The 54,828-nt window shown below is 60.3% G+C and carries 56 protein-coding genes and 2 pseudogenes (1 of these 58 cut by a window edge); 21 read left to right on the top strand and 37 right to left on the bottom strand.

Annotation, left to right across the window (positions count from 1 at the left end; genetic code table 11):
* From AK821_RS25645 to AK821_RS25625, 4 genes are all read left to right on the top strand, one after another.
* Positions 1 to 878 (top strand): bacteriophage T4 gp5 trimerisation domain-containing protein (locus AK821_RS25645; RefSeq protein WP_236708338.1); only part of this gene is annotated, 878 nt, incomplete at its 5' end.
* Positions 875 to 1,471 carry a DUF4123 domain-containing protein gene (locus tag AK821_RS25640; RefSeq protein ID WP_064392694.1) on the top strand — a complete coding sequence of 199 codons (597 nt, stop codon included), beginning with the start codon at positions 875 to 877 and terminating at the stop codon, positions 1,469 to 1,471. The genes AK821_RS25645 and AK821_RS25640, both read left to right, overlap by 4 nt.
* Positions 1,472 to 1,500: 29 nt before the next feature.
* Entirely contained in the window at positions 1,501 to 2,103 is a 603-nt protein-coding gene (locus AK821_RS25635) for a hypothetical protein (RefSeq protein WP_064392693.1), read from the top strand.
* A gap of 450 nt (positions 2,104 to 2,553) precedes the next feature.
* Positions 2,554 to 2,982, top strand: a complete 429-nt coding sequence (locus AK821_RS25625) for a nuclear transport factor 2 family protein (protein ID WP_064392692.1) — start codon at positions 2,554 to 2,556, stop codon at positions 2,980 to 2,982.
* A gap of 692 nt (positions 2,983 to 3,674) precedes the next feature.
* On the opposite strand, the gene mqo is transcribed toward AK821_RS25625, so the two are convergent.
* Positions 3,675 to 5,321, bottom strand: coding sequence for a malate dehydrogenase (quinone) (gene mqo / locus AK821_RS25620; RefSeq protein ID WP_064392691.1), 1,647 nt, complete (start codon positions 5,319 to 5,321; stop codon positions 3,675 to 3,677).
* A 482-nt stretch (positions 5,322 to 5,803) separates the two neighbouring features.
* On the opposite strand from mqo, the gene AK821_RS25615 reads away from it, so the two are divergent.
* Positions 5,804 to 6,235 carry a nuclear transport factor 2 family protein gene (locus AK821_RS25615; RefSeq protein WP_064392690.1) on the top strand — a complete coding sequence of 144 codons (432 nt, stop codon included), beginning with the start codon at positions 5,804 to 5,806 and terminating at the stop codon, positions 6,233 to 6,235.
* A 178-nt stretch (positions 6,236 to 6,413) separates the two neighbouring features.
* Here the strand turns inward: AK821_RS25615 and AK821_RS31485 are convergent, their stop codons facing one another.
* Entirely contained in the window at positions 6,414 to 7,139 is a 726-nt protein-coding gene (locus AK821_RS31485; RefSeq protein ID WP_437180761.1) for a methyl-accepting chemotaxis protein, read from the bottom strand.
* 132 nt (positions 7,140 to 7,271) lie between these two features.
* Positions 7,272 to 8,048 (bottom strand): annotated as a pseudogene (locus AK821_RS31480) (MCP four helix bundle domain-containing protein); the annotation flags it as partial.
* Positions 8,049 to 8,273: 225 nt separating this feature from the next.
* Here AK821_RS31480 and sodC point away from each other — a divergent pair.
* From sodC to AK821_RS25595, 3 genes are all read left to right on the top strand, one after another.
* Positions 8,274 to 8,795, top strand: a complete 522-nt coding sequence (gene sodC, locus AK821_RS25605; RefSeq protein ID WP_064392689.1) for a superoxide dismutase family protein — start codon at positions 8,274 to 8,276, stop codon at positions 8,793 to 8,795.
* Between the two features lie 160 nt (positions 8,796 to 8,955).
* The gene (locus tag AK821_RS25600; protein WP_008082402.1) at positions 8,956 to 9,270 is read left to right on the top strand and encodes a DUF2388 domain-containing protein; all 315 of its coding nucleotides are present in this window, start codon (positions 8,956 to 8,958) and stop codon (positions 9,268 to 9,270) included.
* An 80-nt stretch (positions 9,271 to 9,350) separates the two neighbouring features.
* Positions 9,351 to 9,752, top strand: coding sequence for a hypothetical protein (locus tag AK821_RS25595; protein ID WP_177330981.1), 402 nt, complete (start codon positions 9,351 to 9,353; stop codon positions 9,750 to 9,752).
* Here the strand turns inward: AK821_RS25595 and ligD are convergent, their stop codons facing one another.
* From ligD to AK821_RS25580, 3 genes and pseudogenes are all read right to left on the bottom strand, one after another.
* Positions 9,753 to 12,344: a DNA ligase D gene (gene ligD / locus AK821_RS25590; RefSeq protein WP_064392687.1), complete on the bottom strand. Its 2,592-nt coding sequence runs from the start codon at positions 12,342 to 12,344 to the stop codon at positions 9,753 to 9,755. It abuts the gene before it with no gap.
* A gap of 17 nt (positions 12,345 to 12,361) precedes the next feature.
* A complete protein-coding gene (locus tag AK821_RS25585) occupies positions 12,362 to 13,315 on the bottom strand; it encodes a methyltransferase (RefSeq protein WP_064392685.1) in 954 nt (317 codons plus the stop codon).
* A gap of 11 nt (positions 13,316 to 13,326) precedes the next feature.
* A pseudogene (locus AK821_RS25580) lies at positions 13,327 to 14,702 on the bottom strand (iron-containing redox enzyme family protein).
* A 257-nt stretch (positions 14,703 to 14,959) separates the two neighbouring features.
* On the opposite strand from AK821_RS25580, the gene AK821_RS25575 reads away from it, so the two are divergent.
* Positions 14,960 to 15,418 (top strand): REP-associated tyrosine transposase, encoded by a 459-nt coding sequence (locus tag AK821_RS25575; protein WP_064392684.1) that lies wholly within the window; start codon positions 14,960 to 14,962, stop codon positions 15,416 to 15,418.
* 92 nt (positions 15,419 to 15,510) lie between these two features.
* On the opposite strand, the gene AK821_RS25570 is transcribed toward AK821_RS25575, so the two are convergent.
* On the bottom strand, positions 15,511 to 16,278 hold the full coding sequence (locus AK821_RS25570) for a tellurite resistance TerB family protein (RefSeq protein ID WP_064392682.1): 768 nt from the start codon (positions 16,276 to 16,278) through the stop codon (positions 15,511 to 15,513).
* A 261-nt stretch (positions 16,279 to 16,539) separates the two neighbouring features.
* On the opposite strand from AK821_RS25570, the gene pcsA reads away from it, so the two are divergent.
* Positions 16,540 to 17,262 (top strand): phosphatidylcholine synthase, encoded by a 723-nt coding sequence (gene pcsA / locus AK821_RS25565; RefSeq protein ID WP_064392680.1) that lies wholly within the window; start codon positions 16,540 to 16,542, stop codon positions 17,260 to 17,262.
* A gap of 147 nt (positions 17,263 to 17,409) precedes the next feature.
* Here the strand turns inward: pcsA and AK821_RS25560 are convergent, their stop codons facing one another.
* Both AK821_RS25560 and AK821_RS25555 read right to left on the bottom strand, forming a co-directional pair.
* On the bottom strand, positions 17,410 to 18,222 hold the full coding sequence (locus AK821_RS25560; protein ID WP_064392677.1) for a class I SAM-dependent methyltransferase: 813 nt from the start codon (positions 18,220 to 18,222) through the stop codon (positions 17,410 to 17,412).
* Between the two features lie 33 nt (positions 18,223 to 18,255).
* Positions 18,256 to 18,528: a DUF4242 domain-containing protein gene (locus tag AK821_RS25555; RefSeq protein WP_064392676.1), complete on the bottom strand. Its 273-nt coding sequence runs from the start codon at positions 18,526 to 18,528 to the stop codon at positions 18,256 to 18,258.
* 226 nt (positions 18,529 to 18,754) lie between these two features.
* Between AK821_RS25555 and AK821_RS25550 the strand changes: the two genes are divergently transcribed.
* A complete protein-coding gene (locus tag AK821_RS25550) occupies positions 18,755 to 19,216 on the top strand; it encodes a GNAT family N-acetyltransferase (protein WP_064392675.1) in 462 nt (153 codons plus the stop codon).
* A gap of 17 nt (positions 19,217 to 19,233) precedes the next feature.
* Here the strand turns inward: AK821_RS25550 and AK821_RS25545 are convergent, their stop codons facing one another.
* Genes AK821_RS25545 through AK821_RS25535 form a run of 3 tightly spaced genes read right to left on the bottom strand, consistent with a single transcriptional unit; the run spans position 19,234 to position 21,072 of the window.
* Entirely contained in the window at positions 19,234 to 20,445 is a 1,212-nt protein-coding gene (locus AK821_RS25545) for a cytochrome c biogenesis protein DipZ (protein WP_064392674.1), read from the bottom strand.
* Positions 20,446 to 20,482: 37 nt separating this feature from the next.
* Positions 20,483 to 20,779: a hypothetical protein gene (locus AK821_RS25540; RefSeq protein WP_064392673.1), complete on the bottom strand. Its 297-nt coding sequence runs from the start codon at positions 20,777 to 20,779 to the stop codon at positions 20,483 to 20,485.
* 29 nt (positions 20,780 to 20,808) lie between these two features.
* Positions 20,809 to 21,072: a DUF2790 domain-containing protein gene (locus AK821_RS25535; RefSeq protein WP_064392672.1), complete on the bottom strand. Its 264-nt coding sequence runs from the start codon at positions 21,070 to 21,072 to the stop codon at positions 20,809 to 20,811.
* A gap of 299 nt (positions 21,073 to 21,371) precedes the next feature.
* Here AK821_RS25535 and AK821_RS25530 point away from each other — a divergent pair, with 299 nt between their 5' ends.
* Both AK821_RS25530 and AK821_RS25525 read left to right on the top strand, forming a co-directional pair.
* Positions 21,372 to 22,112: a response regulator gene (locus AK821_RS25530; protein ID WP_064392669.1), complete on the top strand. Its 741-nt coding sequence runs from the start codon at positions 21,372 to 21,374 to the stop codon at positions 22,110 to 22,112.
* On the top strand, positions 22,109 to 23,416 hold the full coding sequence (locus AK821_RS25525) for an ATP-binding protein (protein ID WP_064392667.1): 1,308 nt from the start codon (positions 22,109 to 22,111) through the stop codon (positions 23,414 to 23,416). Before AK821_RS25530 ends, AK821_RS25525 begins: the two co-directional genes overlap by 4 nt.
* Positions 23,417 to 23,530: 114 nt before the next feature.
* Here AK821_RS25525 and AK821_RS25520 read toward each other — a convergent pair whose 3' ends face one another.
* Complete coding sequence (locus tag AK821_RS25520; RefSeq protein WP_064392665.1) at positions 23,531 to 24,283, bottom strand: HvfC family RiPP maturation protein; 753 nt, start codon at positions 24,281 to 24,283, stop codon at positions 23,531 to 23,533.
* Positions 24,276 to 25,115 carry an HvfB family MNIO-type RiPP peptide maturase gene (locus AK821_RS25515; RefSeq protein ID WP_064392664.1) on the bottom strand — a complete coding sequence of 280 codons (840 nt, stop codon included), beginning with the start codon at positions 25,113 to 25,115 and terminating at the stop codon, positions 24,276 to 24,278. Before AK821_RS25515 ends, AK821_RS25520 begins: the two co-directional genes overlap by 8 nt.
* Positions 25,116 to 25,399: 284 nt before the next feature.
* On the opposite strand from AK821_RS25515, the gene AK821_RS25510 reads away from it, so the two are divergent.
* The 3 genes from AK821_RS25510 to AK821_RS25500 all read left to right on the top strand — a co-directional run bounded on the left by AK821_RS25510 (position 25,400) and on the right by AK821_RS25500 (position 28,460).
* Positions 25,400 to 26,212, top strand: coding sequence for a hypothetical protein (locus AK821_RS25510; protein WP_064392661.1), 813 nt, complete (start codon positions 25,400 to 25,402; stop codon positions 26,210 to 26,212).
* A 242-nt stretch (positions 26,213 to 26,454) separates the two neighbouring features.
* The gene (locus AK821_RS25505) at positions 26,455 to 27,501 is read left to right on the top strand and encodes a class I SAM-dependent methyltransferase (RefSeq protein ID WP_064392659.1); all 1,047 of its coding nucleotides are present in this window, start codon (positions 26,455 to 26,457) and stop codon (positions 27,499 to 27,501) included.
* A gap of 110 nt (positions 27,502 to 27,611) precedes the next feature.
* Positions 27,612 to 28,460 (top strand): NAD-dependent protein deacetylase, encoded by an 849-nt coding sequence (locus AK821_RS25500; protein ID WP_064392658.1) that lies wholly within the window; start codon positions 27,612 to 27,614, stop codon positions 28,458 to 28,460.
* An 86-nt stretch (positions 28,461 to 28,546) separates the two neighbouring features.
* On the opposite strand, the gene AK821_RS25495 is transcribed toward AK821_RS25500, so the two are convergent.
* Positions 28,547 to 29,428, bottom strand: a complete 882-nt coding sequence (locus AK821_RS25495) for a LysR family transcriptional regulator (protein ID WP_064392657.1) — start codon at positions 29,426 to 29,428, stop codon at positions 28,547 to 28,549.
* Positions 29,429 to 29,700: 272 nt separating this feature from the next.
* On the opposite strand from AK821_RS25495, the gene AK821_RS25490 reads away from it, so the two are divergent.
* The 3 genes from AK821_RS25490 to AK821_RS25480 are packed head-to-tail and all read left to right on the top strand — an operon-like array spanning position 29,701 to position 32,282.
* Positions 29,701 to 30,399: a CoA transferase subunit A gene (locus AK821_RS25490; RefSeq protein WP_007919568.1), complete on the top strand. Its 699-nt coding sequence runs from the start codon at positions 29,701 to 29,703 to the stop codon at positions 30,397 to 30,399.
* A gap of 24 nt (positions 30,400 to 30,423) precedes the next feature.
* The gene (locus tag AK821_RS25485) at positions 30,424 to 31,089 is read left to right on the top strand and encodes a CoA transferase subunit B (RefSeq protein ID WP_064392655.1); all 666 of its coding nucleotides are present in this window, start codon (positions 30,424 to 30,426) and stop codon (positions 31,087 to 31,089) included.
* 11 nt (positions 31,090 to 31,100) lie between these two features.
* A complete protein-coding gene (locus AK821_RS25480) occupies positions 31,101 to 32,282 on the top strand; it encodes an acetyl-CoA C-acetyltransferase (protein ID WP_064392653.1) in 1,182 nt (393 codons plus the stop codon).
* Positions 32,283 to 32,506: 224 nt separating this feature from the next.
* Here the strand turns inward: AK821_RS25480 and AK821_RS25475 are convergent, their stop codons facing one another.
* Complete coding sequence (locus AK821_RS25475; protein ID WP_064392651.1) at positions 32,507 to 33,826, bottom strand: Nramp family divalent metal transporter; 1,320 nt, start codon at positions 33,824 to 33,826, stop codon at positions 32,507 to 32,509.
* Between the two features lie 72 nt (positions 33,827 to 33,898).
* The gene (locus AK821_RS25470) at positions 33,899 to 34,435 is read right to left on the bottom strand and encodes a chalcone isomerase family protein (protein WP_064392650.1); all 537 of its coding nucleotides are present in this window, start codon (positions 34,433 to 34,435) and stop codon (positions 33,899 to 33,901) included.
* 146 nt (positions 34,436 to 34,581) lie between these two features.
* Between AK821_RS25470 and AK821_RS25465 the strand changes: the two genes are divergently transcribed.
* Positions 34,582 to 35,358: a hypothetical protein gene (locus AK821_RS25465; RefSeq protein ID WP_064392648.1), complete on the top strand. Its 777-nt coding sequence runs from the start codon at positions 34,582 to 34,584 to the stop codon at positions 35,356 to 35,358.
* A gap of 80 nt (positions 35,359 to 35,438) precedes the next feature.
* Positions 35,439 to 36,002: a hypothetical protein gene (locus AK821_RS25460; RefSeq protein WP_064392647.1), complete on the top strand. Its 564-nt coding sequence runs from the start codon at positions 35,439 to 35,441 to the stop codon at positions 36,000 to 36,002.
* Here AK821_RS25460 and AK821_RS25455 read toward each other — a convergent pair.
* From AK821_RS25455 to mnxG, 20 genes are all read right to left on the bottom strand, one after another.
* Entirely contained in the window at positions 35,992 to 36,708 is a 717-nt protein-coding gene (locus tag AK821_RS25455; protein ID WP_064392645.1) for an alpha/beta hydrolase, read from the bottom strand. The two genes, AK821_RS25460 and AK821_RS25455, sit on opposite strands and share 11 nt — an antisense overlap.
* 824 nt (positions 36,709 to 37,532) lie before the next feature.
* Positions 37,533 to 38,393 (bottom strand): CsgG/HfaB family protein, encoded by an 861-nt coding sequence (locus AK821_RS25450; protein WP_064392643.1) that lies wholly within the window; start codon positions 38,391 to 38,393, stop codon positions 37,533 to 37,535.
* A 28-nt stretch (positions 38,394 to 38,421) separates the two neighbouring features.
* Complete coding sequence (locus tag AK821_RS25445) at positions 38,422 to 38,853, bottom strand: curli assembly protein CsgF (protein ID WP_064392641.1); 432 nt, start codon at positions 38,851 to 38,853, stop codon at positions 38,422 to 38,424.
* Entirely contained in the window at positions 38,850 to 39,242 is a 393-nt protein-coding gene (gene csgE, locus AK821_RS25440; RefSeq protein WP_064392640.1) for a curli production assembly/transport protein CsgE, read from the bottom strand. The genes AK821_RS25445 and csgE overlap by 4 nt, the downstream gene beginning before the upstream one ends.
* On the bottom strand, positions 39,239 to 39,790 hold the full coding sequence (locus tag AK821_RS25435; RefSeq protein WP_064392637.1) for a type II secretion system protein: 552 nt from the start codon (positions 39,788 to 39,790) through the stop codon (positions 39,239 to 39,241). The genes csgE and AK821_RS25435 overlap by 4 nt, the downstream gene beginning before the upstream one ends.
* Entirely contained in the window at positions 39,765 to 40,139 is a 375-nt protein-coding gene (locus AK821_RS25430) for a type II secretion system protein (protein ID WP_064392635.1), read from the bottom strand. Before AK821_RS25430 ends, AK821_RS25435 begins: the two co-directional genes overlap by 26 nt.
* Positions 40,140 to 40,144: 5 nt before the next feature.
* Positions 40,145 to 40,618, bottom strand: coding sequence for a type II secretion system protein (locus tag AK821_RS25425; RefSeq protein WP_007919393.1), 474 nt, complete (start codon positions 40,616 to 40,618; stop codon positions 40,145 to 40,147).
* A gap of 2 nt (positions 40,619 to 40,620) precedes the next feature.
* Entirely contained in the window at positions 40,621 to 42,468 is a 1,848-nt protein-coding gene (locus AK821_RS25420; RefSeq protein WP_064392633.1) for a secretin N-terminal domain-containing protein, read from the bottom strand.
* Positions 42,465 to 42,977: a hypothetical protein gene (locus AK821_RS25415; RefSeq protein ID WP_064392631.1), complete on the bottom strand. Its 513-nt coding sequence runs from the start codon at positions 42,975 to 42,977 to the stop codon at positions 42,465 to 42,467. Before AK821_RS25415 ends, AK821_RS25420 begins: the two co-directional genes overlap by 4 nt.
* Positions 42,977 to 43,525, bottom strand: coding sequence for a GspMb/PilO family protein (locus tag AK821_RS25410; RefSeq protein WP_064392629.1), 549 nt, complete (start codon positions 43,523 to 43,525; stop codon positions 42,977 to 42,979). Before AK821_RS25410 ends, AK821_RS25415 begins: the two co-directional genes overlap by 1 nt.
* Entirely contained in the window at positions 43,512 to 44,057 is a 546-nt protein-coding gene (locus AK821_RS25405; protein WP_064392628.1) for a PilN domain-containing protein, read from the bottom strand. Before AK821_RS25405 ends, AK821_RS25410 begins: the two co-directional genes overlap by 14 nt.
* 1 nt (position 44,058) lies before the next feature.
* The gene (locus AK821_RS25400) at positions 44,059 to 44,862 is read right to left on the bottom strand and encodes a hypothetical protein (RefSeq protein WP_064392625.1); all 804 of its coding nucleotides are present in this window, start codon (positions 44,860 to 44,862) and stop codon (positions 44,059 to 44,061) included.
* Entirely contained in the window at positions 44,843 to 46,549 is a 1,707-nt protein-coding gene (locus AK821_RS25395; RefSeq protein ID WP_064392624.1) for a GspE/PulE family protein, read from the bottom strand. Before AK821_RS25395 ends, AK821_RS25400 begins: the two co-directional genes overlap by 20 nt.
* A gap of 81 nt (positions 46,550 to 46,630) precedes the next feature.
* Positions 46,631 to 47,161 (bottom strand): response regulator, encoded by a 531-nt coding sequence (locus AK821_RS25390; protein WP_064392623.1) that lies wholly within the window; start codon positions 47,159 to 47,161, stop codon positions 46,631 to 46,633.
* 219 nt (positions 47,162 to 47,380) lie between these two features.
* A complete protein-coding gene (locus AK821_RS25385) occupies positions 47,381 to 48,142 on the bottom strand; it encodes a peptidylprolyl isomerase (protein WP_064392621.1) in 762 nt (253 codons plus the stop codon).
* 15 nt (positions 48,143 to 48,157) lie between these two features.
* Positions 48,158 to 49,708 carry an ABC transporter substrate-binding protein gene (locus tag AK821_RS25380; protein WP_064392619.1) on the bottom strand — a complete coding sequence of 517 codons (1,551 nt, stop codon included), beginning with the start codon at positions 49,706 to 49,708 and terminating at the stop codon, positions 48,158 to 48,160.
* Positions 49,709 to 49,717: 9 nt separating this feature from the next.
* A complete protein-coding gene (locus AK821_RS25375; RefSeq protein WP_064392617.1) occupies positions 49,718 to 50,338 on the bottom strand; it encodes an SCO family protein in 621 nt (206 codons plus the stop codon).
* Complete coding sequence (locus tag AK821_RS25370) at positions 50,335 to 50,985, bottom strand: SCO family protein (RefSeq protein ID WP_064392614.1); 651 nt, start codon at positions 50,983 to 50,985, stop codon at positions 50,335 to 50,337. Before AK821_RS25370 ends, AK821_RS25375 begins: the two co-directional genes overlap by 4 nt.
* A 14-nt stretch (positions 50,986 to 50,999) precedes the next feature.
* Positions 51,000 to 52,922: a YncE family protein gene (locus AK821_RS25365; protein ID WP_064392613.1), complete on the bottom strand. Its 1,923-nt coding sequence runs from the start codon at positions 52,920 to 52,922 to the stop codon at positions 51,000 to 51,002.
* Between the two features lie 160 nt (positions 52,923 to 53,082).
* A protein-coding gene (gene mnxG / locus AK821_RS25360; RefSeq protein WP_064392606.1) for a manganese-oxidizing multicopper oxidase MnxG crosses the window boundary here: on the bottom strand, positions 53,083 to 54,828 show its final stretch. It continues 4,086 nt past the right edge of the window; only the last 1,746 of its 5,832 coding nucleotides appear in the window; its start codon lies off the right edge, out of view; its stop codon occupies positions 53,083 to 53,085.

Genomic DNA, 54,828 nt, shown 5'->3' with positions numbered 1-54,828 from the left:
CCGGCGCAGCCTATGGCGGCATCGCCATCCCGCGCATCGGCATGGAAGTCCTCGTCACCTTCCTCGAAGGCGATCCCGATCAGCCACTCGTAACCGGCTGCCTGTACCACAAGGAAAACGTCGTCCCCTACGACCTGCCAGCGAACAAAACCCGCAGCACCTTCAAGACCCTGAGTTCACCGGGCGGCAAGGGCTACAACGAGTTCCGCATCGAAGACAAGAAAGGCGTCGAGCAGATCTACATCCACGCCCAGCGCGATTGGGATGAAAACATCGAGCACGATCAAAAGATTCGTGTCGGCAACGAACGGCATGACACCGTTGAAGCCAATACGCTGAGCGAGTTCAAGGTTGAAGAGCATCGGATTACCCATCTCGATCGCAAGACGGAAACGCGGGTCGATGACCACCTGACGGTGGGTGTCACCCGGCACCTGAAGGTCGGCACGGCGCAGTTTGTCGAAGCCGGAACCGAAATTCATTATCACGCCGGCGCCAAGGTTGTGGTCGAAGGTGGCATGGAGCTTACCGCCAAGGCTGGCGGCAGTTTTGTGAAGGTTGATGCCGGCGGAGTGACCATCAGCGGTGCCGAGGTGAAAACCAACTCCGGTGGCTCGCCGGGCTCGGGGAGTGGAATCGCGATCAAACTGCCAATCGCTTTGACCCCCGCCGATGCCGATGCTGCCGGCAAACGCCTCACCGCGGCACCGATCAACACGCCGACGCCTGCGGAGCTGCTCGCAGCACCTTCATCCGGCGCCGCGCCCGCTGCAGCGACGGCTGCAGAAACCCGACTGATCCAACAGAATATGCAGGCACAAACACTGGTAGCGGCCGCCAAAAGCGGCGTGCCCTTTTGCGAGATCTGCAACCGATGAGCCAGTTTCGTCCCAGTCTCAACGAATGGTTGACTGCCGAGTTCTGGCCGCAGGGCACGCAGCCTGACGCGCCGAAGGTCTACGCCTTGCTGGACGGTGCCCGCGACCCACACATCGAATCGCTGGTGCGCAGCAGCGGCGCGGAATTTTCCTGCCTGTACGCGGGCGAACTTGCCCCGAGTCTGTCGGCCGCAGCACCTTATCTGCTGCAGCTCGACCCGCAACAGCCGTATACATGGCGACTGTTCGAGGAAGGCTGGGGGCAGAGTTGGGGCAGCTTCGTCATTGCCCCCGCGCACGTGTCGCTGGACGACCTGCGCAGCCACTTTCGCACGCTGCTGCGGGTGACCGATCCGGATGGCAACCTTCTGGTGTTTCGATTCTACGACCCCAGAGTCCTGCGCGTTTACCTGCCGACCTGCACAGCGCAAGAGCGCGCCGCGATGTTCGGCCCGGCGAGCAAGCTCATTGCCGAAACCAGTACGGGGAATTCCTTGATTGTTTACCCGGCAGACCCCGCAGGCGGGCCAGCGGCGCGAGTCAGTGGCTGGCCGTCGGCCGATGCAGTTAGCCAATACGGTCTCGCCCCCTAGCGGTAAAATAACCATCACGGAGTGGCTGATTGAAACGTCTCGCCTGTCTACTGTTCCCCCTGCTCGCCGCCTGCAGCGCCGGCCCGCTGATGTATCCCGAATCAACAGCAGGTCGCCCGACGCTCCTTTATCCGACCTGCCCTGGACCGCAGACGGCGATGCGTTTCACAACCACATCAAACGAGCTGAACTGGGTTTTCCTGCTGGTTCACGTCTCATTGCCGGGAGGCGAGACCTCGCCGCCGGGGGCGACCGTGGCCGAAACCGAAGTACGACTTTCCACTCAACTGTATATGGAACATTCGCCTAAACGTGCGTTACACAGCCAAGGACAATCCGAGACAGCAGACAAAGTGCCGCTGTGGATCACCGCCTCATCGCCGATGGCAACCGTGCAGTTGGCCAACGGAAAAACCTATCAAGTGAGTATCGAACGTCTGAAAACCGGCTTCGATCCGCGCGCCCCTGAAGTACGCGATGTTCAGCACCCCGGAAGCCCATTAGGCAAAGGGGATATGGGCGACTTCATCCTGACCTTGCCCGAGCTCTACCTGAACGGTGAGAAGATCAATACCGCGCCGATCCATTTCAAGAAACGTGAAGAGCGCTATTTCCCGATATTCAACTGTTGAAGGCTCAGACCGGAGAAATGGTCGCGAGCAAGCCGATCAGAATGGTCAGTGTCAGAAATCCACCCAGAAAAAACGCCATTTTGTTCATGTTGCTCTCCTCAATGCTGAGCTTGCGGTGCACCGGACGCTTCGGGATGAAGGATTGCCGCGAGTGACCGGACTACGGGGTTATTTTGAGCCGATGACTGCGCCGGTTACAGAGGCAGATTGCACTGAAAAATGCATATCAGATGCACATCTGATCCTGTCGCAGCTGACGAGTGAAACGAGGCTGCGATCTTTTGATCTTGAAAAACAAAATTCAAAGATCGCAGCCTCGTTTCACTCGACAGCTCCTACATAGGCTTTTCATAGGGTGATATTCAGGTTGCCATGAGAAGGTTGCCCTGGCCGCGCTTTGCTCTAGAGTCTTGGTCACCGCGAGAACAACTAGAAAAAACCGGAGTGAACATGACCGACCTGCAGCTGCAACCCAACGTCGCCGAATCCCTGAACCGCTGGCACCAGATGATCCGCACCGGCGACCTCAAAGCCCTGCCCGAACTGCTTGACCCCAACGCGGTATTCCGCTCACCCATGGCCCACACGCCTTACCCCGGCGCGCAAGTGGTGTCGATGATCCTCAACACCGTGTTCAACGTGTTTGAAGACTTCAAATACCACCGTGAACTGGTAACGGCCGATGGTCTGAACGTGGTTCTGGAATTCAGCGCCAAGGTTGGGACAAAGGAGCTCAAAGGCATCGACATGATTCGCTTTGATGAGAATGGCAAGATTGTCGAGTTTGAAGTGATGGTGCGGCCATTGAGCGGGTTGCAGGCCCTCGGCGAAGAAATGGGGCGGCGCCTTGGTGCATACCTGGCAAAAGCAAAACCCTGACCGCCGAATAACCTGTGCAGGAGCTGCCGAACCGGCCCGAGCCTTCGGCAGCTCCTACAGGGGTAGATACAAAGCGTGCCCACAAAAAAAGCCCACTATTACTTATCTAAGATTCTTTTCATTCGCGATTAGCCTAAATGGAAAAGATATAAAAACCTGTCAGATTTTACAGGTTCACGTAACAACCAAGAAGACTAGCCTTGGCTCCGAGGTCGAGAAGTTTGCCTAAAGCGTGAGCTTTCAGCGGGCTGCTTATTCAAATAGTCAGGGAGATTCAGAAATGGCAATAAATTACTTTTACGGCGATGGACTCACTCCAAGCGAGAAACGACCCGTCGAAGAATCAGGCGGAACCACCAACCGATTCGTGGAAAAACCAGTTAAACAGGAACACAAATTCACCTGTATTTGCGATCTTTGCAAAAAACACAGAGGAGATAGAACAGGAACGGCGGCGATCTATTCACAGTGGTACGTTACAGATCCTGTCTACCCATAGAAAACAATGAAACCTTCCAATTTCATGATGTTCAAGATCCAGTCCGCTCCACATGACAAGCTCTTAACCGTCGAACGGATAATGATGGATATCCAACCCACTCCAATCCGTTCCAGGTCATTCAGCTATCGGGTCCACAAAAAAGCCCACTGACCGTCGCCGGTTCAGTGGGCTTTGTGTGTCAGGCGTCTAGTTACAGAGCCATGTCACGTGCAGCGTTTTCCTTCGGTGCTTCAGCTTTTTCAGCTGCAGGTGCGGCCGGAGCAGCTACCTGACCGATCACTGGAGGTGTCGGCAGTTCGAGGATCTTGGCGGTGTAAGCCCACTCTGCAGCCACTTTGGCTGGATCGCTGTTCAGCTGGGTGCCGTAGCTTGGAACGATCTGGTGCAGTTTGGCTTGCCATTCCGGGCTGGCCACTTTGTCTTTGAAGACTTTCTGCAGCACGCTCAGCATGATCGGTGCAGCGGTCGACGCGCCTGGCGATGCGCCCAGCAGGCCGGCGATGGAGCCGTCTTGTGCAGCGACGATTTCGGTGCCCAGTTTCAGCACGCCGCCAGCGGCTTCATCACGCTTGATGATTTGCACGCGTTGGCCGGCTTGCCACAGGCGCCAGTCTTCGGCTTTGGCGTTCGGGAAGTATTCCTTCAGCGCGTTCATGCGGTCTTCATCCGACAGCATCAGTTGACCGGCCAGGTACTCGACCAGCGGGTATTCCTTGATGCCGACCTTGGTCATTGGCCAGATGTTGTGGGTGGTGGTGCTGGTCAGCAGGTCCAGGTACGAACCTTCCTTGAGGAACTTGGTGCTGAAGGTCGCGAATGGGCCAAACAGGATGACGCGCTTGCCGTCCAGAACACGGGTGTCCAGGTGCGGAACCGACATCGGTGGCGAGCCAACCGAAGCTTTACCGTAGGCCTTGGCCAAGTGCTGTTCAGCGATGGCCGGGTTATCGGTCACCAGGAACGAGCCACCTACCGGGAAGCCACCGTATTCCTTGGCTTCAGGAATGCCCGACTTCTGCAGCAGGTGCAGTGCACCGCCGCCCGCGCCGATGAACACGAACTTGGCATCGGTTTCGGTTTTGGTGCCGTCTTTCAGGTTTTTGTAGCTGACGCGCCAAGTGCCATCGGCGTTCTTGGTGATGTCCTGCACTTCGCTCGACAGTTTCAGATCGAAGTTAGGCTTGGTCTGCAGATGGGCAGCGAACTGGCGGGTGATTTCGCCGAAGTTCATGTCGGTACCCAGCGGGCTCCAGGTGGCCGCGATTTTCTGGTTCGGGTCACGCCCTTCCATCATCAGCGGAACCCACTTCTTGATCACAGCCGGGTCTTCGGAGTACTGCATGCCGGCGAACAGCGGGCTCGCTTGCAGGGCTTCGTAGCGCTTTTTCAGGAACTTGATGTTGTCATCGCCCCACACGAAGCTCATGTGCGGCGTGGTGTTGATGAACGAGCGAGGGTTCTTCAGAACGCCTTGCTGAACCTGCCAGGCCCAGAACTGACGGGACACCTGGAACGCTTCGTTGATCTCGACGGCTTTCGGGATCGTTACGTTGCCTTTGTCGTCTTCCGGGGTGTAGTTCAGCTCGGCCAGAGCCGAGTGACCGGTACCGGCGTTGTTCCAGCCGTTGGAGCTTTCGAGGGCGACGCCGTCAAGGCGCTCGACCATTTCCATCGACCAGCTTGGCTCCAGCTCATTGATCCACACACCGAGGGTGGTGCTCATGATGCCGCCGCCGATCAGCAGAACGTCGACTTTCTTTGCTTCGTCAGCATTGGCGGATGTCATCCCCATCGCCAAAGCCAGACCCAGCAGGGCTGTGTTCACTTTTTTAAACATCTGTTGCACCTATGATAAAACGCCTTCCGCCCGCCGCTGTTATCTGCATGCGATCCGCTTTGATGACGCTCAGGCTAGCGTCGCGGATTCCGGCACACTTCAATTTTGACGGGTGGGCACACAAGGCCGACATCCTGCATCGACCTCAGTTAATGTCCCTTCTGAACTGACTTCTTATCATTATTGGCTTCAGCTGCTTGAGCGACAGGGATTCCGTCAGCCCGCCCGAAGGCAAGCAAACCGAATTAGGTCAAACCAAGTTGGCGCGAAGAATATCACGTCAGGGCAAACCCGCGCGTCTGTTCCCGACTTGAGAGTCTTTTTCCGCTCAGGACACTATCGGCCGACGAAGGCTGAACATGACCCCTGAAGATTGAAGGGTTGGGAGGAAGTGCCCAACGCCAGGATATCTGCTAAGTTGTACGATGACTGACAAATAAAACAACTCAGTCATAACCCATAACAACAAGGAAACAACTTCCATGACCAAAACCCGACTCCTCATCGGTTTTCTCTGCGCCTTCAACGGCTACGCCATGGCCGCCTCTGCCCCGGCAGAAAAAGATGTCGCCCAAGCGGTCGATCATCTGACCCAGGCGATGCTGCACAAAGACATCGCCGAACTGAACGCGCTTACCGCGCCCAACCTGACTTATGGGCATTCGAGCGGCAAGATTCAGGACAAGAAGGCATTCATTGCTGACATCGAAACCGGCAAGAGCGCGTTCAAGACCCTGGAAATGCAGAATCAAACCATCACCCTATCCGGCGATACCGCGCTGGTGCGTCACCACTTTTCCGCGCAGGCGTTGAAGGGCACTGAGGTGATACCGACCGAGATCGAGAACTTTCAGATCTGGCAGAAGCAGGATGGCAAGTGGTTGCTGGTGGGGCGGCAGGCGTTCAAGTTTTGAGGCCAGTGATCTAGCCTGAATGGATGTTGATTGTGCCGGCCTCTTCGCGGGCAAGCCCGCTCCCACAGGGTTCGATGTTGTGAATGCAATTGTGTTTACACCACCGCCCACTGTGGGAGCTGGCTTGCCAGCGATGAGGCCTGTTCAGACACCGAAACCGCATTTGACCCAACGGCTATCACAACCGAAACCGATCCACCGATTGCGCCAACTGCCCCGCCAGGCTCGACAGCTCATCGGTGGTATTCGCCGTTTGCCCGATCACCCGGCTGTTGCCCTCGGACATCCCCGCGATCATTTCCACCTGATGGGCAATCTCGTTACTGGCCTGGCTCTGCTCGCCAATCGTGCGGGTGATGTCGTTGACCAGTTGTGTCGTGCTCAACGTCGCCTCGAGGATTTCGCGGATGGCGCGCTCGACATCAGCCGTCACCGCCATGCCCTTGTCGACCTGTGCAACACCTGCCTCCATGCTGCTGACCGCCTCGCGGGTGCTGTGCTGAATGCGTGCGACCATCGCGGCGATTTCCTGGGTCGAGGCGCTGGTGCGCGCCGCCAGACTGCGCACTTCGTCCGCGACCACCGCAAAGCCCCTGCCCTGCTCGCCGGCACGAGCCGCTTCAATGGCGGCATTGAGCGCCAGCAGATTGGTCTGGTCGGCAATGCTCTTGATCACCTGAATGATGTTGAAAATGCCTTCGGATTCCTGATCCAGTGTGCGGATGACCTGTGCCGACTGTTGCGCCGAGCGCGCGATATCGTCCATGTCGCTGACCACTTGATGAATCACCCCACCGCCCTCTTTCGCCAGGGTTTCGGCTTGATTGGCCATGCTCAGGGCTCGTTCGGCGTGACGGGTGATTTCCTCGATGCTCGCGGTCATCTGGCTGGCGGCGGCGGCCATGGTGCCGGCGGCGACACTTTGTTGCTGGCTGCTGTCGGCAACCTGATGGCAGCCCTGACTGAGTCGTGCGCTCATGCCGCTGACGCCGTGAGCGTTGCGTCGCACCACGTCGATCATGTTGCGCAGATCGCGCTGCATGGTCGCCAAGGTGCGAATCAGCGCACTCGCTTCATCCTTGCCGGACGGCTCGGCGATGGGTTCGCCGAGGTTGCCGTGAGCGATGCTGTCGGCGATGCGGCTGGCGGTTTTCAGTGGCCCCATGATGCTGCGTATCACCCAGCGTCCCTCCACCAATAGCAGCAGCAGACCGGCAAGCAACACCACACCAAGCGCAATATTGGCATTGCGGATGGCGGCTTCGGTACCTGCGCTGGTCTGCCGGGTATTGGTTTCGATCAGTTCACTTAACGCAGCCATCTGCTCTTCAAGTTGGCCGAATGCGGTATTGAACGAACCGAGTTCCTGTTGCGCGGTATCCGGATTATCCAGCGCCAGGCCGACAATCCGCTCGCCCGCATTGATGTAGATGTCGAGACTCGGTTTTATCTGCTCCAGCGCTGTACGCAATGCAGCATTGATCGGCAATTTGAGGTTCTCATCGAGCACTTCGCGAAAGTGCCCCGCGTGCTCGTCAATCGACTCGCGCACCTCGGTCGCCGTGCTGGTGCTTTTGCCCAGCCCGACCAACATGGCCGAATAGACATCGGCGCGCAGGGCGTCATGCATCATGTCGGCTTCCATGTGGTTGCGCAGCGCGCTCATGCTGACCGCGTTGTCGCTGACCGCTGCAGCCATCCGCTGGTTGCCGACGTAACTGACCAGACTCACGATCACTGCCGTCAGCAGACTTGTCACAATCAGCAACACTAAACGCAGTTTGATCGACACCGGGGTTTCCTCCTTGGCCATGCCTGCAAACGCCTGTCAGACCTTCAGTTAAGCCTATTTGCGCAGGTCTGCCGTGCCAGAGCGTGTCAGCAGGTGTCGGCATGAGGGCCAAATGTCGCAAAACTTTCGCATTGAGCGGCAAGTCTCACTTTGCAACGCAGGCGTACAACGCCTTCATCGCCGGTTAATGCCGGCAGGCTATTGAGTCCGCCGTTCTGAACACTCATGCAGCAAAGGGAGACGCCTATGAAACGCGTATTGTGGTTGGGTCTGCTTGGCACTTTGGCCATCGGCAGCGCACAGGCGGCGACGGAAAAAGTCGCCATCAATCTGGTCAGCGCCGACGGTGCGCCGCAAGCGATCGGCTCGGTCACCATCAGCGAAACCGCGTATGGCCTGTTGTTCACCCCGGATCTGAAGTCCCTGCCGGCCGGCATCCATGGCTTCCACGTCCATGAGAACGGCAGTTGCGAAGCCGCGATGAAGGATGGCGTGAAAGGCGCTGCACTGGCCGCTGGCGGGCATTTCGATCCACAGAAAACCGGCAAGCATCTCGGCCCTTACGCCGACGGCCATCTGGGCGACTTGCCAGCGGTTTACGTGACCGCTGACGGCATCGCCAACTACCCGGTACTGGCGCCGCGCCTGAAAAAGATCGCCGAGATCAAGGGCCATGCGCTGATGATCCATGCCGGTGGCGACAACCACGCTGACATGCCCAAACCGCTGGGCGGTGGCGGTGATCGCATGGCCTGCGGGGTGATCTGAGCCGTCGCCGTCTGAAGGCCGGGCAACCCGTAATCGCGTTGCCCGCGTCTGTTTTGCAATAACGCAGACTTTCCAGCCCCACGGAACTCCCGCCCGCCGCGCCCCTCTCACATTATGTAGTCCTTCCCTTTTTGCTTCGCGCTTGTGGAGGAACACCGTCATGCGCAAGTTAGTGCTCGTTTCTTCTTTACTCCTATGCCTGCCCGTTGGATCCGCTCTGGCCAAAGTCGACGCCGGAGATGTTGCCACCTCGGCCGGTGTCTCCGCGTCGCTGTACTCGACCTTCAAGGATCACAAAATGGTGATTCCGGCCCGTGACGACTTGTCTGCATTTGTCGCCAGTGGCGGGGCCATTCGTGGGGTTTATCTTGAGTCGGTGCTGCAACAGGTTCGCCAGGACAATCCTGGCCTGAACGCCAGTGATGAAGATCTCGCCAACGCGATTCTGGTGCATTACGAAGGCCTGAATCAGTAGCTGTCACGGATGAAGCAGCCGATGGACGGCCGCTGACGGCGCATAGGCAAAACTGTCCGACGGCCTCTATGATGGAGGCCATGACGACTTCCGCGCCTTTGCGCTCACCCTGCCCGCCCGGCGCCTGCATTTGCGGGCGCGATCCGTTGCTGGAGACACCCGGCGCGGATTTGCGCATCCTGCGCCTGACCCGCGAGGAGGAGAAAGTCCTGCTGGCGCGGCTGGAAAAACTCAAAGACCTTGCCGATCTCGAACACCTGCAACAACGCATGTATGAGCAACTGGGATTGCGCGTCGAAGTCGCTCCTGGTTTCAACGAAGTGCGCACCATGCGCGGCATTGCCATTCAGATCCAAGAGTTGCCGGGCCTGTGCCGCAAGACGCGCGCGGCCATCCCCACCGCCATTCGTCGGGGCTTGGAAAACCATCCCGAAATCGCCTTCGAACTGCTCAACGCCCACGACTTGCTGCGCAACACCTGATCACTTTTTCAGCCCGACCCGTTTGCGCATCTCGGCGGTGATGCTCTGCCGGGTTTTCTTCATCTCGGCCCATGGCGCGTCGCCGACCTCCGCCAGACGCTCGTGAACGTTATGCACGTTCCATTGATTTGCGCCCTTGATCTCGGCGACTTCCTCGCGAAACAGCGGCACCGACACCGGCAGACCTTCGCGGGTACGCGCGGCGTAAGCGCAGATGGTGGTGGCGCCCAGACCGTTGCGCAGGTAATCGATGAAGATCCGCCCGACACGGTTCTTTGGCCCGGACACCGCCGAAAAGCGGTCTGGCAACAGCTTGGCCATGTGGCTGACGATGGCGTGGCTGAAGTCCTTGACCTCATCCCAGCCGAGTTTGCGGGTCAATGGCACCACCAGATGAATGCCCTTGCCGCCACTGGTTTTAAGGAACGCTTTCAATCCCAGTTCATCGAGCACAGTCAGCGTCAGCGCTGTCGCTTCGACCATGCTTTTCCACGGCAGCGCCGGATCCGGGTCGAGGTCGAGGACGAAGCGGTCAGGCTTGTCCAGATCGACGGTGGTGGCGTTCCAGGTGTGCAGCTCGACGGTGCTCATCTGCACCGCGCCAATCAGCGCTTCGGCGTTGTTGATCAGCATCACCGGTTGTCCGGTGACGTCCTTGTCCAGCGTAGCGATACCGGGGATCGCCAAGCGTTCGGCGTTCTTCTGGAAGAACAACTCGCCGGCGATGCCGTCTGGCGCGCGCACCAGTGCCACCGGGCGCTCCTTGAGTTGCGGCAGGATCCATTCGGCGACGCTGGCGTAATACTCGGCGAGTTGCATTTTGGTGGTGCCACTGACCGCGTCGATCACGCGATCCGGGTGGGTGATGCGCACCTTGCCGCTGGCCAGTCCGAGCTGCGATGGCGCGCTCTCGGCATTGCTCGCCGGGGCTTTTTTCGTGGTTTTTTTCGCGGCGGGTGTCTTCTCTGCAGTCTTCACCGGTTTCGCTCGCTCCTCAGTGATGTCCCTGGCCGGCTTGTCATCGCGCAGACCATGGAACACGGCGTGGCGCACCGAACCGTCCTTGGTCATTTCGGCAAACGCGACTTCCGCCAGCAGTTTCGGCTTGAGCCAGTGCACGCCTTTGACCTCGAAACCGCTGGGCGGATTGACCACAGCGGCTTGCTTCACCTGCAAGGGTTTGAGTTGCGCCAGAATGCTTTTCAACGTCGACTCGTTGAAACCAGTGCCGACCTTGCCGGCATAGCGCAACTCTCCGCTGTCGCGATCATGCAGCCCCAGCAACAAGGCGCCGAACGCACTGCGCGAACCTTTCGGATCGGTGTAACCGACGATCACGAACTCCTGGCGATGCTTGCATTTGAGCTTGATCCAGTCGCCGCTGCGTCGCGACACATACGGCGAGCCAAGGCGTTTGCCGATCAGGCCTTCCATCTGCATCTGACAGGCACTGTTGAGCAACGCGTCCGGCGTTTCGTCAAAGGCTTCGGAGAAGCGCAACAACGGTTGCTCATGGCTGCCAAGCACCGTGGCCAATGCGGCGCGACGTTCCTCGACCGGCACTTCACGCAGGTCGACCCCGTTGAGATACGGCAGATCAAACAGGTAGTAGAGGATGTTGCCGCTGCGCCCGGCCTCGAAAGCATTTTGCAGGGCCTGAAAATCCGGCACGCCTTGTTCATTGGCGACGACCATCTCGCCGTCAAGCCACGCTGACTCCAATCCCAGCGCGGCCAGCGCCTCAGCCTGTTGCGGCAGTTTGTGCGTCCAGTCGTGACCGTTGCGGGTAAACAGCTGCACCTGATCATGGTCAATGCGCGCCATGATCCGGTAGCCGTCGAATTTGATTTCGTAGCTCCACTGCCCTTCGGGCGCGCTATCGACCAAGGTGGCCAGCTCCGGCTTGATTTGTGCTGGCAGTTTGGCCTTGTGTGCGCCAGTGAGCTTGCCGCTCGCAGGTTTGCGGGTTTTCGCCGCAGGCTTGTTTAGCGGTTTGCTTTGCTCGGCGGCCAGTTTGGGTTTGCCGACGATGGTGCGCTCGCTCAGCACACTGTCCGGTTCGGCCACCAGCACGTCGTAATCATCCTGCGGGCGCGCGGCGCCGTCCTGATGCTTGATCAGAAACCATTGCTCTTTCTTGCCCGGCATGTGCGTGCGCACCAGGTTCCAGATGCCGCCGAGCTTCTCGCCCTGCAGCTCAAACTTGAGCTTGCCCTTGGCGTAGGCCTTGTGCGGATCTTCCTGCGGTATCCACACGCCACGATCCCAGACGATCACATCGCCCGCACCGTAATGCCCTTCGGGAATACTGCCCTCGAACGTCGCGTAATCCAGCGGATGATCCTCGACATGCACCGCCAGCCGCTTGACCTTGGGGTCGAGTGACGGCCCCTTCGGCACCGCCCAGCTTTTCAAGGCGCCATCGAGTTCCAGGCGAAAGTCGTAATGCAGGTGCGAAGCGTCGTGCTTCTGGATGCAGAACTGCAAGGCGTGCTCGGTGGCGGATTTGCGCCCCGAACGTTTGACGGCCGCCGGTTCTGATGTCGCCGAAAAGTCGCGCATGCGGTTGTAGTCGTCGAGGTTCCTGTTCATCGCGTGCCTGCCTTTTTTCAGCCGATTCGGGTCACCGTCAGCGCCACCACGGCGATTCGGTCTACCCGTTGATAACCGGGGTTGAGCAGTTCTTCGCCGAAGACATCCGGATCGAGTTCGCGGTACGTCCAGCCGAAGCGCTTCTCGTCCAGTCGAGGCAGCACGGTGTCGAGAAATGGATCGCGACCATCGACCATCGCCACACCGGTGTAGAGCAACAGCGAGCCGCCGGGTGCCAGTCGATTCAACGCCTGCTCGACAATGCGCAGCGACAGCCCCGCCCCCAGCGTCCCGCCACCGTGACGATAAGCGCGCTCTGCCGGATCGGCCATGTACGGTGGGTTGGCAACAATCAGATCGAACTCGCCCTCGGCACCCTGCAGAAGGTCACTGGCGTGCACTTCGACGTTGGCAACCTCCGCCAGTGCGGCGTTGATCGAAGTCAGGCGCAGCGCTGCGGGGTTGATGTCCAGCGCCAGCACTTGCGCCTCGCGACGGGCACGGCCGATCAGAATCGCGCCGACGCCCGCGCCACAACCGATGTCCACCGCGCGATGGATGGGCGCGAAGTTCTGTTGCAAGTGAGCGTGAATCAATTGCGCGAAACGATAGGTGTCCGGGCCGAAAAATACCGCGTCGGCCGCGTCGGTGGGGAACGCCGAATGCACGAACAGCAGATCATCCAGACTCGACCAGCGCACCCGGCTCTTGAGCTGACCGTCGTACGCATCAATCACTTGAGCGTCTTGCAGTTGCCGCTGTTCATCGGCCGACAACAACCCCGGCGCGAACGGCCGCGACCAGCCAAAAACGTCGCGCAAAGAGTCGGCCATCTGGCCCTCGTCACGCTGATTGACCCGCTGATGGGTCAACGGCGTCGGCGTAACAAACCGATAGCCGTCTGCCAACAAGCGCCGGCCCAGTTGCAGCAGCACAAGATCGTTGGGGCAGAGTTGCTCTTCCTGATTCATCGGTGATGTCCTTACGGCAGGCGGGATTTGAGTTCGATAAAACGGCGGGGAGCGAGGGGTCCGCCCGGTGCGCATGGCGCGCCCGGGCCAGCCCCGGGGTCAGAATCGCGGTCTGCGCCAGGTCGGCCTGACCTTGCAGCGCCGCGTTGAGCGCCTGTACGTCGGGATCTTGTTCAAGCCCTTCGATGGTCGCTGCGGCCTGACTGTGCCGTCGAACGGGTTTGGATTTATCCGAAGAGGTCCAGTCACCCGCAATCCAGTCGTGGACCAGTTGTTTCTCGTAGGCGTTGAATACGCCAAACATCGCCGCACCGTCGCCCGCGATCAGTTGCCAAAAGCGACTGGCCTGCGGGTCTTCGTGGCGTTTGATCCAGCCTTTGTTCTGCAACGCCTGCAGGAATCCGGGCAATTGCTCCGGTGCAGCCAGCCACTGATTGACGGTCTGCCCTTCGAAACGGCAGTAATCGGAATGCATATGCTGGGCGAACGGACATTTGCGCTCGAGCATCGCCAGCAACTCGTGCTCAAGGTCGAACCCTTCAATGATCGCGCGACTGCCCTGCCCCAGATCGTTGAGCCGATAGCCCAGCGCGACCCGGCGCAGAAATTCGCCGCGATCGGCCTCAAGCGGCAGTAGATCGAGCGCTGCCTGCACGGCTTTTTGCGCATGGCCGGTACTGGCATTGTCGATGGTCACATGCAGGGTGAAATAGTACGGATCGATCCCCAGTTCACTGAGTTCGTAACTGCTGATCAACAGGTGCAACGGCAGTTGTTCGTAGCCGAGGTTGTAGCCGATCACCTCGGGCAGGTAATCCGCGCCACAGACACCGAGAGCCAGTTGTATTGCGCCTTGCAGGTAGCGTTGATCATCGATGGCACTGCTGTCCTGCAAGTCGTGTTCAGCGAGCAGTTTGCGGTAGATCACCACATGATTCTGCGCCGGATTGCCATCGCCCAGTTCTTCCAGAAAAGTGCGCAGCAAGCCTTGGAAACGCGGGTCCCGCCAGCGCGGCAACAGGCCAGAAAGCCAGGCACCATCAACCAGTTTGGTCGGTGCCACCGCTTGCAGGAAATACAGCGCCTGCGCCTTGCCACGGAAAAATTGCCGTGGCCCACCGGCCTTGCGCTGTTGCAGATAGTCTGAGTATTGGCTGGCAACGTCGGCGCAATGTTCGGCTACCCAGGCATGCCAGGTCGTGGGGTCTTCGGGCAGGGAATCGGAAAGCTGCGCGGCGTGTTGCAGTTGCTCCTGCAGGAACGCCTGTGCGAGGTCTTGGGGATTATCATCACGCAACAACGCGTCATATATCTGGCGGACGTTCCCGCCGCCGTTCATCACGTGCGGTTTATCGGTCGCGGTGTGCAAGCGTGTCAGGACAGTCATGGCAAATATTCCCGGTCGGTTGGCAGGACGCTGTTGCACGCGCCTCTACAGCAGCAGAGAGGCAGCGCCTGCGAAAAATTCAATCGACGTGAAAATTGCCCGGACGGACGGCCACCTGCGCGATCCTCGCACCCATTGAATTCCTCTGTAGGAGCTGCCAAAGGCTCCTACAGGGTTACATCGTGCAATGGGTTGAGTTCGCGTAACGGTTAGGGATTGCTAACGTTCAGGGACGATGTTTTGGGGAGGGCAAAGGAATGCCTACTGCTGCAAAGGCGTGTGGATTACGCAAAGGACGTTATAGCGAGGCTGGACGTATTTATCTGCTCACCGCCGCCGTTCACGAACGTCAGTCAGTATTTTCGGATTGGTGTTTGGGAAGACTGCTGGTAGAGCAAATGCGTGCAGCCAGTGACGAGGGAATGGTTCAGTCGCTGGCGTGGGTGGTGATGCCGGATCATCTGCATTGGCTGATCGAATTGAAACAAGGTTCATTGGCAGCGCTCATGTGCCGCGTCAAATCGCGCAGTTGTCGTTCGATCAATCTCAAGCGCGGCAGTCAGGGACGGTTATGGCAACGCGGTTACTACGACCGGGCGTTGCGTCGCGATGAAGATCTTAAAGCGGCGGCCCGATATATCGTTATGAACCCGATACGCGCCGGATTGGTTCGGCGTGTGGGGGACTACCCGTTATGGGATGCCATCTGGTTTTGAAGATCAAAAGATCGCAGCCTTCAGCAGCTCCTACATGGAATGATGTACACCCTGTAGGAGCTGCCGAAGGCTGCGATCTTTTGATGTTGCTTTCAGGCCTGGCCCTTGGCTTGCTGCTCGAGATGCACCTGCAAATCCGGGTCGATCTGCAAGGCGGCTGCCAGTTCATCCAGATAGCTGCGCTCGGCGTCCTGTTGGTCGTCCACCAGCATCACGCTGGCGAGGTACATTTCGGCGGCGACAGCCGGGTCACCGTTTGCCGACTGCGCCACCTCGTTTGCGTCCAGCGGTTTGCTGACTTCGGCGTCGAGCCATTGCTGCAATTGCGGATCATCGGTGTGCTTGCCGATTTCTCTGCTGATCAGGTCTTTTTCGGATTTATCGATACGCCCGTCAGCCTTGGCCGCCGCGATCAATGCGCGCAACACCGCGTGGCTGTGCTCCTCGACTTCCGGGCCGGCAAGCAAATTCGCCGTTTGCGGGATCTGTTGCGGGGCCGCGCTGGCCTGGCTGCGTTGCCAGGCCTGATACGCCTGAAAGGCCATCATTCCCAGCGATGCCAGCGCCGCATAGTTGGTGCCGCCGGAGCGGCTTTGCGTGCCGCCACCGCCACCCAGCGCCCCACCCAAGGCGCCGCCAAGACCACCACCGGCACCGCCGCCGAGCAAACCACCGAGCAAGCCGCCCAAGCCGCCAAGTCCACCGGCAGATCCGCCGCCGCTGGCCGCGCCTGAGCCGCCACCGAGCAGGCCGCCCAACAACTCGCCTAAACCGTCTGACCCGCCAGCCGGGTTTGCAGATTGTTGTCCCGCCGAGGCCTGGCCTCGCAGCAGTTTTTCAAGCAAATCGCTGGTGTTCATGACGTCATCCTCAGGCAAGGGCAGTGACTGCGTCTGGCAACGATAGACCCCTTAAGCCATTGCGCCAGCACCGTTTGGCTGAGACTCAAAGCGCCAACGGATTTCGCCCGCGTTTTTTTTCGCCGGGCAGCTAAGATTCAAGGATGGTGAACCTTATCCCGGCCAGACCGGTCGATAGCTGCAACCCCGACCCGGTTTGCCGGCGCCCTTGTTGCCCAAGGGTGATACCCGGCCTGCTTCATTTTTTTGGAGAACGCCCCTGTGATATCGACCGTACACATCGCCAGGCTCAAAGCATGGGGCGCCCATGGTTTTACCGCGACTGGCGTGGTCACTGCCTTTCTGGCCACTCTCGCCCTGTTGGAAAACCAGCCGACCCACTGCCTGATGTGGCTGGGCGTGGCGCTGATCGTTGATGGCCTCGACGGCGCACTGGCGCGAAAGGTCAACGTGCAATCGGTGCTGCCGAGTTTCGACGGTTCGATCCTCGATCTGGTGATCGATTACCTGACATACGTGTTCATCCCGGCGCTGTTCATCTATCGCTACATTCCGCTGCCCGATTACACCTTGCTGCTGACCGTGTCGCTGATTCTGGTGTCGTCGCTGTTCTGCTTCTGCAACGTCAATATGAAGAGCAAGGACAACTACTTTGTCGGGTTTCCTGCTGCGTGGAATGTGGTCGCGCTGTGCCTGTACATCATCGGACCGGGGCCGTGGATCACTTTTCTGACGGTGATTGGCCTGGCATTGCTAACGGTGACACGGATGAAATTCCTGCATCCATTCCGTGTACGCCGGTTCATGCCGATCAACATTGCAGTGACGGCGATCTGGCTGCTGTGCAGTCTGTCGCTGGTGCTCAACCACCCGATGATCAACCCGTTGGTGATGGGGCTGTGGTTGCTGATGTCGGCGTACTTTCTGGGGATCTGCATCTGGCGCACGGCGCTGGAGTGGTTTGAGCGGCCGCAGGTGAAATAGACTCCAGAACCCAACACACATCCAATGTAGGAGTGAGCCTGCTCGCGATAGCGGTCTGTCAGCTGAATATTTTTTTACTGAACGACCGCTATCGCGAGCAGGCTCACTCCTACACGGATCGCAATAGATTCGAAAACCGGGTGTAACTCAGCGTTTAGTGATCACCACCTCCAGATACTCACTTGGCACCACCAACGAACCCTCCCCCGCCCGATTCAAACGGTTGAGCAAATCCGCCAGATCACTTTCCAGCGCCTGTCCGCTTTCCGGCGGCAGTGCCGCGAAGGCCTTGTGCACCGGCCCGTACCAATGGCGGAAAATATCGATGAAATGCGCGGCCGAACGATAGCGAAAATTGAACTCGCGGCGCATCACGCGCACCAGAAAATCACGATCATCGAAGTGCTTGTGCAACCACGCATCCGAGCCCCAGTTCGATGGCGGTTGCGCGCCAGCGGGCGGAGGCAGGTGGCGGCCGAGGATTTTGAACATCTGGCCGACGAAGCCTTCCGGGGTCCAGTTGGCCAGACCGATCCGACCGCCTCGGCGACAGACGCGTCCCAACTCGGCAGCAGCCTTGTTCTGATCCGGCGCAAACATCACGCCAAAGGTCGACAGCACGGCGTCGTAGCTCTCATCGGCAAACGGCAATGCCTCGGCGTCAGCAACTTGAAACGTCACGTCGAGATGCTCAGCGCGGGCACGATCCTGGCCGCGTTCCAGCAGCGCTGCGACGTAATCTGTCGAGGTGACCAGGCAACCGCGCCGCGCCGCCGCCAGCGTTGCATTACCGTTGCCGGCAGCGACGTCCAGCACCTCCTCATCGCAACGCAGGTCGCAGGCTTCGGCGAGGTTTTCGCCGACGATTTGCAACGTCGTGCCAATCACGGCGTAGTCGCCACTGGCCCAGGCGACTTTCTGGCGTTCCTTCAGGGCAGTCAGATCAATCGGGGTACTCATAAGAGTGAACTCCGCTGCGGGTGGGATCGGTGATCATTCGGCCGTCGTCGGATCGATGACCGTCACCACACGCGCCACACTGTTGGCCGGAAAACCACCGAGCCTGGCGTGTTCGCGTACCTGCTCTTCATCAGGTGCGATGTACACGCAATAGATCTTGTCAGCGGTGACGTAACTTTGCAGCCACTGCACTTGCGGGCCGAGTTCGCGCAATACATCACAGGACGTTTTCGACACGGCTTTGAGTTCTGCTTCCGACAGCTTCCCGGCCCCTGGAATCTCGCGTTCAATCACGAATTTAGGCATGGCAACCTCGCGCTCTTGTTATGGGGCAAGGCCGGCAGTGACCCTGCTCAAGCACTATCGCGCCGAGACCGCACGGCGTCCCCGCCAATCGTCTGGCAACCCCCGAAAACAGTGGGTTCGCCGATGAATGGTGAGAATCTGTAAAACCTCTGGAACACCTTGAGGATTGCCAAGGTTGGGGGGATTGGTTTCTGATGCTCCCTCGCTTCTGGAACGGACTCGACTGATGTCACTGAAACTCGATTGGCTCGCGCATCACATGCACCACAGCGACCGTTATGCTCAATGGATCCACCAACAATTCCCTTACGAATACGTCGACCACCCGCTGGCCGAGTGGCAACGTGAGTTCGCCGAAGGCCAAGGCAATGGTGACTGGTCCTGCCTGATCGCCATGCACGGTGAACACCTTGTCGGCGGCGCCGCGCTGGCACGCGATGACCTCGCCCTGCGTCCTGATCTCGGCCCATGGCTGGCCTGCGTCTTCGTCAGTCCTGAAGCGCGCGGACAAGGTCTGGCGGAACGTTTGATTGAAGGGGTTTGTCAGGAGGCGAAAGACTGCGGATTTGCGCGTCTGTACCTGCACACGCAAAACAAGCAGGACTACTACGCCAAACGCGGCTGGCAGGTGCTGGAACGTTTTCACGCCTGGGACAACGAACAATGGCTCATGGTGCGCGACCTCTGAGCCATTGGTTTCACTGATCAGGCCGCAGGCGCCTTCGCCTCTTGCAGCAACTGCTGGATCATCTGCTCCTGCCCTTCGTAGCGACCTTCGCCGAAGTGGCTGTAACGCACCTGCCCCTTGGCGTCGATCAGGTAATGCGCCGGCCAGTACTGATTGTCGAAGTTGCGCCAGATCGCATAGTTGTTGTCGATGGCCACCGGGTAGGTGATGCCGAGTTTTTTCACCTGATCTCTGACGTTGTCGATGATCCGCTCATAGCCGTATTCCGGGGTGTGGACACCGATCACCACGAGACCGTCTTTTTCGTATTTCTTTGCCCAGTCTTTGACGTACGGCAGGGTGTGCTGGCAGTTGATGCAGTCGTAGGTCCAGAAGTCCACCAGCACCACTTTGCCGCGCAGAGATTCAGCGTTCAGCTCGGGCGAGTTCAGCCATTGCACCGCGCCGGAAAGTGACGGCATCGCCCCTTTGCCCTCCTCCATCGGCGAGTCCGCACGGACTTTGCTGACAAAGTAGTCGACCACTCTCGGCACGTTTTCCAGCACGCTTTTCTCGACGCTGACCACGCCTTGGGAGGACGTGGTCGCCAGCAAGGTTTTATCGAAGCCGCTGGCAATGACCGCCGCCGTCGCGAGTACCGCAACACCGGCACCGCGGCGCAACCAACCGGTGAACGGTATCGACAGTTTCAGCCGATTGACCAGACCGCGCCCGGCAAAAATCAAGGTCCCCAGCGACAACGCACTGCCGACACCATAGGCCAGCAGCAACAGGCTGGTCTGCGCGTTGGCGCCTTGCAGCATGGCACCGGTGAGGATCACGCCGAGAATCGGCCCGGCGCACGGTGCCCACAGCAGCCCCGTGGCCACGCCGAGCATGATCGAGCTCAACGGCCCGGCCTTTTTCCGGGTGTCCGGGTCGAGGCGATTGCCGAGCATCACCAAGGGGCGCGTCAGCCAGTCGCCGACGCGTGCCGAGATCAGCGACAGGGCGAATACGCTCATCACGATCAGTGCGACGTAGCGCCCGCTGTTGCTGGCCTGGATTACCCATTCGCTGCTGACCACAGCGAGGCTGGAGATCAGCGCGAAGGTCAGGGCCATGCCGCCGAGGGTCAGCAGAATCGAGGCGCGGCTGCGTTGCGCACCGGCAAACAGAAACGGCACCACCGGCAGGATGCAGGGGCTGAGCACGGTCAGCAGACCGCCGAGGAATGCGATGAGGTACATAGTGAGTCACCCTTGATCAATGAATGTAACAAGCCATTCAAACGTTCTGGCTTTCCAGCCAATGGCTCTGCGGCGTACGGCTGGCGCCGTTCTCGGCAAACATCTGGCCCTGCGGCGTGCGGCTGGCGCCGTCGGCTGCAAACATCTGGCCCTGTGGCGTGCGGCTGGCGCCGTCGGCTGCGATCAGGCCGTCGCTGCCCTGCTTGGCCACCGGCGTCAGCTGGAAGCAGGTGCCGCTGTGGCAGCTATGCTGTTCAACCGCAGCGTTGGCATGGGTGACGACGCCGGCCAGGGAGAAGGCGATGGCGGTCAAAAAACGCGATACGTTGTTCATGGCTGTTTCCTTCTATAAAGAGTGATGGCTTAGTTGTCGTTGTTGCAGCCGTCGGCGAATTTGCTGTAATCGAGCACGCGGGTCTGACCGGCCGAATCGAGGTAGGTCATGCGCGCCTCGACGATGCCGCAAGTCACCGAGTTGTCCTGTTTCAGCGAGAGCACTTTGTGGATATCCAGGTGGGTGCCGTAGGTGTAGGTTTGCGCGGTGACATCGGCTTCGGCGCGGGCCGACAGCGTGCAAATGTTCAGCGCAGCAAACAGGCAGGCGGCGATGACGGACTTGTTGTTCATGGCGTGTTCCTCAAGGCTTCAGTGGGTTTGAGCCGAGGCGATCTGTGTGTGCCTCGATGGAGCCTATTTGAGGCTCGCGAGGTATCGCGTCTGTGTCAGGAAAAGCCGCGTTTCAATCGCTGTGTATCCCTGCCATAGGGAGATACACAGCGATACAAAACCCTGGAAGAACCGCGTTTTTGCGTGCTCATGTATCCGTTGTCACGGCAGATACACTGCAATACAAAGGCAGGCAGGCGAGCCGCGCGAGGCTCGATAGACTGCACGGCATTCCCCTTTGATATAGAGGCTCGAACCCGATGGAACATGTCGATCACATTCTCATCGTCGACGACGACCGCGAGATCCGTGAACTGGTTGGTAACTATCTGAAGAAAAACGGCCTGCGCACCACGGTGGTCGCCGATGGCCGGCAGATGCGCAGTTTTCTCGAAGCCAACACCGTCGACCTGATCGTGCTCGATATCATGATGCCCGGCGACGATGGCCTGCAGCTGTGCCGCGAGCTGCGCGTCGGCAAACACAAGGCCACGCCAGTGTTGATGCTGACCGCGCGCAACGATGAAACCGACCGCATCATCGGCCTGGAAATGGGCGCCGACGATTACCTGACCAAACCGTTCGCCGCCCGCGAATTGCTTGCGCGGATCAACGCCGTGCTGCGCCGCACGCGCATGCTGCCGCCCAATCTGGTGGTCACCGAAGCCGGTCGTCTACTGGCTTTCGGCCGTTGGCAGCTGGACACCTCGGCGCGCCATCTGCTCGACAAGGACGGCACCATGGTCGCGCTGAGTGGCGCCGAATACCGTTTGCTGCGGGTATTTCTCGATCACCCGCAACGGGTGCTCAGCCGCGATCAGTTGCTCAATTTGACCCAGGGCCGTGATGCCGATCTGTTCGACCGCTCGATCGATTTGCTGGTCAGCCGTTTGCGCCAGCGTCTGCTCGATGATGCGCGCGAACCGGCCTATATCAAGACCGTGCGCAGCGAAGGTTATGTGTTCTCGCTGCCGGTCGAGATCCTCGGTGCCCCGGCATGAAGCTGAACCTGCACTGGCCGCGCACCCTCGCCTCGCGCCTGTCGCTGATTTTCCTGATCGGCTTGCTGCTGGCCCAGGCATTGTCGTTCGGCGCGCAGTATTACGAGCGTTACCAGAGCGCGAAGAACACCATGCTCGGCAACCTCGAAACCGACGTTTCGACCTCGATCGCCATCCTCGATCGCTTGCCCGCCGAAGAGCGTCCTGGCTGGCTCGAGCGTCTGGCGCGAAAAAATTATGGTTACCTGTTGAGCGAAGGCGAACCGGGCACGCCGATCAAGGCCGGGGATGTGCCGGTGGCCGTTACCTCGATCACCGAGGCCATCGGTGAGCGCTACCCGTTGACCTTCAGCGATATTCCCGGGCCGAAGAAACACTTTCAGGGCCACCTGCGACTGAGCGATGGCAGCCCGGTGACCATCGATGTACGCCCGGCGATGGCCCCGTTGTCGCCGTGGTTGCCGGTGGTCTTGCTCGGCCAACTGGCGCTGATGATCGCCTGTACCTGGCTGGCAGTGCGCATTGCGATCCGCCCGCTGACCCGCCTGGCCAACGCCGTGGAAACCCTCGACCCCAACGCCCACCCGGTCCACCTCGACGAAAAAGGCCCGACCGAAGTGGTCTACGCCGCCCGTGCGTTCAACGCGATGCAGGCGCGCATCGCTGCTTACCTCAAAGAACGCATGCAACTGCTGGCGGCGATTTCCCATGACCTGCAAACGCCGATCACGCGGATGAAACTGCGCGCCGAGTTCATGGACGACTCAGCGGAAAAAGACAAACTGTGCAATGACCTCGGCGAGATGGAGCATCTGGTGCGCGAAGGCGTGGCCTATGCCCGCAGCATTCATGGCTCGACCGAAGAAAGTCGGCGCACCAACCTGGATTCGTTCCTGGAAAGTCTGGTGTTCGACTATCAGGACATGGGCAAGGATGTGCAGCTAGTGGGCAAGAGCGAAGTGGTGGTCGACACCCGTCCGCATGCGCTGCGTCGGGTGTTGGTCAATCTCACCGACAACGCGCTGAAATTCGCCGGCAGCGCCGAAGTCTGGGTCGAAGCGAACAAGGGCAGCCTGGCGATTACCGTCATGGATCGCGGCCCGGGCATCGCCGAAACGCAACTGGCAAAAGTGATGGAACCGTTCTATCGCGTGGAAAACTCGCGTAATCGCGACACTGGTGGCACCGGCCTCGGCTTGGCCATTGCCCAGCAACTGGCCATGGCGCTGGGTGGTTCGCTGACCTTGAGTAATCGCGAGGGTGGCGGCTTGTGCGCTGAACTCAAGCTCCCTCTCCATTCTTGATATCTACAAATAAACCTGCTCACGAAGGCGTCCTGTCAGTCGATGTTCAAGTTGACTGACAGATCGCTTTCGCGAGCAGGCTCGCTCCCACAGGGTGCGGCGCGGTTCAAGTGTTCAAGATACCAGACCGATCACCTGGTCCTCATGCATCTGCTGCAACAACGCCAGCCCACTGTCCATGAACGAAGCGCTCGCCGACTGTCCGGCCTCCTGCGCCAGAGCTTGCAACTGTTCACGTCCCGTCAACGGCGCAAACTCGCTGATGCGCTGTAGCAACCGCCAGGCCAGCGGGCTCAATTCGGAAAACTTCACACTCCAGTCTGCCGTGCGCCGCACCAGCAACAGCGTCGGTTGCGCCGGTGGCGTGGCGGGTTGATTATTCGGCTCGAGTTGATGGACAGGCCAGACATACGCCAACGGCCAGGCCAACGCCGAGAGCTGCAGCGGGAGTTCCAGCAACAGCACCGGATCTGTCCATGACAGCACCTCAGCATCAGATTGCTGCAAGACCATCTCGACCCATTCGTAATGCGCCAGCTCCAGCAGGAACGCCGGCCACTGCCCCTCTCGCAACACCTGCGGTTGCGTCGCGAGATAGTCGAGAAACGTTTCGGCAATCTCGCCAAACTTCGGCGTCTGCGCCCGCCAGTCCCGCAAAAAACCGCGCACCAGCAAGCCCCAGCGTTGCTCACCGATGATGCGAATCAACACTGCAAACGTGCCGCTCAACAGTTGCGATACGTTGTTGAACACCAGATCGCGATAGACGTTAACCCGCGCCGCGTTCATGTCGACCGGCGGCGTTTGACGGTCGGGATCGCGCAAGTATCGGGTCAGCGCCTGTTGTTGCTGCAAGAGGTTATCCATGGTTGGCCTCCCGGGATTGCAGGTGGCGGATGATCTGCAGCTCTGCGACCAGTTCGGCGAATGCCGGAAAGTTGAAGTCTCGCTCCAGCAAGGTCGGCTGCGTGCCGAAGTGCCTGTAGGCCTCGGCCAGCAACGTCCACACCACGGGTTTCACCGAAGCCCCGTGTGTGTCGATTTTCAGCGAATCGGACTCGTCGAAGTGCCCGGCGACGTGCATACCCACGACCCTGCCCGGCTCGATCCCGGCGAGAAATGTCAGCGGATCGAAACCGTGATTGATCGAGTTGACGTAGACGTTGTTGACGTCCAGCAGCAGGTCGCAATCGGCCTCGCGCAGCACGGCATTGGTGAAGGTCACTTCATCCATGTCCTGACGCGGAGCCGCGTAGTAAGAGACGTTTTCCACGGCCAGACGCCGGCCGAGAACGTCCTGAGCCTGGCGAATCCGCGCCGCGACGTGGTGCACCGCCTCTTCGGTGAACGGCAATGGCAGCAAGTCGTAAAGATGCCCGTCATCGCTGCAATAACTCAGGTGTTCGCTGTACAGCGGCACGTGGTAATGATCGAGAAACACGCGCACTTCCTGAAGAAACCCGCTATCCAGCGGTGCCGAGCCGCCAAGCGACAGCGACAAGCCGTGACAGGACAACGGGTAACGCTCGGCCAACTCGCGTAAAGCCGCTCCGTGGGCACCGCCAACACCGATCCAGTTTTCCGGGGCGACTTCTAGAAAGTCGAAATCACCTGCGCTGGCGGCTTGCAGATCCTTGAGCAGGCCACGGCGCAGACCGAGTCCGACGCGCGAGGGCATTGATGATTTGGAGTTTGGCATGGACACCTCTGATGATGGCTGACCCATACAGTTGAAACGGTGGCTGTATCAGCGCTGTGTGCAGTCTCGGCAACTTTTGCCACGCCGTGTATCAACAGGTAATTGGGATACACGCCAATACAAGAAGCCAATTTCCAATTACCCAATCGCGATAAGAAAACAGCTTTTTACACCTGTCAGAGTTGACAGTATCGAACTTTCAAAATGCTTCTTAGACTCGAGAAACAACCTCAAAACCAAGAAGAGCGTTTATGTCTCGACAGCCGAATGCAACAGCAGGAACCATGACCGCGAAGAGTGTTGACGAGCCTGATTTCGTTGCCGATTCTCGGTTCGAGATCAGTCGCTTGCCAAATCATTGGCAAATATCGGCTGCTGACGCGTCAGAACAGGGTAATCGAGCGTTGTATATACACGTGCCGGCCAGCCTGCCTGATACTGGTATAGAAAAAACCTACCCGCTTAATGGGGATGACGGGGCGGAAAACGCTTGGATTCGTTATATTTCAGGTGACTTTATGGTGTCTTCGAGCACCGGTTCTCTGACGCTCCGATATTACGGCGACCAAGAGAAAATGGTGGGAACCTTTGATTTCGAAGGCGGGTTTGGCGGCAAGCGATTTCGGCTGACCGATGGTCACTTTGAAATGACCGGGTTAAAGGAACCGGGCGTTCACAGCACAAACTCGCTTACCGCAGACGTGACCGGTGCTTTTCCGGTGACGTACTCGACACAGACCCATCAGGTCGCTTTCTTACCGGACACTCAACAACTCGAACTATATGCCTCTGAACTGATCTGGAGCACTCTTGCGCCCCGTGTACACGCGCTCATACTGCGTCTTCCTGAGGGTACTAAAAAAGGTAGTTATAAAATCGGCAAATTTGGCGATCCGATTTATGCGTCCTACAACGTCCTCGCCGCCGACGGTAATCTTTTCCCATCCATTGAAGGAGACATTGAGTTGCTCGCAGACGCTTCTGTTGATCATCTGGAAGCTAATCTGCGCTTTACTGCGATCGCTGCAGGAGTCCCCGATAAAACATTGCAAATAGCCGATGGAAAAGTCATTTACAAGCGTATACCGGCCAAGTAACTGCGTTACGCCCTGAGGCACTTACTGATCACCCACAATCAGAGCAATCTGCGCGGGCAAAATGCTCCTCGAATTGCCCAGCAAGACTAGACTCTTAATTACCCTGTTCCCACAACAGGGCAACCGGGGCGATGGCACGCAGGACGCGGCTTTCGCTCGAATCCAAGACGACCACACCCCAGAGGTGTATGCCTGGGATAAGCAAGACCTCTGGATCGTGATCCAGGCACAGGAGCACCATCATGGACGAACTCAAACTTAACGAATTCATGGGCAAACTGGTCAATGACATGGGCGGTGCGGCAATGCTGGCCAATGTCATTGTCGGTGAGGAACTGGGACTCTATCGGGCCATGGCCGACAGTCAGCCGATCAGCCCCGAAGCCCTCGCGGTAAAAACCACCTGCAATCCACGGCTGGTGCGCGAATGGCTCAGTGCACATGCCGCGTCCGGCTACATGGAACACCGTGACGGCCAGTTTCGCCTGCCGGAAGAACAGGCACTGGCGCTCGCCGTGGAAGATTCACCGGTGTACATCGCCGGCGGATTAGGCGTGGTGGCGTCGTTTTTCCATGACAAGGACAAACTGGTCAAAGCCATGCGCGGCAATGGCGCCCTGCCCTGGGGTGATCACCATCCGTGCATGTTCACCGGCACCGAGCGGTTTTTCCGCCCAGGCTACAAGGGGCATCTGATCGCTGAGTGGCTGCCGGCGCTGGACGGTGTCGTGGGCAAACTCGAAAGCGGTGCCAACGTCGCCGACATTGGCTGCGGCCATGGCGCCTCGACGGTGATCATGGCGCAGGCGTTTCCCAACTCGCGCTTCGTGGGCTTCGACTACCACGCGCCGTCGATCACCGTCGCCACTCAGCGCGCTGAAGAAGGTGGCGTCAGCAACCGGGCGAAGTTTTTCCAGGGCACGGCGAAAAGCTATCCCGGTGATGACTATGACCTGATCTGCTATTTCGATTGCCTGCACGACATGGGCGACCCGGTCGGTGCCGCGCGGCATGCCTTCGAATCGTTGAAGGACGACGGCACAGTGTTGCTGGTCGAGCCATTCGCCAACGATACGCTGGACGACAACATCAACCCGGTCGGACGACTGTTTTATGCGGCATCGACGTTTATCTGCACGCCGAATTCGCTGTCCCAGGAAGTCGGATTGGGCCTCGGTGCGCAGGCCGGGGAAGTGCGCTTGCGCAAAGTGTTCAACGAGGCCGGTTTCAAACAATTCCGCCGTGCGACGCAAACACCGTTCAATCTGATACTGGAGGCGCGCAAGTAACGCTGCATAACCCTGTGGTTCTGCAAAAAACCTGTGGCGAGGGGGTTGCCCCCTCGCCACAGGGTCAGTGCTAATCTGCATGGCATCCCGCCGCCCCCGGAGTGCTGACCATGCTCGACAGCCCGACCCGCAAACACCTCGACACGTTGCAACAGGCGATGGCCGATGGCGATTTTCTGGTGCTGACCGGCGCTGGCATCAGTACGCCGTCGGGCATACCGGATTACCGCGACAGCGACGGTGTGCGTCGTGGCCGGCAACCGATGATGTATCAGGAATTCCTCGCCTGCGCCGAATCGCGTCGCCGCTACTGGGCGCGGGCGATGCTCGGTTGGCCACGGGTGCGTCAGGCGCAACCGAATGCGGCGCACGAAGCGCTGGCCGGTTTGCAGCGACATGGCTTGCTCCACGCCTTGATCACGCAGAATGTCGACACCTTGCACGATCAGGCCGGCAGCCATGACGTGATCGAATTGCATGGCAGCCTGCATCGGGTGGTGTGCCTGGATTGCGGTCAGCGCAGTGAGCGCGATTCGATTCAACGTTTGATGGAAATGCACAACCCGTATCTGGCAGGTGTCGATGCGGTGCTGGCGCCGGATGGCGATACGTTGCTCGATCCGGCGTTTGAAGGACGTTTTCAGGTGCCGCGCTGCCCGCATTGTGCAGGGGAACGGATGAAACCGGATGTGGTGTTTTTCGGCGAGAACGTCGCGCAGCCCACCGCCGCCCGAGCGATGGCCGCCGCCGAGAATGCGGCGGGTATGTTGGTGGTGGGTTCGTCGTTGATGGCATATTCCGCATTTCGCCTGTGCCGGGTGATTGCCGATCGCGGCAAACCGTTGATCGCGATCAACCTCGGCAAGACCCGTGCGGATGACCTGCTCGACCTTAAGATCGAAGCCTCCTGCGAACAACTTTTGCCGTTGCTCGCCCACCACCTGAATGCCCCCCTGTGAGCTGCCGCAGGCTGCGATCTTTTGATCTTGAACAACAACATCAAAAGATCGCAGCCTGCGGCAGCTCCTACTCGGAGGGGTGTGTTTCAGGCGTAGTGTTCCTGTTGGAGGATATCGAACAGTGCTTGCGCCGCTGCCGAGAGTTCATTGCCCGGTTCGGTCAGCACGCCGATGGCCCGTTCCACCGAGTCGTTGAGTGTCAGGCAGTGCGCGCCGAGTTCCAGCATCTGTTCGGCGCACAACGCTGGCACCGCGCTGACACCGAGTCCGCTGGCAACCATTCTGCCGACCGTTGCCAGTTGATGACTTTCAAACTCCACCGGCAACTTCTTTCCGCGCGCCTGCAAGTGCTCCTCCAGCATCACCCGCACCGTCGACGGCCGTTGCAAGGTAATGAACGGTTCCTGCAACAAGGTCTGCCAGTCAATCTCAGCGCGCTGCGCCAATGGTGAATCCTTTGGCACCACTGCGACGAAGCGATCCATGTACAACGGCGTAAATGTCATCGAAGTGTTCTGCATCGGCTCGAACGCTACGCCCAGTTCAACCTGACGGTCGCGGACCATTTCCAGCACCTGTTCATTGATGACGTCGTTGACCGTAACGTTGACGTTTGGATAACGCGCGCGAAACGTTTTCAGAATCGGCGGCAACAGGTTGCCGGCAAATGACGGCATCGCCGCCAGCGTCACGCGTCCGCGTTGCAGGCTGAAGCGCTGGCGCATTTCGTCTTCGGTGTTGTCCCAGTCGGCGATCAGCCGTCGCGCCAGCGGCAACAGCGATTCGCCTTCCGGGGTCAGCGCAACGTTGCGCGTGTTGCGGCTGAACAGGCGCCCGCCCAGGCCCTCCTCCAACGCCTTGATCGTCAGACTCAACGCCGATTGCGACAGGTGCAGACGCTCGCAGGCCACGGCGAAACTCAGGCTTTGAGCCACAGCGAGAAAGGCGCGAATCTGTTTGATGGTCATACTCAAACCTCAGGATCGTCGTTGATGATCGTTCCCACGCTCTGCGTGGGAATGCAGCCCGTGACGCTCCGCGTCACTGGACGCGGAGCGTCCCTATAGGCATTCCCACGCAGAGCGTGGGAACGATCAAGCGTTAAGCGGCAAGCCATAACGCGATTATTGAGCTTTATCAATCAATCAACCTTAAAAATCAACTTAACAAATATATCCTCCAGCGAGACACTCCAATCATTCGGCTAGCCAGCCGCCCGCAAATAATAAAAGAGGTGCATATGGCAGGTTTCGACAAGCGCGTGAGTTCCTATGAGGAAGCCCTGGCCGGGCTTGAGGACGGCATGACCGTCATCGCCGGCGGATTCGGTCTGTGCGGCATTCCGGAAAATCTGATCGCCGAGATCAAACGCAAAGGCACCCGCGACCTCACCGTCGTCTCCAACAACTGCGGCGTCGACGGTTTCGGCCTCGGCGTGCTGCTCACCGATCGTCAGATCAGCAAAGTCATCGCCTCCTACGTCGGCGAAAACAAGCTGTTCGAAGAGCAACTGCTCAAGGGCGACATCGAAGTCATCCTGACCCCGCAAGGCACCCTCGCCGAGAAAATGCGCGCGGGCGGCGCCGGCATTCCGGCCTTCTTCACCGCCACCGGCGTCGGCACCCCGGTCGCCGAAGGCAAGGAAGTGCGTGAATTCAAGGGTCGCAAGTACCTGATGGAAGAATCCATCACCGGCGACTTCGCCATCGTCAAAGGCTGGAAAGCCGACCACTTCGGCAACGTCGTCTACCGCCACACCGCGCAAAACTTCAACCCGCTGGCCGCCACCGCCGGCAAGATCACTGTGGTTGAAGTCGAAGAAATCGTCGAACCCGGCGAACTCGACCCCTCGCAGATCCACACCCCGGGCATCTACGTCGATCGGGTCATTTGCGGCACGTTCGAAAAACGCATCGAACAGCGCACCATCCGCAAATAATTCAGGCTGACGGAGAATAACAACATGGCACTTACCCGCGAACAAATGGCTCAGCGCGTCGCCCGCGAAATGCAGGACGGCTTTTATGTGAACCTTGGCATCGGCATTCCGACCCTGGTCGCCAACTACATTCCCGAAGGCATGGAAGTCATGCTGCAATCGGAAAACGGCCTGCTCGGCATGGGCCCGTTTCCGACTGAAGAGACCATCGACGCCGACATGATCAACGCCGGCAAACAGACTGTGACCGCGCGCATCGGCGCGTCGATTTTCAACTCCGCCGAATCCTTCGCGATGATCCGCGGTGGTCATGTCGACCTGACGGTGCTCGGCGCGTTCGAAGTCGACGTCGAGGGCAACATCGCTTCGTGGATGATCCCCGGCAAACTGGTCAAGGGCATGGGCGGCGCGATGGATCTGGTGGCTGGCGCCGACAACATCATCGTGATCATGACCCACGCATCCAAGGACGGTGAGTCCAAGCTGCTCGCCAAATGCAGCCTGCCGCTGACCGGCGCCGGTTGCATCAAGCGCGTGCTGACCGACCTCGCCTACCTGGAAATCGAAAATGGCGCTTTTGTCCTCAAGGAACGCGCACCTGGCGTCAGCGTCGAGGAAATCGTCGCCAAAACCGCTGGTAAACTGATCGTCCCGGATCACGTACCGGAAATGCAGTTCGCTGCCGAGTGAGGAATTCGAAAATGCAAGACGTCGTAATTGTTGCCGCCACGCGCACAGCGATCGGCAGTTTCCAGGGTTCCCTGGCCAGCGTGTCCGCTGTTGATCTGGGCGCGGCGGTGATCCGCCAGTTGCTCGAGCAGACCGGTCTGGACGGTGCGCAGGTTGATGAAGTGATCATGGGCCAGGTGTTGACCGCCGGTGCCGGCCAGAACCCGGCACGTCAGTCGGCAATCAAGGCTGGCCTGCCACACGCGGTGCCCGCGATGACCCTGAACAAGGTCTGCGGTTCAGGCCTCAAGGCTCTGCACCTGGGCGCACAGGCAATCCGTTGCGGCGATGCCGACGTGATCATCGCCGGCGGTCAGGAAAACATGAGCCTGTCCAACTATGTGATGCCGGGCGCACGCACCGGTCTGCGCATGGGCCACGCGCAAATCGTCGACACCATGATCAGCGATGGCCTGTGGGATGCGTTCAACGATTACCACATGGGCATTACCGCCGAGAATCTGGCCGACAAGTACGAGATCAGTCGCGAACAGCAGGACGCTTTTGCTGCCGCTTCCCAGCAGAAAGCCGCCGCTGCCATTGAGGCCGGTCGCTTTGTCGATGAAATTACGCCGATCCTGATCCCGCAGCGCAAAGGCGATCCGGTCGCGTTCAAGGTCGACGAGCAGCCACGTGGCGACACGACGGCGCAATCGCTGGCGAAACTGCGTGCAGCGTTCAAGAAGGACGGCAGCGTCCCCGCTGGCAACGCTTCGTCGCTGAACGACGGCGCCGCCGCAGTCATCCTGATGAGCGCAGAAAAAGCCAAAGCCTTGGGTTTGCCAGTGCTGGCGAAAATCGCCGCTTACGCCAACGCCGGCGTTGACCCGGCGATCATGGGCATCGGCCCGGTGTCGGCCACCCGCCGCTGCCTCGACAAGGCTGGCTGGAACATCGACCAGCTCGACCTGATCGAAGCCAACGAAGCCTTCGCTGCACAATCGCTGGCGGTGGCCAAGGATCTGCAATGGGATCTGGACAAGGTCAACGTCAATGGCGGCGCCATCGCCCTCGGTCACCCGATCGGTGCATCGGGTTGCCGCGTACTGGTGACCCTGCTGCATGAAATGATCAAGCGAGATGCGAAAAAGGGTCTAGCGACTCTGTGCATTGGCGGCGGTCAGGGTGTGGCGCTGGCGCTGGAACGCGTTTAAATATCGAGTTCAACGGCAGACGGCGGATCCACGACATCCGCTGGTTGCTGGCAACAAAAACCCGGTGCAGCTTGCGTTGCACCGGGTGTTTTTTGTCTGTTCGAAATATTTGTTGAATGTTTTGACGCCATCGCGAGCAGGCTCACTCCTACAAGGGATTTGTGAACCCGATCCTGTAGGAGTGAGCCTGCTCGCGATGGGGCCAGCCCAGACACCGCAAAAACTCAGCCAGCCCATTGCAAAATCAACCAGGCATTCGCCCCGCTGATCACCACAAACAACCCCCACGCCAACACCCGCGTCGGCCAGCGATTCACGAACGGCCCCATCAGCTTGTGGTCATTGGTCATGCGAATCAGCGGGTACAACGCAAACGGCAGCTGCAAACTCAACACCCCCTGGCTCAGCACCAGCAACTTGCCCACCGCGTTATCGCCCATCAGCCACACGCCGATGAACGCCGGAATCAGCGCCAGCCCACGGGTGATCAGGCGCCGCTGCCAGCACGGAATCCGCAGGTTGAGATAACCCTCCATGATCACCTGGCCGGCGATGGTGCCGGTGAAGGTTGAACTCTGCCCCGAAGCGAGCAACGCCACGCCGAACAGCACGCTGGCCAATGCCCCGCCGACCAGCGGATCAAGCAAGTGATAGGCGTCCTGGATATCGACTACGTCGGTATGCCCCGACTGATGAAACGCCGCTGCCGCGAGAATCAGGATCGCCGCGTTGACCAGCAGCGCCAACGCCAGCGAACCGATGGTGTCGATGCGCGCGAGTTTCACCGCGTCCTGCTTGCTGGCCAGATCCTTGCCGATCATGCGCGTCTGCACAATCGAGGTGTGCAGGTAGAGGTTATGCGGCATCACCGTCGCGCCGAGAATGCCGATGGCCAGGTACAACGGCGCAGCATCGCTGATCGCCGACAACGAGGGTTTGAAGCCGCTGAACACGTCCGGCCAATACGGCTTGATCAGCACCAGTTCAACGAAGAAACACACGCCGATGGTGGCGACCAGCACCAGCATGATTGCCTCCAGTCGGCGGAAGCCCCGGTTCTGCAGAGCCAGCACCAGTAACGTGTCGAACGCCGTCAGGGCAATGCCGAAGGTCAGCGAGCAACCGAGCAACAAGTGAAACGCCAGCGCACAGCCGAGTACTTCGGCAAGGTCGGTGGCGATGATCGAGATCTCCGCCAACACCCACTGCAAACGTGCGGTCGGCGTGCTGTAGCGCTCGCGCGACAGTTGCGCCAGATCGCGCCCAGTGGCGATGCCCAGGCGCGAACACAGGCATTGCACGACCATGCCCGCCAGACTCGCCAGCAACACCACGAACAACAGGCTGTAGCCAAATCGCGAACCGGCCTCGATGGCGGTTGCCCAGTTGCCCGGGTCCATGTAGCCGATCGACACCAGCAATCCTGGGCCGGCGAAACGCAGCACGCGTTTGAAGAACGAGGCATTCGGATCCACCGCGACGCTGCCGGCCACTTCCGGCGGGCAAAACGGCGCGGTGGCGATTTTGGGCAAACTGAATTTCACGCACACATCCTGAAACAAGTCGGAAAGATGCAGCTTAGACGTTTCAGTTGCTGCCTTGAAGCGCAAAAGAATCTATCGACTGACACCCAACAACTGCTCACGCAACTCGGGACTGCGCGTACGCGGATCCAGCCAGATATCGAAGAACGCCCGGGCAAACTGCGGATCATCGATTTCATGCTGCAACTGCTGACCGACAAAAAACCGCGCACCCTGACCTGGCAGATACACCCCGGTAATCCGCGTGCCGGCCTGCACATCAATGAACGATTGCTGCATCTGGATCTGCCAGCCGGCCAATTGCACGGGGCTGACATTGGCGCCGCCCAAACGCCTGATTTCGTCGACGCTGGCCTTGACCAGATCCTCGCGGGAGATGCTGCGGCGGTAGATCAGCTCCAGGGCAAACGGCTGACCGTCAGCCAAAGGCCGGGCGGCGCTCCACAATCGCGCGTTGTACACATCGAATCCGAATACGCTGAAATCGCCGGTGCCGATGATCTGCGCACCTGGCACCGCGTCTTGCCAGTTGGCCCAGGTCGGTGTCAGCAACAGCGCCCACAAACCGATGCCGCAACAACCTCGTAACACTTTTGGCGCTCTGTTCATGGCGGTATCGACTCCTGCAAGCTCTGATAGTCAGAGCATAGTCGGCTATTGCAACGCGGATGTTGTATACAAAATACGCACACATTTGCAGCAATCTCTGATCGGCAGTGCTAACGTGGCCGTCACCACCTGACGGAGCCCCCTGCGTGCTGATCCTCAAACTGCTGTTGATTCCCGGTTTTCTGCTGCTGATTTCCCTCGCGGGCAAGCGTTGGGGGCCAAGCGTGGCCGGTTGGCTGTCCGGGTTGCCGGTGGTGGTCGGGCCGATTCTGTTTTTCCTCGCCATTGAGCAGGGGCCGGCGTTTGCCGCTCACTCAGCGGTGGCGGCGTTATCGGCGATGTTCGCGATGATTGCCTTCTGCATCACCTATGCGCAGGTCGCACAGCGCGCGAACTGGCCGTGGGCGCTGACGATTTCGCTGGCGGTCTGGGGCGTACTGGCGTTGCTGTTGTCGCTCGTTCCCGCGTCGTTGCCGTTCTCTGTGGCGGCGGCCGCGATTGCTCTGCTTTCGTCGCCTTACCTGTTTCCTAAGGTACAGCCAGTGCTCAACGGCCCGGCGCCGAAGTCGGACAAACTGATCTGGCGGATGATCGCCGGCGCCGCGCTGACGCTGGTGGTGACGATGCTGGCCAGTACCGTCGGCGAGCGCTGGAGCGGTCTGCTCGCGGTGTTCCCGGTGCTCGGCAGCGTGATGGCGGTGTTTTCCCAGCAAACCCGTGGCCCGGCGTTTACTGCCGTGCTGTTACGGGCAACCGCGACGGGGATGTATTCGTTTTCGGCGTTCTGCCTGGTGGCGGCATTGACCTTGCCCACCCTGGGACTGAGCGGATTCGCGGTCGGCGTGGCGGTCTCCGTGGCCATGCTCGGCGTGACCCGCCAATTGCTGGTCCGGCCGGTGGCGAAACAGCAGCAGGCACAGTAACCCTGACGAACCGCGCTGGAGTGACAGCACGCTGCGTGGGATGATCGCCCACCTAGCGCGTCCATCCCTCGGAGATTCGAATGTCATTGTTGAGCAAGAAAGCCGTCATCATGTTGCTGGCGGCCGTCGCCGGTCTCGGCGCCATCAACGCTCAGGCGGCCAAAGCCAAGGAAAAAGCCACGACCGAGCAAGTCTCGCTGCTCGGCGGCAAGTTCACTTTCACTCTGCCTAAAGGCTTCGTGGCTGATCCGTTACCGGCCAGCCCCGGCGGCGCCACCGGCACGATGTACACCAACGAGTCCACCAAAACCGTGGTCATCGCCGCCGAAAACCAGATTCCTGAAGGCCAGAACGTCAAGGACAATGACGGCGAATTTCTCGACGGCAGCGTCTCGAGCTTCATCGAAGACCAACGCAAAGCCTTGCCGGATTTCAACAAGCTCACGGAGAAAAGTCTGACCCAGAAAGGCACCGGCCTCGGTTTGCGTCAAGTCGACAGCACCGCCACCCAAGGCGGCGGCCAGACCCTCAACACCACGCTGCTGGCCGGCTCCGGCACGAAAATGGCGCTGGTTCAGGTGATCTCACGCGCCAGCGACAAGAAAGGTCACGATGCCCTGGTAAAAACCATCCTCAAGGATTGAGCTGCTGCAACCAGCCATTCAAATCCCGCAGCTCGGCCGCAGTGATGCTGTGGCCGACACCTGGATAGGCATGGAATTGCGGTGTGTAAGCCAGCTTCTCCAGCAACGCCTTGGCCTCGGTACCGTCGTGGTACGGCACGCGATCATCGGCGGTACCATGGCCGATGAAGATGTTCAGCGGCAGCGGTTGTTGCTCGGCCTTGAGCTGGGCTTTCAACACCGGCAACAAACGCCCGCTCAACGCCGCGATGCCGCCCACGGCCAGCGGCGGTCGCAGCCCCACTTCGTAGGTCATCATCGCGCCCTGGCTGAAGCCGATCAGGTACACCTTGTCCGGCCTGGCGTGATATTTCTTCGCGGCTTGCGCAATGAAGTCGCGCAGCTTCTGCCCGCTGGCCTTTAAATCATCCGTCTCACCGTTGTAAGCGCCCTCACCCTTCTTGCGAAACCACTGATAGCGATCCTCGCCCAACGACAGCGGCGCCTGCACCGACAAGTAGTTGTACTGCGCCGGGAGCTGGAACTTCATCCCGATCAGATCCGCTTCGTTACTGCCGTAGCCGTGCAGGAAAATCACCAACGGACGCGGCTCCGCGTCCGGATGAACCTGCTCGAGGTACTTCAATGGGAGATCGGATTGCAGCGTGGTTTGCGCCTGGACGGCGCTGGACACCAGCAGCGTCAGTAGAGCGAACACCTTCAACATAAGCCTTCCTTCACAGAATGCAGGGATTGGGGGGGAGCCTAACATTCCGGGGTGGAGATCCAAATGTTTGGGGAAGTTGGGGTCGTCATTGCTGGCGGGCCAGCACCCACCGAGAAAGGTATACATGCGAGGGATTGGTTGGCTGTCACACCGCCTTTCGCGAGCAAGCTTTGCTCCTACAAACGCAAGACCAAAAGATCGCAGCCTCCGGCAGCTCCTACATGAAATTCGCGGCGCAGCCGCCCCACTCGCAGGATGAGCGCAAGCTCGGCTGCAGCTCTTGATCTTGATCCACGAGCGACGTCGGCAGGCTGAGCGCAGGGATTGATCCGGGGGTGGGAGCGCAGCGACCGTTTGGCGCAGCCAAACACAGCGAGAGGAGGTGCAGCGCAGCAAACCGTAGGCGCTGCGCCCGGATCGATCCCGGAGCGAAGGAACCCCGAGCCTTAGCGAGCGGGCCGAACGTAGGAGCAAGCGTTTTTTTGCTTACTTTTTTTTGGCGCTTGTAAAAACAGTGAGTCGCCGTAAGGGCGAAACCCTAAGCAGCCGTTGCCGCAGGAATGGATATGTACTCAGCCAGCCAGAAAATCATCGCCAGCAGGCTGGCTCCCACAATTGGAACTGGGTACATCCGCCAGAGATTGGTCGGCTATAAGGCCGCCATCGCTGGCAAGCCAGCTCCCACAAGGATTCTGGTACATCCGCAATAGCAACTGTGTCTGAGAGATAGCTATCGCGAGCAGGCTCACTCCTACAGGTTTAAACCGGTTTCGACCGAGAGAGCCTGGTCGGCTATCAGGCCGCCAAGCTCAACAGCAAAAACCTCACTCAGCATCCGGATCAATCTTGTTCTGGGTCAAATACCGATTCAACACATCATCCTGCCCAGGCACAGAACTGTCCCCCGCCACCTGCCACAAATGCCGCTCAATCCCCTGCGCCACCATATGCCCCACCGCCGCCTCAATCGCCGACAGAACACAAAGCTGCGCCGGCTCGTTCGTGGTGTACCCAACCTCAGCCTCAAGCAACTTCTTGAACTCGATGAACTTGAAAATCCCCGCGCTGCGCGCCACCGAATAAATCGTCTTGCTGGTCATCACATTCGCCAGCACCTGCCCACTGCGCACATCCACCGCACGCAAGTTGACGGTCACCTGATCCACCCGATACTCACGCTGCAAATCAATCCCCAGATACCGCGCCCCTTCCCCACCGCTGCGCACATTGGTGTCATAGGCGATGATCCCGCCTTCGAGCATCATGTTCGCCGCCTGCAACGGTGGCAGCTCACCCTGAATGTTCACCGGCGTATTCGGCTTCTTCTGCGAGGCGCGAATGATCTTGCGTTCGGTCAACAGGTTCTGCAGCCCTTCCCGTTCCAGCACGACAAACCAGCCACTGGCCTGCATCGCGTCCATCAGCATCGACGCCGCGCCTTGGGTCACGCTGGTGGAAAACGAACTCGCCGGCGTCGGCTTGTACTGCCCGGTCTGGTCACGGAAGCCGTATACCACCGCCATCAACCGGCCCTTGGGTCGCGGCATCTTCAGCAAGTCGTAATAAGTCGAAGCCCTGGGGGTCAGGGTCGGGGTTTCGGTGTCCTGCTCGGCCGACATCGGCTCACGCAGACTGCACCCTTGTAATGTCGCCAACAGCAGCCCTAACGCGATGATCTTTTTCATGTCCGTTCTCCCCGGAACCGTCAGCCCGTCATGGGTTGAGGCCGTTCACCTGAATTTCCGAAACCTCACCGCTCGCTCGATCGGTCACTTCAATGCTCAGTGCCCCGGAGTCGTCGATGACGTTGACGATAAAAGAGTCGGTGGACAGGCTCCCCGTGTTGCCGGTGGAGATGTTGTCCAGCAACTGCCCTAGCAGCCGCGATTGCAATTGACTGGTGAAGCGCTCCAGTGCCGATGTCCCGGCCACCGCCGAACGGCTCTGGATGTCCGGATCGTCGTGATCGTTTTGCGCCTGAGCGTTGTTGAGCAACCAGGTGCCGTTGAGCGGGTTGCCGCCGAACGACGGATTGACCGGTGTGTAGACCAGTTCAGTGGCCTGGACAGCGGCAGCGCTGGCGAGCCCGATCAACAACCCCGAGATCCAGAATCCGCTGCGCCGTGAGAACGTTGTGCTGTTCATAGTTCGTCCTTCTCAAGGTCGGTGGTGTCCTGCAACAGAGCCTCCAGCTTGCGCTGGACAACCTGGCGTCGAACCCAGTCGGCGGCCGCGTAGGCCTCGTCCTTCAGTTCCACGGTATTCGGCGGCAGGAAGCGCCGATAAACCAGGCGTTGCTGATATTCCACGGTCACCAGGCTGCCCCAACGCGCGTCGGGCCGCTCGCGCACCACCAGGTTGAAATCCATCGGGCTGGTGTCGCGCAGGCGTTCACTGAACGAGTAGTAAAAGTCGTGACCAATGTGCGAGATCGTGTCATCGACGATGAAGCCCATCATTTCGTCTTCTTCACCGCCATGGGCGCAGCACGCCGCCACGGTGAGAATCAGCGCGCACCACCAGTGGCGAGTCATGGCTGCAACGCCTGGGGCAAATTCGACTGGCCTTTGGCCGGGCCCCCGCTACTAGTGCCAGTGCCGTCGAGAAAGGCTTTTTCTGCCACGAACTGCCAGTCCGAATAACGCTGCATGCCGTCGAAATCCGACCACTGCGTCGGGAAGTCCGCCTGCTTCAACGGCAGCTCGGTCGAGGGACTGTTGAGGCCGGTGATGCGGCCATCGAAACCGCGTTGCAGTGCCCACTCGCCCTGACCGATCGGGTCTGGATAGAGCTGCCGCAGATGATGTTTCGCCTCTGGAAAGCGCTGATCTTCAAGCAGGTCTGCCAACTCTTTCGGGTACTGAGCCAGCCCCGGCGAACTGCGGTAGTAGCTGCGCAGCGCCTGGGCGTATTGGGTGCCGACCCAGAGCAATTGGCGCTCACGGTCGCGGCGCGAAGCGGTCGACCACAACTCGCCGGCACTGGCCAGGCCCATGCCCATCACCGCAATCAGGAACAGCACGCCCAGATAGGTGAAACCACCCTGCTGCGCGCGGTTACCACTCGGAATACTGGCTGCCATCACGCGCCCTCCCGGTAGCACCGCTTTTGATGTCGGCCACGCCGCCCGCCACACCGTCCGGTGGCGCGATCAGCACCCACTGGTCTTTGCGCTCGGTGATCGGATCGAGTGGCGCGTTGCGCAGGTAACGTTGTTCGATCAGTTGTTCGATGGAATCCGGATAACGGCCGGTGTCGCCGTAGAAGTGATCCAGCGCCTCGCGCATCGCCGACAGGCTCTGGCGCAAGGTGGTTTCCTTCGACGCATCAAGGCTGTTGAAGTAGCGCGGCAGTGCGATGGTCATCAGCGTGGCGATGATCGCCATCACCACCATCAGCTCCAGCAAGGTAAAACCTTTTTCCCGGCGCATGAGGTTCACCACTCGCGGTAGGCGATGCCGTTGAGGCCCTTGCCCCGGGCGTGGGAATAGACGTCGAAAACGTCCTCGCCATCGCGCGGGTTCTGAGCCGAACTGTTGTAGGCGCGCACGCCCCAACCCCCTTCGTCATCACGTTTGGCCGGCACCAGCGGATCGCGCGGGATGCGGCGTAAAAAGTAGAACTTGGCGCCCTTCGCACTGCGCACATCGCGCACGCCTTCGACCAGCACTTGCAGGTTCGGCGGGTAGCCGCTGCTGTTCAGCGACTTCTCGATGTAACCGGCATCGAACGCACGTTTGTAGGCGTCGATGCCATCGCGAATCTGGTACAGCGCGTTGCGCAATTCCTGCTCCTTGCCACGCCGCACCAGGGTCTCGGTCAGCGGCGCGGCCATGCTCGCCAACAGACCGATCAGGGCCAGCGTCACCACGACTTCGATCAGGCTGAAACCGCGTTGGCAGGCGTTCATGATCAAGGCTTCTCGACGGTGACGCGGGTGGTGGCCACGGCCGATTCACCGACTGCACGCGGCTGCGCGGCGGGCGCCGGCATCACGTAGCTCTGCGAACGATCCGGTGCCTGGATGTGCATGCTGGTTTCGGTGCCGGTGGAGAACTCCATGTCCGACGGGCTCTGATACGGCAGGTTGCGCACGATCCGTGGCGTGATCGACAGCACCAGTTCCGATTTGCCGACGGTGTCCTTGTTGCTGCCGAACAGCCGGCCAATGCCAGGAATATCGCCGAGGCCCGGAATCTTGTTGCCGGTGGCGCCGTGGTCGTTGCGCATCAGGCCTGCGAGGATCTGCGTTTCGCCGTCGTGCAGGCGCAGCGAGGTTTGCGCGTTGCGGGTGTCGACTTGCACCGGAATCGTGCCCTGACGGGTCGGTTCCAGCGGCGTGGCGTTACTCACTTCGAGAGCAATCTTGATTGCCACTTCGTTGTTCAGGTGCACGGTTGGTTGCACTTCGAGCTTCAGACCGACGTCCAGATAAGTGACGCTCTCAGTGATCACCGGGCCTTGCGTCGACGGCACCGAAGTGGCGCTGATGATCGGTACGCGCTGACCGATGTGGATGCGTGCCTGCTCGCGGTTGCTCACACGAATCACCGGGCTGGCCAAGGTGTTGATGTCATTGTCCTGAGCGTTGATCTTGGCTTGCGGCGACGGCGAGATCGAAATCCGGCTGGAGTTGATGCCTTTCAGTTGATCAAGCAGGGTCACCGCCGAACCGTCGCTGTTGACCACGCCGAAGGTGTTCGGCCATTGCAGGCCAAGGTCGAGGATGCGCTGGGTGGCGACTTCCATCACTTCAACTTCAAGCACCACTTCCGGGTTGGACTGGTCTTGCGATTGCAGGAGTTTCTCGGCCATACGCACGGCGTCTTCGGTGTCGCGCATGGTCAGGGTGTTGAGGCGTTCGTCGACGAACACGTCGCGGGTCTTGAGCATGGTCTTGACCATGTTCAGCGCGGTGTTGGCGTCGATGCTGGTCAGGTAGAACGTGCGCATCACCAGTTCCTGGTAATCCTTCACTTTCTGCGGTGAGTCCGGGTAGATCAGCAAAGTGTTTTCGTTCACCACTTTCTGGTGCAGCTGGTTCTGTTGCAGCAGCAGGGTCACGGCGTCTTCGATGCGCACGTCACGCACGAAGATCGTCGCTTTCATGTCCGGGCGCAGGTCTTTGTCGAAGATGAAGTTCAGTCCGGCGACCTGCGACAGCACTTCGAAAATGGTCTTCAGGTTGGCGTCGCGAAACTCCAGGGTCACTGGCCGATCAAGCTTGGTGCGCAGTTGCGGATAGGCAATCACGTTGCGGCTCTGCACCAGACGGATATTGCCTTGCAGCTCCAGCGCGCCTTCGTTGTTGGGGTCGAGTTCGAGGATCTGTTTGACCTGGCGATCAGCGCCGTAGATGTCGCCACGACGCAGGTCGCCACGGGCCAATTCGAGTTTTTCGTCCATGCTGCGCAGGTAGTCGAGTTGGCGCAAGGCATCCTGAGCGCGGCGGTTGTTCGGCTCGATGGTCAGCGCGCGGTTGTAGGCCACCCGCGCCGAAGCGAAGTCGCGGCGCGAACGGTCGGTATCACCGGTCGTCAGCAACGCCGTGATCGCCTTGGCCCGACCGCTGTTGAGCAGCAAGTGCAGCTCGGTGTCCCGTGGGTTTTCGCGCAGGCCTTCTTCGATTCGGGCCAGCCCCGCCTCGTACTGACCCTGTTCAATCAGGTCGGCGGCTTCCTTGTTGGCCACTTGTGCAGAACTGCACGCGGCCAGCCCGGCACACAGGCCCAGGCTCATCAGCAAACGGCAACGGTTCATTGCGTACTCCCCACAGACAGGGTCTGCGACAAATGCAAGGGCAGGTAGACCAGACTCAGTTCCACATCGGAAATGCCGGTGATCTTCCAGGTGTCGTCGATCACATCCCCGTTGCGCACGACGTAGATCTTTTCGCCGTTCTGCAAAAACACTTGCAGGTCGCTGCGGTCATGCAGCCTGCCGACGAACTGAAACGGCACCGGTGGCAGGCTCGGGGCTTGCACCACTGTTGCTGGATTGATGGCCATTTCGGTGACCGTGGCCAGAATTGGCGCGGCCTTCCAGGATTTGGCCGCGAACAGGTCACCGGCCGGGCTCAGGTCCTTGATCGACGCATCCTTGGCCTTGGCGGTGCTGGCCGGCAGCGCGCCCCGGGTTTTCCCCGGCGTGGCGACGGCGACTTCATTCGAACCAGCGTCTTCGCTCGGCGAGAAATACTCCGGCAACCACGCCAGCGCGGCCGCTACGCCGAAGAACGCCAACCACCCTGTCACGCGCTTGGTATTCATCACGACCTCGACAGGTAAAGGGTCATACGGATCCGGCCATTGAGGTCGGTGTCGCCAATCTTCTTGCGTTGCAACTCGAGGTCTTCCACCACCACCGCTGGCAACTGACCGAGCAAGGCGTGCAGAAATCGGCGCAGTTGCGGGTAGCTGCCGCGCACTGGCAACAGGATCTGATAACGCGCCAGATGGGTTTTCGGATCGACGCCGAGTGCATATTCGCCGCGTGCCAGAGTGATGTGCTCCTGGGCTGCGAGAGCGTAGATGCGGTCGATGGCGACGGTGGCTTGCGGCTGCGCCGGCAGTTTGTTGCGGAAATCGTCGAGCTGACGTTGTGGCACTACGGGCGGCGCGATGCTGCCGTCTTCAACCTTGGCCAGGTATGCGGTGGCTTCCTGAGTCTGTTGGCTGAGGTGCTGCAACGATTGCCAGCCCGGCAACAAACCACCGAGTGCCCAAGCGGTTGCGACCAGCAGCAATGCCAGCCCGGCGAGGCCCGGAACGCCGAGGCCTTGCAGGTATTCGTGGACGATCAGTCTAGGGATTCGCATCGCCAATCTCCCAAGTCGCCGACAGGTTGAATTGCACCGGTTGTTCCGGCGATTTGACGACGATTTCGTGGCTGAGCAGCGACACGTCGGACAGTTCGTCGCTGGCTTCCAGACGTTTGTGGAAGTCGAGCATCGCTTGCAGATCCCGCGCTTCGGCGCTGATGCGCACCTGGCCTTTGCGCGCATCCGGGGTCAGGGTCAGCAGCGCGACGTCATCGCGCGGCATCGCTTCGAGCATGGCGAACAGGCGTTCCCACGGGCGGCGCAGTTGCTGCGAGACCTTGCGCATTTCGGCGAGGTTTGCCGCTTGCTCGCGGGTTTCCGCCGGGCTCAGGGTGGACTTGGCGCCGCTGTCACCGTTGAGCTGACGCTGGGTGGTTTGCAGGTGGCCTTGTTGCTGTTCGGTGTGCGCGTCGAGGTGCTGTTGCACGCCGAAGCACAGCAGCGCCAGCAGCACGCCGGCGCCGAACAGGCTCCAACCCAATGGGCCGGAACGTGGCCGTGGCTGAAAGTCGAGATTGAGCGCGCGCATGTCAGGCCACCGCCCGGGACATGACGTACAAGCCGTCACGCACGTTCATCGAGGCGTCTTCCAGGGTGCGCAGTTGCACACCCGCCACGTCCGGATGCGCATCGAGGCGCGCTGGTGCATGCAGATAAACGTTGAACGCGCGTTCGCTGGTCGAGGCTTGCAGCTGGCGTTCGCGACCGATCAGGGCATTCAACGCGGCATCGCTGTCGCTGCCACCGACCGAGCGCACACCGGCCCAGCGCCTTTCCCTCACCAGCAACAACACGCTGCGTTGCGGCTCGGCGACGACGAACAGAAAGTCGCCGGCATCCAGACTTTTGTCGAAGCGGTTGAACGCCGCCATCAGGTACGGTTGCACCGAGCGCAGGCGCAAACCGCGAGCGCTGACCAGTGTGCGCAAGCGTTCGAGCAAGTCTTGCGGCAAGGCGCTGGCAATGCGGTCGTAACCGGCAGGTTCGGCGGACAGCACCAGACTCCACGGCTGGGTCGGCGCGCCAAACAGGTCTTCGAAACACAGTTGGGCAAAGCCGCGCAGTTCCTCAGGGCTGCTGATCTGCGCGCTCCACGGCACCAGGCAGAAGCGGCTGAAGTGCCCGGAGATGACCACGCTCAATTCGGCCCCGGCGCGGGCGTGTTCACCGAGCAGGCGGTCGAGGGTGTCCAGCGCCACCGCGTAGCTCTGGAAGCCTTCGTCGATGTAACCGACGCTGCCCAGCCACAGGGTCTCGCTGCCACGCCGCTGACCGAGGCCAACACCGCTGGCGCCGAGCACGGCGACAAAACGCTCACGCGATAAAAGTGACACGATTGATCTCCTCCAGCGTGGTGCGACCTTGTTCCACCAGCTCCAGCGCCGACTCGCGCAACAGGCGCAAACCACGGGCGCAGGCCAGGGCTTTGATTTGGGTGATCGGTTGGCGCTCGACGATCATCTGACGCAGTTCGTCGTCGAGGTGCAGCAACTCGGCAATCGCCGTGCGCCCGCGATAACCGCTGCCCCGGCAGTGGCCGCAGCCTTTGCCGTGGACGAAGTGGTAGTGATCGACTTTCTGCGGATCGAGGCCCGAGGCGCGCAGTTCTTCATCGCTCGGGTTGACCGGCGCGCTGCAACTGGCGCACACCAAACGAATCAAGCGCTGGGCGAGAATCGCGTTGAGCGCCGAGACCAGGCTGTAGGGGTCGATTTCCATTTGGGTGAAGCGGCCGATCACGTCGAAAACGTTGTTGGCGTGGATGGTGGTGAACACCAGGTGACCGGTGAGCGCCGATTGCACGGCGATCTGTGCGGTGTCCGGGTCGCGGATTTCGCCGACCATGATTTTGTCCGGGTCGTGGCGCAGGATCGAGCGCAAGCCGCGGGCGAAGGTCAGGCCTTTTTTCTCGTTGACCGGGATTTGCAGCACCCCCGGCAACTGATATTCGACTGGGTCTTCGATGGTGATGATCTTGTCCACGCCGTGGTTGATCTCGGTGATCATCGCGTACAGCGTGGTGGTCTTGCCGCTGCCGGTCGGGCCCGTCACCAGGACCATGCCGTAGGGCTCGGCGGCGAGGCGGCGCAACTGGCGCAGGGTTTCGTCTTCAAAGCCCAGCGCCTGCAATTGCACACCGCAGACCTTGTCGGCCAGATCCTGTTTGTCGAGCACCCGCAGCACCGCGTCTTCGCCGAAGATGCTCGGCATGATCGACACGCGGAAGTCGATCTGCCGGCCACTGATGCCGATCTTGAAGCGACCGTCCTGCGGCACGCGTTTTTCGCCGATGTCCAGTTCAGCCATGACCTTGACCCGCGAGATCACCTGCTCGGAGAACTCCGCACCTTGGACTTTGCTGATGTTGTTGAGCACGCCGTCGATGCGATATTTGATCACCAGACCGTTGCCGGTGGTGCCGAGGTGGATGTCGCTGGCATGCATTTTCAGCGCGTCGTAGAGGGTCGAGTTGACCAGTTTCACCACGCTGCTGGCGTCTTCGCTGATGCTGGTCAGCGACAGGCTTTGCAGGGTGTCGATTTCGTTGTGGGTGTCGCCCTGGGCGTTGAGCGATTCGACGGCGTGGAAGCTTTCTTCGTGGCGGGCCAGATAGGCCTTGAGATCATCGGCGTGCACCAGATGCAGCGGCGCGCCGTGCAGGCAATCGTCGATCCAGGCCAGCCGCGCCGGGTCGAAGGGGTCGGCAAACACGCCGATGACTTCGTCGTTGTGGCGCAGCAGGATGAATTCACGTTTCAGGCATTGTGCGAGGGTGACGCGGTCGAACACCGGCGTCGCGGCAAACAGGCTGTCGGTGTCGAGCACCGGGTAATGCAGGGTCGCGCCGAGGGTGTGAATGAACGGCATCGGCGCCAGTTCACAGAGGACGCCGAGGGCTTCGAGAACACGTTCGCCGGAAGTGGCGGCCCGCGCCCGGGCCTGGGCAAGCTGTTCACTGGAAAAGCGTTCTGGCGCGCTTTCGGCCAACAGCGGTTCGACGACAACGGACAGACGTTCCATGGCTTGCTCTCCAACCGGGGCTTAGAGCCCTGTCGGCGCGGCAAACCTCGGCGGCAAGTGCCGGAACGTCTGTTCGCGCCATTACTCCCCGGTGAGCATTTGATCGTCGTCCGGCGCCATGGGTCGCGACTGCCGTCGCCGATCCGCCAACACCCAACTGCCATCGTACAACTGCAACGGGAAGCTCTCGGTCCTGCTCTGGCGTCGTTCGACGAAACCCTCGGAAGGGTTTGCACCGGGTTTCGCTTCGCGCTTGAAGCCCAGAAGGTCGCAGACAGCTCGGGCCAGTTCCGCCAAAGGAAACGGTTTGAACAGGATGTGGCTGACCCCCAGTTGCCGCGCCCGCTCACAGACTTCAGCGGTCGGGTGACCCGTTATCAGCACAAAATGGCACGTCCTGTTCTGGCGGACCGCGTCGAGCACCTCAAAGCCTTCCATATCGGGCAAGCGGTAATCGAACACCAGCACGTCGGGGGCAAAGGTTTCGGCCAGGCCGATCGCCGTCGCTCCGTCATGCGCAATCCGGACGTCCAGCCCCTGCGCCGACAGATAATCCTGTAGGTTCTGTGCAAGCAGCTGTTCGTCTTCGACAACCAGTACTTTGTTAACCAAGGTCGACTCCTTGAAACAGCAGGTCCGATGACCCCGCCCTGAGAGTGCGCCTTACCATCGGTAACGCACACTTCATGCCAGGCTGAGTGCCGGTAATTTTACGTCTTCATGTCCTTGAAATTAATGACAATGCCCGCTCGTCCCGGTACCCCGTTCCCCAGAAACGGGGAAGCACCTGAATGGGCATCGAAGCCATTCCCCACTATTGGGGGGGAACCTTCAGTCGTCGTCAATTCGTTCGATCCTGTTCTGCACCCGTAATTGCGCGAGCACTTGGCGACGAGCCTGGGTCTGTTGCTGTCGGGCGAGCTGTGCCCTGACTTTATCCAGCCCCTGCGAATCTGGGACATCGGCGGCCTCCAAGTGGTTCTGCAAATAAATCACATGCCAGCCGAACGGTGAACGCACGGGTTGGCTGGCGAATGTCGCCCCGCTGATGATCGAGGCGCGCATTTGCAACAAGCGTAGACGCGCTGCCGCGACTGTGGCTGCATCCGCTTGTGCGGGCACACGGATTATCAGGTGCCGGGGTTGCAAGGTATTGGCGCGGATCAGCTCGGCGAATGTCTGCTGCGCCGCCAGTTCGCGGCGGGTGTATTCGGTGAAAGACGCCTCGTCGAAACCGGCGTCCTGCAAGCGCCGGACGAATTTATCCGTGCCGCCGATAGCGCTGCGGGTTTGCTCGACTTGCGCAAGCACCGCTTGCTCGTCGATCTGCACCCCGCGTTTTTGCGACTCCTGCCACAGCAGTTCCTTGTCGATCAGCGTTTGCAGCGCCGCCTGGCGCAGCTGTTTGTAGGCCTTGGGATTGCGAATGCTCGCCACCGCGCGGCCCTGATCCTCAAGGTATTCGACGAAGAAGCGTTCAAAACGAAACCCGGAGATTTCTTCGCCATTGACCCGCGCCACGGCCGGTTCGTTATTGGCCCACGTCAACGGGAGCCAACAGGTCAGCAACAAGATCAGCATTCTGAGCTTCATGATCGGGCCCTCCGTTCAGGGGCTGGCAACAATCGGTTTATAGGGCGCGACCAGATAGAAGCGCTGATCGGGCAAATCCACGGTGACCACATGGGCGCCGCTCAAGCCCAAGCGGCGACCGGGGCCAAAGCTGAGGCGCGGGGTCAGGCCGGTGTCGAAGTCGTGCAGGCCTTCCAGCGCCGTCACCAGTTTTTCGCGGCTGGCGTCGCGGCCGGCCTGTTTCATGCCCTCGCTGAGCAGCAACATCGAGGCGTAGGCGCCGACTTGCAGCACCGCGTGTTGGGCGCCGAGACCCTGACCTTCGCGCAACAGCGTCAGGGCCATGCGCCCGGTCTGGGTCCAGTCGCTGGGCACGAACGGATAGGCGAGAAACACGCGCCGCGAGAACCCCTCCGGCACTTGCAGCAACTCACCAGCAACCTGGCTCGAAGCGGCGAACAGGTATGGCACCTGCCCGGCGTCTTGCAGGCGTGTGGCCAGACGCCCGAAACCACCACCAGTGCCCAGATAAAACACCGAACGCGAACCCAGTGGCAAAGCCTCTGCTGCCGGGTCGTAGGCTTGCAGAAGGACTTTCTGCCAGCCGTGATCCTGCAAGTATTCAGCGAGCGTGGTCGCCGCTTGCGCTTGCAACGGGTCATCGGGATAAGCAATCAGCGTCGGCCCTTGCAGCACGCGCAGGCTGGCCGTGGCGTAATCGGCCAGGGCGATCAGTTGCTCGCGCACGCCCGGCAACGGCTCGAAAATCTGCGGGCTGGCCTGCATCGAGCCGAGCGACGACAAGGCGCCAATCAGCGGTACGCCGGACTGTTCCAAGCGGCTCGCCAGTTCGCCGTCGAGGGCCGGCGCCAGCGGTGCTACCAACGCAAAAACCTGTTCCTGCTCGATCAACCGCTGCAATGCTTGCTCGGCACTGGCGCGATCCGGGCCGGGATCAACCACGGTCAGACGCAACTGCCGTCCATGAATGCCTCCGGCGTGATTGATCCGCGCCACGCTGCCGTTAAGTATTGCTGCGATGGTCATGCCCTCTTCCGCCAGCGGGCCCTGACTGGGCAACAACGTGCCCAGGTGCAGGGTCTCGGCATCGAGGCCGGGGTCGCGTTCGTCGGCCAGGCGTTTGAGGTACGCGGTGAGGTTGCGCTGATCCTTCATCGACAGCACAAAGCGCGGCATGCTCGGGTCGAGGCGATTGTCACCAGGGTCGCGGCCCTGCTCGATGACGGTGGCCAGACTGCTCTCGGTGTACGCCGGATAGCTGCGACCGTTGACCTGTCGCTGGTCGTAAGTGCTGGTCAGTCGCGCCCAGTTCAGCGGCGGCGGACGTACCCCGCCTTCGGGCCGACCGAGGCCATCGGCGCCGTGGCAATTGGCGCACGGCAAGCTGGTCGCTGGCAGTAACACGTCCGCCGCACCGACCCGCGCCATGATCGCTTCGCCGCTGGCGGAAAGGCCTTGGCGGTACAGGCGCTTGCCCGCCGCCTCTTCCGCAGTCAGCGGCGCAGCGCTCGCGCCAAGGCTGACGCCAGCGAGCAGGATCAGGGCGAGTACGCCGCGCAGGTTCATGGCGCGGGCTCAGCGGCCGGCCACGGGCATTGTCAGCAACTGCAAGCGCTGGGCAATGGCGGCAGCCGGGGCGTCGGGGCGGATTTTGCTCCAGCGTTTATTGGCGACATCGCCGACGATCAACTGCGTGGAGTGCTGCTCGGGCGTCGGCACGATCTGGCCGATACGGCTCAGCACCAGGTCCATCTGCGCTTTGTCGCCAGTAAGAAAAAGCCAATGAGGGTCATCGGAACCCTGCTTCAAGGTGTAAGCCTTGAGCACCGCCGGCGTGTCGCGCAGCGGGTCACTGGTAAGGGAAATGAAGGTAATGTCCTGCGCCTTGTCACCGAGCAGCTCGCGGACTTCCTTGAGCTTTTGGGTGATCAGCGGACAGGCATCGTTGCAACTGGTGAAGATCACGTTGAGCAGAACGATGCGGTTTTGCAGCGCGTCGCTGTAGAAGCGCAGGGTCTCGCCGTTCTGATCCTGCAACGGCGTGTCGGTGAACCAGGTGTTCGCGTCGTGGGTGCCTTTGGCCGGGGCGGCGGCCACAGCGGCTTGCGGCTCAGAGACGTGGCCTTCGTGGGCAAACGCCACGGTGCTGAAGATCCAGAAACATACGGTCAGGGAGATCCAGTCGAGCAGTCTCATGGCTGTTGCTCCATGGCGATGGCGGTGTGTTTGGCGTGGGTGCGCAGGCCACTGAGTTTCTCGACTTCCTTGGCCAGCAGCGCCGGGTCAGTGAAGCCGTAGTAGCGCATCCAGTGGCGGCTGTCGCCGTCGCCGACGAGGATCAGCGGTTGATGACTTTTCAGGTCGCCACTGAAACTGCCAAGGCCCTTGAGAGTTTCATTGATCGACTGCGGCGAGCCGGTCAGCCAGCTCCAGCCCGGCCCGCGCTGAAACGCGCGCGCATAATCCTGCAAGCGTTTCGGGTCGTCGCGTTGCGGGTCGATGCTGATCGAGACCAATTGCACTTCATCGCCGACGCGCGCGCCGAGCTGTTTCTGCACCTTGCCCATGATCGACGAGACCACCGGGCACACCGTGGTGCAACTGGTGTAGATAAAGCTCATGACGACGATTTTGCCCTGCACCAGGTCTTGTTCCAGGCGCACGGTTTTACCGTTTTGATCGAGCAGCGGCACGTTGGCGAATTTCACCTGGGCGTGTTCCTGAGTGCTGCTGGCCGGGGCTTTGTGTCCGGCGTGTTCGTCGGCCGAATGAGCGTGGACTTGTTGAATGCCGAGGCTCAACAGGCACAGGGTCAGCAGGCCAGTGGATGCAAATCGCTTCATGTCGAAACTCCTCTTCAACGGGCCTGGCCGGGGGCTACCCGAACACTGGCAAAGGTCTTGTCATCGAAACCGGCACCCAGCGAGGCCGCACGCACATGCAGGTACCAGGCGCCGCTGCGGTCGAGGCTGATCGGCGCTTCGTATACGCCGTCAGCGACTTCCAGCGCCGCCACTTCACGCGGGTGCGAGGTGGGTGCGAGGTAGTAGCGCAGTTGCACGTCTTTGACGCCGCTGCGCTGGGTCTTGTCTTTGCCTTGAACGATGCGAAAACGCACGACGTAGGGGTCGTTGAGCGCAACGGCCGTCTTGTCGAGAAGGAACTCGACCTTCGGCTGGCCGAGGTGTTTTTGCTGTTGTCCGTCGCTATCAATCTGCGCGGTGAAGCAGTGAATGATGTTCGGTTGATTGAGCAGGAACGCCACGTCGAAACGCCCCGCCGCCGGCAGTTTCACCCGCGCGCTGTACAGCCCCGGCGAAACCTCGCGCAGGCTGCGGTCGATGACCATGGCGGCGCGGGCGATCTGGCCACGGTTGGGGTAACCGGACATCGGCGCGTTCATGCCTTCGGCGTAAAAATAGGTGGTGTTGTCGACCGGGTTGACCACGAACACTGCGTTGTCGTCACGTGATACCGCGAGGCTTGAGGCCAGGGGCAGATCGCCGGCCAGGCGCGGCGCTTGCGGGCCGGCTTCGAAGCCCTGGCTGATCGGCTGGCGACCTTCGCCGAGGGACGACAGGTTGATCATGGTGACTTTTGGCGAGGCGAGTCCGCGAATGTAGGCGTAGGCCTGGGTGAACACCACTTGGTAGGGTTCGGCGCTGACGTCCAGATCATGGATCGCTGTGTTGGTCGCAGCGTCAATGACGCTGGCGCGGTTTTCCACGGTGTTCAGTACCACGCCAAAGCGGCCATCGGCGCTGAAGCCCATCGGGCCGAGGCCTTGTTGCAGTTTGATCACCCGGCGAATGGCATGGGTGCTGGCGTCGATCACGGTCACGTTGCCGTCCTTGCCATCGGCCACGTAGACCGCGCCGGACAGCGCAGAATAGGCGACTGACAATGGGTGGGAGCCGGTTTTGATCTGCTGGACGATGTTCAGAGTGGCAATGTCGATCACGCTGACGGTGCCGTCGTCGCGGTTGCTGACGAAGGCGAAGCGGCTGTCTTTGCTGAAGGTGATTTCGTGGTGGCCGCGACCGGTCTGTAAATGTTTGAGGGATTTGAGGCTTTGGGCGTCGATCACTGTGACGCCGGAGTCTTCGGTTTTGCTCGCGTTGTTGCCGACCCAGAGCAGGCGTTCATCGGGTTGCAGGGCCACGCGCACCGGTTGGCTGCCGGCCTTGACCGAATCGAGAACCTTGAATTGTTCGCTGTCGATGACGGCCACTTCGCCCGCTGTCGGCATCGAGACGAACACGCGTTTGTTGTCTTTGGGGGTGACCCAGTCCATCGGCGGTTGCTTGAGTTCGATCCGCGCGAGGGTGCTAGTGATGCCGCCCACTGACACCGACGGATCGACCACGGCGATGCTCGCGTCGCGGTTCATCACCAGCAGGAAATAGCTGTTCAGATCCAACAATGGCCGCGCGCCGATGTTGGACTTGAGGAACACGCCGACCCGGGCTTTGCAGCTCTGGTCACGGCCCTGGGCTTGATCGGCGGCGAGGGTCTGCGGATCGACCCAGGCACCCGGTGCCACGCCGGACAACGGCTGGCCGGAGGCGCTGTCAGTGACGTGGAACTGCACATCGGCGAATTCGCCTTCGCGCAGTTTGCCGTCGGCGGCCAGCGGCTTGAGGTTGAAATCCACCGCCACGCCGTCGCGGTTCAGCGTCTGCCCGCTGCCGGTTTGCGCCAAGGCAATTTCACTCAGCGACAGCACCGCCCCAGCCATGGCCAGCGAGCAAATACCGATGATGTTGATGATCCTGTTCATACCACCCTCCCCAAACGCTACCTGACAAAACACCGACCCTGTAGGAGTGAGCCTGCTCGCGATAGCGTCATCTGCCTCACCATCCGAAACCGAGTAGCCCCAATCGCGAGCAGGCTCACTCCTACAGGGGATTTGCATCCACCGGGACATTACCGTTCCGCTACTGCCCCTGCGGCGCCGGTTCCGGTTCGTTGGTTACGCGCAGCAGTCCCCATAATCCGGAGGTGTTGCCGTAGGCCCCGTAGTCGCGGAACAGGTAATCCCCCGGGATCGCATTGCTGCCGCCGGCGCTGGGGATCATGAAGCTGAAGTGCGCGGCCGGCAGGATGCTTTCGTGGGCGCCGATGTACATCGACATCGGGTTGTAGCCGAAGCGCACCGAGCCCACGCCCGGCGAGCCCATCGGATAACCACCGACATCGCTCTTCTCGGCCTGGAACGGGTTCACCGACCAGACGTGCCCGTCGAGCTGGAACGTGGTGCCACGACTGCCACCGCTCGGCATCAAAATATGCGTACGCAACGGCTGCCCCGGTTTGGCGTAGAGCACCGGGGTCTGCGGATCGCCACCGACCAGCGCATTGCTGTAAGCCATGTGCGCATTGACCATGTCGCCGTAACCCGCGCCATCGGCATGACCAAACGGTGCATCCGGGGCGAGGCCGAAGCGGTACCACAGCGGTTCGGTCTTGTAGTTGATCGCCATGCTCGAGTTGTCCTGCGGATCGGTCGGCACGCCGAAGCCCTCAGCGGCAATCCCTTCCACCGGCCGACCATTAGCCCAACGGGTGTTCAACGCCTTGTGCCAGACCATCGCAAAGTCGCGGTAGCTGGTTTGCCCCGGCGCCGTAACCGTAGCGTTGACCTTGCGTGCATCGTCAACCCAGGTCGCGCCGATCGGCAGGATACTCATCGCCCCGCCAAGACCTTTTTGCGGCTGCTTGATCACGTCCGCCGGGGTGATGTTCAAGCCGCCGAACTCGACTGCGGTGGCGTTGATGTTGTCGACGCTGCGACCCAGTTGAGTCACCGGTTTGCCTTCACGCTCCAGGTGCCCGGCGTAGTACTGATAAGTACGGGTCGGGTACGCGCCGTTGCTGCCGACACGCGGTGGCACGGTCTGGATCGGGTTGGCACCGACGTTGGCGCCGTCGGATTTGGTGATGTCATACGCCAGCAACTGCGCGTGCAGACCGACGTGGCTGGACGGCCGCATCAGGTTGTTGCTGAAGGTGGTCGAACCCAGACCGCTGTTGCGATCACGCTTGACCATGCCCTGCATCACGGCAGTCTGGGTCAGGTCAGGCATCACGCTCGGTAGACGGTTTTCCAGAGTGATGTTGATGCAATCCCCCGCTGCCGCACGCAGCACCAGCGGTTCGACCGGGATGCCGGGTTTGAGCTTGCCGCTGACCGGATCGAGATCGGATTTACGCACATAGAGGATCGCGGTCGGGTCATGCAGCGGCCCGCTCTGCCCGCCGATGGTGATGGTTTCGCCATCCTCCGGATCGGTCACGGTGACCTGCGGAATGCTCACCGTGCGCGAGTTCAGCACCAGGGTGCCACCCGCCGGATTCAGCGGCCCGCCGACATGCTGGCCAAGCCCTTCGGGATCGCCGATGGTCAGCCCCAGCGTATTGCCGAGGATGTCATTGGCCAGCGCCGCGACCACTTCATAGTTGCGCTGCACAGTGGGCCGAGTGCCAATGCCGTTAGGGTTGGCGCCATAGCGCGGGCAACTGCCCTCGAACGCTACGGTGTTGCGCATGCCCGCCGGGCTCGGGTTGTTCGGGATGGCGAACAGGTCGCTGCGTTTGGCGGTGTAGTTGCGCATCACGCCCCAGATACCGCTCCAGTAGCCTTCGATCGAAGCGTCCATCGAGTACAGATAGTCGCCCGTGGT

The sequence above is a fragment of the Pseudomonas sp. RIT-PI-r genome (assembly GCF_001297015.1).
Classification (GTDB): Bacteria; Pseudomonadota; Gammaproteobacteria; order Pseudomonadales; family Pseudomonadaceae; genus Aquipseudomonas.
Note: the sequence above shows the minus strand (reverse complement) of the source record. Positions and strands in the feature narration are given on the sequence as shown.

Bases quoted from the DNA above. Each gene is read 5' to 3' on its own strand.
- AK821_RS25640 (WP_064392694.1), top strand. From the start codon at position 875: ATGAGCCAGTTTCGTCCCAGTCTCAACGAATGGTTGACTGCCGAGTTC.
- AK821_RS25625 (WP_064392692.1), top strand. From the start codon at position 2,554: ATGACCGACCTGCAGCTGCAACCCAACGTCGCCGAATCCCTGAACCGC.
- mqo (WP_064392691.1), bottom strand. From the start codon at position 5,321: ATGTTTAAAAAAGTGAACACAGCCCTGCTGGGTCTGGCTTTGGCGATG.
- AK821_RS25615 (WP_064392690.1), top strand. From the start codon at position 5,804: ATGACCAAAACCCGACTCCTCATCGGTTTTCTCTGCGCCTTCAACGGC.
- AK821_RS31485 (WP_437180761.1), bottom strand. From the start codon at position 7,139: ATGGCCGCCGCCGCCAGCCAGATGACCGCGAGCATCGAGGAAATCACC.
- sodC (WP_064392689.1), top strand. From the start codon at position 8,274: ATGAAACGCGTATTGTGGTTGGGTCTGCTTGGCACTTTGGCCATCGGC.
- AK821_RS25600 (WP_008082402.1), top strand. From the start codon at position 8,956: ATGCGCAAGTTAGTGCTCGTTTCTTCTTTACTCCTATGCCTGCCCGTT.
- AK821_RS25595 (WP_177330981.1), top strand. From the start codon at position 9,351: ATGACGACTTCCGCGCCTTTGCGCTCACCCTGCCCGCCCGGCGCCTGC.
- ligD (WP_064392687.1), bottom strand. From the start codon at position 12,344: ATGAACAGGAACCTCGACGACTACAACCGCATGCGCGACTTTTCGGCG.
- AK821_RS25585 (WP_064392685.1), bottom strand. From the start codon at position 13,315: ATGAATCAGGAAGAGCAACTCTGCCCCAACGATCTTGTGCTGCTGCAA.
- AK821_RS25575 (WP_064392684.1), top strand. From the start codon at position 14,960: ATGCCTACTGCTGCAAAGGCGTGTGGATTACGCAAAGGACGTTATAGC.
- AK821_RS25570 (WP_064392682.1), bottom strand. From the start codon at position 16,278: ATGAACACCAGCGATTTGCTTGAAAAACTGCTGCGAGGCCAGGCCTCG.
- AK821_RS25560 (WP_064392677.1), bottom strand. From the start codon at position 18,222: ATGAGTACCCCGATTGATCTGACTGCCCTGAAGGAACGCCAGAAAGTC.
- AK821_RS25555 (WP_064392676.1), bottom strand. From the start codon at position 18,528: ATGCCTAAATTCGTGATTGAACGCGAGATTCCAGGGGCCGGGAAGCTG.
- AK821_RS25550 (WP_064392675.1), top strand. From the start codon at position 18,755: ATGTCACTGAAACTCGATTGGCTCGCGCATCACATGCACCACAGCGAC.
- AK821_RS25545 (WP_064392674.1), bottom strand. From the start codon at position 20,445: ATGTACCTCATCGCATTCCTCGGCGGTCTGCTGACCGTGCTCAGCCCC.
- AK821_RS25540 (WP_064392673.1), bottom strand. From the start codon at position 20,779: ATGAACAACGTATCGCGTTTTTTGACCGCCATCGCCTTCTCCCTGGCC.
- AK821_RS25535 (WP_064392672.1), bottom strand. From the start codon at position 21,072: ATGAACAACAAGTCCGTCATCGCCGCCTGCCTGTTTGCTGCGCTGAAC.
- AK821_RS25530 (WP_064392669.1), top strand. From the start codon at position 21,372: ATGGAACATGTCGATCACATTCTCATCGTCGACGACGACCGCGAGATC.
- AK821_RS25525 (WP_064392667.1), top strand. From the start codon at position 22,109: ATGAAGCTGAACCTGCACTGGCCGCGCACCCTCGCCTCGCGCCTGTCG.
- AK821_RS25520 (WP_064392665.1), bottom strand. From the start codon at position 24,283: ATGGATAACCTCTTGCAGCAACAACAGGCGCTGACCCGATACTTGCGC.
- AK821_RS25515 (WP_064392664.1), bottom strand. From the start codon at position 25,115: ATGCCAAACTCCAAATCATCAATGCCCTCGCGCGTCGGACTCGGTCTG.
- AK821_RS25510 (WP_064392661.1), top strand. From the start codon at position 25,400: ATGACCGCGAAGAGTGTTGACGAGCCTGATTTCGTTGCCGATTCTCGG.
- AK821_RS25505 (WP_064392659.1), top strand. From the start codon at position 26,455: ATGGACGAACTCAAACTTAACGAATTCATGGGCAAACTGGTCAATGAC.
- AK821_RS25500 (WP_064392658.1), top strand. From the start codon at position 27,612: ATGCTCGACAGCCCGACCCGCAAACACCTCGACACGTTGCAACAGGCG.
- AK821_RS25495 (WP_064392657.1), bottom strand. From the start codon at position 29,428: ATGACCATCAAACAGATTCGCGCCTTTCTCGCTGTGGCTCAAAGCCTG.
- AK821_RS25490 (WP_007919568.1), top strand. From the start codon at position 29,701: ATGGCAGGTTTCGACAAGCGCGTGAGTTCCTATGAGGAAGCCCTGGCC.
- AK821_RS25485 (WP_064392655.1), top strand. From the start codon at position 30,424: ATGGCACTTACCCGCGAACAAATGGCTCAGCGCGTCGCCCGCGAAATG.
- AK821_RS25480 (WP_064392653.1), top strand. From the start codon at position 31,101: ATGCAAGACGTCGTAATTGTTGCCGCCACGCGCACAGCGATCGGCAGT.
- AK821_RS25470 (WP_064392650.1), bottom strand. From the start codon at position 34,435: ATGAACAGAGCGCCAAAAGTGTTACGAGGTTGTTGCGGCATCGGTTTG.
- AK821_RS25460 (WP_064392647.1), top strand. From the start codon at position 35,439: ATGTCATTGTTGAGCAAGAAAGCCGTCATCATGTTGCTGGCGGCCGTC.
- AK821_RS25455 (WP_064392645.1), bottom strand. From the start codon at position 36,708: ATGTTGAAGGTGTTCGCTCTACTGACGCTGCTGGTGTCCAGCGCCGTC.
- AK821_RS25450 (WP_064392643.1), bottom strand. From the start codon at position 38,393: ATGAAAAAGATCATCGCGTTAGGGCTGCTGTTGGCGACATTACAAGGG.
- AK821_RS25445 (WP_064392641.1), bottom strand. From the start codon at position 38,853: ATGAACAGCACAACGTTCTCACGGCGCAGCGGATTCTGGATCTCGGGG.
- csgE (WP_064392640.1), bottom strand. From the start codon at position 39,242: ATGACTCGCCACTGGTGGTGCGCGCTGATTCTCACCGTGGCGGCGTGC.
- AK821_RS25435 (WP_064392637.1), bottom strand. From the start codon at position 39,790: ATGGCAGCCAGTATTCCGAGTGGTAACCGCGCGCAGCAGGGTGGTTTC.
- AK821_RS25430 (WP_064392635.1), bottom strand. From the start codon at position 40,139: ATGCGCCGGGAAAAAGGTTTTACCTTGCTGGAGCTGATGGTGGTGATG.
- AK821_RS25425 (WP_007919393.1), bottom strand. From the start codon at position 40,618: ATGAACGCCTGCCAACGCGGTTTCAGCCTGATCGAAGTCGTGGTGACG.
- AK821_RS25420 (WP_064392633.1), bottom strand. From the start codon at position 42,468: ATGAACCGTTGCCGTTTGCTGATGAGCCTGGGCCTGTGTGCCGGGCTG.
- AK821_RS25415 (WP_064392631.1), bottom strand. From the start codon at position 42,977: ATGAATACCAAGCGCGTGACAGGGTGGTTGGCGTTCTTCGGCGTAGCG.
- AK821_RS25410 (WP_064392629.1), bottom strand. From the start codon at position 43,525: ATGCGAATCCCTAGACTGATCGTCCACGAATACCTGCAAGGCCTCGGC.
- AK821_RS25405 (WP_064392628.1), bottom strand. From the start codon at position 44,057: ATGCGCGCGCTCAATCTCGACTTTCAGCCACGGCCACGTTCCGGCCCA.
- AK821_RS25395 (WP_064392624.1), bottom strand. From the start codon at position 46,549: ATGGAACGTCTGTCCGTTGTCGTCGAACCGCTGTTGGCCGAAAGCGCG.
- AK821_RS25385 (WP_064392621.1), bottom strand. From the start codon at position 48,142: ATGAAGCTCAGAATGCTGATCTTGTTGCTGACCTGTTGGCTCCCGTTG.
- AK821_RS25380 (WP_064392619.1), bottom strand. From the start codon at position 49,708: ATGAACCTGCGCGGCGTACTCGCCCTGATCCTGCTCGCTGGCGTCAGC.
- AK821_RS25375 (WP_064392617.1), bottom strand. From the start codon at position 50,338: ATGAGACTGCTCGACTGGATCTCCCTGACCGTATGTTTCTGGATCTTC.
- AK821_RS25370 (WP_064392614.1), bottom strand. From the start codon at position 50,985: ATGAAGCGATTTGCATCCACTGGCCTGCTGACCCTGTGCCTGTTGAGC.
- AK821_RS25365 (WP_064392613.1), bottom strand. From the start codon at position 52,922: ATGAACAGGATCATCAACATCATCGGTATTTGCTCGCTGGCCATGGCT.